We start from the raw sequence: 57,671 nt of genomic DNA on the forward strand, positions 1-57,671 counted from the left end.
GCTATTGTTGGAATGAAGATCTATTGCGCTATAGTAGTTCATGTCAGCCTCCGATCAGCTTGTTGGATCTCACTTACAGCGTAATAGCTGTAGCTGATCCGCGAGGCTGATTAGAGGATTATTCAGAGTTGTCGATCACTGCCGCCCTCTGTGATTCGGTAAAACGTGATTTTTACATTGTCATTTTGTAGCACGCCTGTAACCCTTTGCCCAGCAAGAGTTTTTTTGGTGGTATCGATATAGTGTCGGGGGAAAGGCGGAACTGTTTCGTACCATTTTAGATATACAGAACGCTCTCTTTAGCTGCTTTATTTAGTAGTTGAATCCCTTCGTGGACTTCGCGTTCTTCGTGTTTAATGAGTTTTAAAATACCAGCTTCACCACGATGATCAGAAGAACACGAAGAAGGTATTTTTCATCACAGATAAACTCTGGCTTGCACAATTTCAACGAACCTGGTCTGTTGGCCCTATTACTAAAAAGCAGGCGCGCTTGGCCTTGTTAAGGCTCCTGGCGTATACTAGTACGGAACTTCCGTACATTAAGGTGCCGTTTTATGGACACAATCAGTGTAAACAAATTCAGAGATAACCTTAAAAGCGTTGTAGAGCAAGTGGTTAGCCGACACGAACCGCTCAAGGTAACGCGCCGTGCAGGAGAGGCTTTTGTGGTGATAAGTGCCGACGACTGGGAACGAGAGCAGGAAACTCTTCACGTACTCCAAAGCAAGAATCTTATGCAGCAGATTGCCGACTCTCTTGAAACCCACACCCGTGGACAAGGCTATAAACCCACTGGCGAGCAGATGGATGAGATCACTGGTATTTGAGGGCAACACTTGGGCAGCGTATGAGGCTATGCGCGAAAAAGACAAACCTCTGCACAAGGCCCTGTGTAAATTGCTCAAGGAAATGCTGCGCTCCGATGACCCATCTTCCGGACTGGGAAAGCCAGAACCACTGAAGCACAACCTCTCTGGCTTGTGGTCCAAGCGGATATCACAAAAAGACCGTTTGATATATCGGTTCGACGATGAGTGCACTTATATCTTTGCTATTGGTGGTCACTACGATCAGCCTTAACTGGCCCAAAAGAAAAGCCGAGGGCACTATTGTGCTTCTCGGCTTACCTTCTTCGTTATCCATCTAAAACTCTGTGGCGCTTACGCCAAACAGCACTCAATTTAGCTTGCGCGGCACTGCTTCGGATTGATACATAGATATCTGGTGATGGTCTGGGTCGGCGATTTCTGCAGACCAGCCGCCGGGGGCGTGGCTCACCGGCGTGACTATGGTGACGCCTTTTTCTGATAGCGCGGCAACCACATCGTCGATACCGCCATCGGGCAGATCAAACACAATAATGGGTGTGTTTCCTGGTCGTGATTCCTGTTTAAAGAACAGTAGTTCCACCTCATTGGCCGTTTGCGCTATTAACCAGTCACCGTCTTCACCTTCCATTCTCTGCATCGCCAGCCCCAGCGCATCGCGGTAGAAGGCTTCGGTCTTATCAATGTCGCTTACGTAATAACAAATAGCGCCAAGCTTACTTTGACCAAACATTGTCTTTTTCCTTTTTTTGGGTTGATTTCATCCTAGGTTGCCGCAATGGGCCGTTTTGTGAGCTAAGCATAAAAAGATGTCCGTCCGGGTCGTGAGTGGCGAGCATCACATGCTCCCTGCAAGGCAATTTGCGTAATGCCTGACGTATGCGGCCAAACGCCAGCCCCTCTTTTAAACCTCTAAGTTCAAGTACATGACTGCCGTCGAACTGACGCCAGCGCCGTTTAATTTGCACTATGCGTTGGCGCAGGGCCGCATCTGACACACGCATTAACCAGGCTATCTCAGCTTTAGTATGCCCGGTTAGGGCCAGAAGCGCGGTCGTTTTAAGGCTTGGCGGTAATCTGCTGACAAAAGAGGTGGTTGATGCTTCGCTTTGTGTTTGCTCATCACTTAAGTAGGCAAATGACGCTTCCCGTTTTCGCCGTCTTATGGCCGAGCGGGCATGAAAGGCTGACTGATTTCGAATAGCGCCAACTAACCAGCGGCGGTTATCAACACAGGCCATATCGGTTCGACCTGTCTCGATGGCGGCAAGCAGTGCGGTCTGAAGCAGATCCTCAGCTTCATCGGCATGCCATGCCAACTTATGGGCATACCGCAAAAGCGCGGTATAGTGTTTATCTTTTCTTATCACAAATGCAATGCCCCTATCCCAGGGTTCTGCCACGCTATCGGGCAAACGCAGAGATAAACTGTCCCTGTTTGATTTAACTGCCTATATGGCAATGATTTAGCCAGACGGCGCAAAAACGATCAATAGCATCATAGAGAAATGCCCCTGTGCCATCACTCTTACTCTTGACCTTAGAGAAACTGCTTCAGTCTCCCTGAATTTAAAGGTGATGATTGCAGACCGGAACTGGCTTACTCGATTTCAGTGAGTCAGACATCTTGCGCTTTCAACTGCCAAGTTGGGAAAGCAAGCCCCTTCGTGGACTTCGCGTTCTTCGTGTTTAAGGAGTTTTAAAATACAGCCTCACCACAAAGATCAGAAGAACACGAAGAATGGGCAATCTCTTTCATCCTTTGTAGTAAAGCTATCCAATGACCTGCAACAGTTTTACATACATAGTCAAAAAACAGATTGAACAGCTTTAGCTAGCCTGAAAGCCAACAGGCAGGACGCATGTTTGTAAAAATAACAGGCGCGCAAAGGACTGCGTCTCATAAAGAACAGAGAGGTTAGCCAATTGGTACAGCAAAAGCAGACAGTTGATACTGCGTTATTCAGTTCGTTGTCGCCAATATAGAAAAATCTCACTCTGCGGGTATAACCTTCACATCTTGGCGACATTTTAGTCACATTGGCTTTGCTAGCTTCCCCTTTGTTCCATCAAATAGATAGGCTCAACATTTGGAAGGTAGCAATATGAACAGGCAATTAACGCAAATATCCTGGTTGACTCTGTGGGCGCTGCTGATTGGCTTGCCACTTTTCAGCCAGGCCGCAGAAGCACCCGGTGCGCTGACTGTTATCGTTAAAGATCAGAATACTGAGCGCCCCCTTGCGGATGTGCAGATTACCGTCAGGGAACGGGAAACCTCGTCCACACAAACCTTTGCAACCGACGCACAGGGGCGCATCGTTATTGAACAGCTTGACCCCGGTCTGTACTCGGTAAGCCTGGCCAAAAACGGTTTCGCCTCATTGTATGAGCCAAGCATACGGGTGGTGACGCGGAAAAATATCAAACTGGCATTCGAACTTAGAGAGCAAGCCATTGAAGTGGTAGAGGTTAGAGCGCAGCAAGCCGATACCTTTGCCTCAGGCTCCAGCACCTATCTGGACCGCGAGGCGCTGCGCAGCGCGGTGGGCGGTGGCGCCGATCCACTGCTGTCTTTGGACGGCTTACCAGGCCTGGCATCAGCCAGTGAATTTGCCAGCTTTAGCGTACGTGGCCGTGGCCCCAGAGATAATTTGATATTCGTTGATGACTTTCCCTTTGATAAAGCGGTGCACTTTGATGCCACCTTAGGGGAAGAGGAAGATGTTGGCGGTGGTGGCCGTTTCTCGATTTTCGCCCCGAATGTGATCAGTAGCGCTGAGTTCTCCCCCGGAGGCTGGGGAGCGGCCTATGGTGGGCGGGCGGCATCGCTACTGAAACTGCAGGTTGCCGATGGCAATCCAAGCCCATCGGCAAGTTTCCGCTACGACCTGGCTGGGTTTGAGGTGGGTTACGATGGCCCGGTTGGTGATGACGCAACGATGCTGTTTTCTGCCCGGCGCCTGGACTTTGGCCAGTTGTTTGAAACCATTGAAGAGCTGGATATTGGCGAGCCGGTGTTAAGAGATATCATCCTAAAGTCAGTGATACCTATTAACCAGAACCACAGCGTTGAAATTCTGCTGATGGATACGCAGGAAGACTATCGCCGCGACGTTACGCATGTGTTTGCCTCACCCAACTTTGAAGATGCCGCGCTGCTGGACTTCAAACAAGACAGTGATTTATATGGCCTGACATTGCGCTCATTAGTGGGTGAAAAAGCGGTCTGGACCAATAAGCTGTATTACCGCAAAAGCGACAAGCTAAGCTCAGAAGGTGAAGCTTTTCCTGATCTGGTGCCAGAAGGCTCACCGGCCGCCAGTTTCCCGGTTAGGGAAGATATTATTAGCATCGCTGAAGATGAAACCGAGCTTGGCTGGCGCAGTGATTTTGAGACAACCAATCACTGGGGGCTGTTCAGTGCCGGGGTACGGCTGACGCAAATTGAACTGGACTACAGCACGGTGCTGGATGGCGATTGGATCCGCTTTGTGTACGACGATGATGACTTCAGAGCTGACCCACAGCAGCGCTATATTGTGCTAACGCCTTCGCACATCAACTCGGCAATAAAACACAAAGAAACCAGCTATGCTGGCTATGTCGAGCAGGTTTTTCAATTCGGTGATTGGGATGTTGGCACCGGCTTACGCCTGGAGCGCGATGGTTTTGCCGATGAACGCCTGGTTGCTCCCAGGCTCAGCCTTAACTGGCAGCCGGGTAAAAAAGTCAGGTATTTTGCCAGCGCCGGGCTGTTCCATCAGTCGCCAAGGTACTTAGAACTGGCCGCTAACGAGTCAAACACACTTAAGAATGAAACAATCACCCATACCAGCATAGGTTTAAAATACTTCCCCGACAGCAACTGGTCGGTATTAACCGAGGCCTATTATCAACGTCTCGACGACCTGGTGGTCGACCTTGACCGGGCCAGCGGCACCTTTGCCAACCTGGGCGATGGCAGCTCCTATGGGGTCGATATTGTGGTTAACGGTACGCTGTTCGAAGGCCTGTACGCCAGCGCCACCTATTCTTACAACGATGCAGTAGTTGACCGCAAGGACGGGCGCGGTGAGGTGGCGGCGGAATTTAACCGCAAGCATGTCGCCACCCTGGGCCTGACCTGGGAAATCAGCGACCGCTGGAAAGTTGCAGCGCGCTACAAATACCTTTCCGGTCGCCCAGATGATAACTTTGTTATTCATGCAGACGTATTGGGGCCGGGGCAAATGCTGCGTTACTCAAAAGAGATCACTGAGCGTAATGTTGGTCGCAAAGACGGCGCTGGCTTGTTAAACCTTCGGGTTGACTATCGGCGCGCCTTTGGGCCGGTTGATGTCACAGCCTTTCTTGATGTGATTAACGTCACGGCAGCCTCGTCAAGCGATGATACCGAGTTTGACTATCGCCGCGGTGTGCTGGTGCAGGACGATAGCGAGGCAGAGCCGTTAATTGGTCTGCGACTGGATTATGCCTGGTAAGGGGCCTGGTTAGGAGCAACAGCTATGGTACATGCGCTTGGTGTGGCACCGGTTAGGGTGCTGATTGTCGAAGACAACCGCGACATATGCGAGAACATTGCCAGCTATCTTGAAAAGCATAGCTATGTGATGGATTTTGCCTATGACGGCATCAGCGCCATGTACCTGGCGTTAACCAATACCTTCGATGTGATTGTGCTGGATCTGATGCTGCCGGGCATGGATGGCCTGAGTTTCTGCCACAAGCTGCGTGCCGATGCCAAAATCGAAACGCCGGTGCTGATGCTCACGGCACGAGACACCCTCGACGATAAACTAAAAGGCTTTGCGGCAGGCGCCGATGATTATCTGGTTAAACCTTTTGCCTTACAGGAGCTACATGCGCGCCTGCAGGCCCTGTACAAACGCAGCCACGGTAAAACCGATTGTCTGTTAACGGTGGCGGATCTGGCGCTCAACAAGTCGACGCTGCAGGTGTCTCGTGCAGGAAGACGGATTGATCTAAACCCTGCGGGTATGAAATTACTGCAGCGCCTGATGGAGCAGGCGCCCTCTGTGGTGGCACGCGATGAGCTGGAAACCTTATTATGGGCAGACGAACGCCCCGATGGTGATGCGCTGCGCTCGCATATGTATAAGCTGCGTCAGGCTATCGACCGGCCATTTGAACGCCCGCTTATTCATACCGTGCATCGTATTGGTTATCGCATTGCACTGGACGATAATTAGTGTACCGCCATAGTTTGCGCAAGCGTGTTGCCATTGCCTTTGCCATCTGCGTTGCAGTGCTTAGCCTGGCCTGGGGATTCGCCTTTTTTGCCGCCATCCGGTTAAGCGAAGACCGGGTGCTAACCCAGCAGTTGCAGGTTGCCGCCAACAGCTATCCCGCTATACCAGCGAATCTGCGCGGCTACGATACGATTGCCAGCCTGCCGGCATCGCTGCAGGCGTGGGCGCAAACAAACCCGGCGGAAGGGTTGTACGAATTTGAAGCCGAAGAGCTGCATGTGGCGGTCATCGCCAACGGCAATCAGCAACGGGCCTTTGTGGTATTCGACGTTACCGGAATTGAAGCGGCATCGTCAGAGGACTGGTGGCTGCTGCTGGTGATCAGCGCTGTTGTGGGTACCCTTGGTGTGCTGGGTTTCGGGCTGGGTGTGCTGGTCATGCGCCAGGCTGTTGCCCCGGTGGCGCAACTGGCCAAAGCGGTGGCCGATATCGACGTACAACAGCTTTCGATGGATGATTATAAACGCATTGAATCCAGCCGCTTTGGCGATGATGAAGTTGGCGTACTGGCAGCAACCATTGAGAGAACGCTTGAGCGTATCAGCGCCTTTATGGCCAGGGAGCGCTATTTTACCAGTTCCGCCAGCCATGAGCTGCGCACGCCCATCACGGTCATTACCGGCGCACTTGAGCTGCTGGAACACAGCGAGCTGTCAGCCAGCGACAGAAAGGCACTGGACAGGGTACGCCGTGCCACCCTTGATATGAAAACCACCATTGACATGTTTTTATGCCTGGCCCGCGAAACCGACGACGGCTTATATCACCAGCAGTTTTTTGTCACGCCATTGGTGAGCAGCGCCATAGACCAGCAGCGCCACCTGCTAAGCCGCAAGCAAGTCGATGTTGACATTGACCAGCGCGCTAACCCCAGAGTTTGCGGCCATCCGCAAGCTTTTGCTATCGCGGTTAATAATCTGGTACGCAATGCATTTGAGCATACCCTCGCCGGTCAGGGGCCCATCACGATTCGGATTGACCAGCAGGAACTACTGGTGACCAATAAGCTAAGCAGTGAAGCTGACGAGCCGCACTTAGCTACCGACGCTTCAGCACAGGGCTATGGTCTGGGGTTGGGTATAGTGCAACGCTTGTGTGAGCGCAATGGCTGGTCGTTTGCACTGCACGCCGATGAAAAGCGCGTGGTAGCCCGCCTTTCCTGGTAACGGCCACAAAGAGGCCTTATTGAAATCAATGGGTCAGAGAGAATTGCTCCAATGTCATAGCTATCGTCTTTACCTAAACTCAACCGACTTCAGTCCCAAGCCTTAAAGGTGAAAATGCCTGAGCCCCCAAACAACCAACGCCCGATAACTATATCGGGCGTTTACGCATTGAATCAACGTTGTACCAATATCAGCTCTGGTCATCCAACAGAGCAAAGATACTCTCTACCGGCACCTCAAAAAAACGCGCCATTTTCAGGGCTATCACCACCGACGGGGTAAAACGCCCGGTTTCCACCGTGCTGATGGTTTTGCGTGATACGCCGATAGCATCCGCCAGTTCTTGCTGAGAGACCTTGCGCTGAGTACGCAGCTTGTGAATATGGTTATCCAGTTGCTCATTCATTCTCTGCCCTCAAGCCTTTCAGTACTGGCAGTGCATAGGCAATCAGCAATACCGCACCCAATGCCGCGCTGATACCTTGCCCGGATATTTGTTTGCCATCTGTTGTTGCACCAAAGGTTGCCCCCAGTGCTATCGAAATTATCAGAAAGGCATTCTTACAGCCGCGCTGATGAAGGTGGTTGGCAAATTCATCCTGAAATTCGCCATACCAGAAGGCAGCTTTAACACTGCCAACGCAATCACGTATGGTGACTAACATACAAACAAGCGCTGCCAGTACAGTGGCCGCATACAGCCAGTTGGCGAATGCTACGTTAAACCACTTATCCAGACAGATAACGACCAGCACTACAGCCATAACAAGGCTGCAGACGGCATTGCGCTTAAGATACTGTTGCTCACGTTCATAGAGGGAAATGGCTTTATTTGTCATCTTCTGCTTCCTTTTCAAGAATATTTTCATGATACCCTTGGGTAACTATTGATACCCAAGGGTTACATAAAGACAAGTTTTATTTTCAGGCAGCAATAGCTTGACTAAGCCGGTCAGTATTTATACAAAACCTTGTGGAACTGCAAAAAATACAAGGATCACTATGAAACCCAGCCACTATTGGTCTGCCCTTTGCCTAAGCGCCGCCTTGCTGGCAGGTTGTCAGAGCGCCAAGGCGCCGGATGCTCAGCAAAGCGCGGCACAAATACAACCCGTACAAATTCCTCAATACAGTGCCCAAAGCTTTTATGACACGGTGAGCCTGTATGGTTCGTCCATTAACCACAACAACAGCCAGGTGCTGGTCAGCAGTGACGCCAGCGGCGTGTTTAATGCCTACAGTTACCCCCTGGATGGCAGTGCGCCGACTCAGTTAATCCATTCCACCACCGATGCCATCAGCGGCGTAAGCTGGTTCCCGGCAGATAACCGAGTGCTGTATACCTCAGATCAAGGGGGTAACGAGCTACACCATTTATATGTGTTGGAAGAAGACGGTAGCAGCCGCGACATCACCCCAGGGGAAAAACTCAAAGCACAGTTTATGGGTTGGCATCAGGACGATATTCACTTTTATGTGGCCACCAATGAACGGGATGCCAAAGCCTTTGATCTGTATCGATACGATAGCGAAGACTACGGCCGTACTTTGGTGTTTGAAAACACCCAGGGCTGGGAGCTGGGTGAGATCAGTAAAAACGGTAACTGGCTGACCTTGATGAAAGTGCATAGCAACGCCGATGACGATATTTATGTGGCTAATCTGCAACAACTTGCCGCCCCACCTCTGCATATCACCCCCCATCAGGGCAAAGTCAGTCACATCGTGTTTAGCTTTACCCCAGACAGTGATGAGTTGATCTACGGTAGCAACGCCCAGGGAGAGTTTACCCAGGCCTGGTCCTATAACCTGTTATCAGGTCAGCGTAACTTGCACTATGCCGACAACTGGGATGTGTCTTTTGTCTACTACTCGGATAGTGGCCGTTATCAGGTAACCGGTGTTAACGCGGATGCCCAAACCCGCCTGACGATTCTGGATACACACAGTGGTAAAGAACTGCTGTTACCGGCCTTACCGGCCGGAGATTTGCGCGGGGTAAACTTCAGCCGCGACGAGCAGCGCATGGTGTTCTACATTAATTCCGATGTGTCTCCGTCCAATTTGTTTAGCTGGCAGGTTGGCAGCAGTGCCGCCAAGCAGCTTAGTCAGTCACTAAACCCACAAATAGACGCCCAGTATCTGGTCAGCAGTGAGGTAGTGCGCTTTCCCAGTTTTGACGGCATCACTATTCCGGCTATCCAGTACCAACCCAAGCAAGCCAGTGCCAGTCATAAAGTACCGGCGATTATCTTTATCCACGGTGGCCCCGGCGGTCAAACCCGCAAGGGTTACAGCGCCATTATCCAGCATCTGGTCAATCATGGTTATGCGGTATTGGGGGTGAATAACCGTGGCTCATCAGGCTATGGCAAAACCTTCTTCCATCTGGATGACAAACGCCATGGCGAAGACGATCTGCAGGACATTGTTTACAGCAAAAAATACCTGCAAAGTCTGGACTGGGTAGACGGCGAGCGTATTGCCGTGATGGGCGGCAGCTATGGCGGCTACCTGACCATGGCCGCCATGGCCTTCACCGATGAGTTTAAACTAGGCATCAATATTTTCGGTGTCACCAACTGGGTGCGCACACTGGAAAGTATTCCACCCTGGTGGGAGAGCTTCCGTCAGTCTCTGTACGACGAACTGGGTGATCCGGCTACCGACAAAGCACGCCTGACCCGTATTTCACCGCTATTCCATGCCGACAAAATCAAAAAGCCGGTGCTGGTAGTACAAGGGGCCAACGATCCCAGGGTTCTGCAGGTTGAGAGTGACGAGATGGTAGAAGCCATTCGCGCTAATAATGTGCCGGTGGAATATGTGCTGTTTGCTGATGAAGGCCATGGCTTTCGCAGCAAGGCCAACCGCATTACCGCCCAGGAAGCCTATCTGAAGTTTCTGCAAACCTATCTATAGGTGGCATTTGCGATTAAGGCCCGCATCGTCGGGCCTTTTTTGTTTGTGTTATGCTCGTTACGCAGCGGAACAGCCAAACCAGAAAGGAGCGAGCATGGTTAGTCGAATGACATTCTTGGCCAATAAGTTATCCGAACGCTTATGGGTACGGCCGTTATTGATGTGCCTGGTGTCTGTTGTTGCCGCTTTTATGGCTCAGTGGCTGGGCAACAGCGGGCTCTCCGTTTATCTACCCAGCATCAGCCGCGACAGCCTGGAAACCCTGCTGAGTATTATGTCATCCAGCATGCTGGTGATAGCCACCTTCTGCGTGGGCTCTATGGTGGCAGCCTATGCCAGCGCTGGTAACAGTGCCACACCGCGTTCCTTCGCCCTGGTAATTGCCGATGATGTGTCACAAAACGCCCTGGCCACCTTTATCGGCGCCTTTATTTTCAGTGTGGTAGCCATAGTTGCGGTGAAAAACGACTTTTATGCCGAGGGCGGTCACTTTGTGCTGTTTTGTATGACCTTTTCGGTACTGGCGGCAGTCATTGTCACCTTTGTACGCTGGGTCGACCGTATTGCCCGCCTTGGCCGGGTTAATTCCACCATAGATAAAATTGAAGAAGCCACCGCCAAAGCCTTAGAACATCGCAAACAAGCACCGCTGATGGGCGGCATTGCTCTTGCCCCTGTATCAGCCCCGAATAGGGAAGTGTACATACTCAAGCCCGGCTATATTCAGCGCATCGAACTTAGCAGCATTCAAAAATTGGCCGAGCGGCTGGACATGACCGTCAGGCTATTGGTGTTACCTGGCAGTTTTGTCTTTCCCGGCCAGCCGGTTTTGCTGGTAGGCGGGCAGAGAGCTCTGGATGAGCAAGATATCAGCACACTGCAAAGTGCCTTTATTCTCGGCAAAAACCGCACCTTTATTGAAGATCCTCGCTTTGGTTTGGTGGTGCTTTCGCAGGTTGCCTGTAAGGCCCTGTCTCCTGCGGTTAATGATGCAGGTACTGCGATAGATGTGCTATCCAGCTTCGCCCGGCTGTTTAGTCAGTGGAATGAGCCAGTGGCCACAGAGGATATGGCCGACTGCAGGTTCGACCGCATCCAAGTGCCTGAACTGGATATGCAGGATTTGTTTGACGATGCCTTTAACGCCATAGGTCGTGACGGTGCAGGCAGTATTGAAGTGGTGCTAAAGCTACAGAAAACCCTGACGGCGCTGGCTGACTGCCCGGCGCCTGGTATGCGTGAAGCAGCCAGATTGCACGCAGCCAAGGCCTTAGCCCGCGCCGAGCAAAGCCTGTCGCTGGACACAGATAAGCAGCAAGCCAGACAAGCAAGTTGCTGCGCTTCGCCAGCATCATAGAAATAATTGGACGAAAGACCAATTATCTGAAACGGATAACAATAAGCCGCTTGTTCCCCCCGCAGGAATAGCATAATGTGAACACCTGTTTGAATTATTCGGGATGCACATGACTGGGCTAATTGCACAACAGGTAGAAGGCTTACGCAGCTACTTCAATACCGGCGTCACTAAAGATTTAAGCTGGCGTCGTCAGCAGTTAAATCAGTTGCTGACCATGACCCTGACTCATCAGCAGGATATTGTTGAGGCGCTCAGGCAGGATCTGGGTAAAGCGGAACAGGAAAGCTGGCTGGCGGAAATCGGTTTTCTGGAAGACGATATAAAACACAGCCTCAAGCACCTTGCCAAGTGGTGCAAGCCCCGCAAGCTTTCCACTCCCATGCTGGCCCAACCCGGCAGCAGTTGGTTGCAACCCGAGCCGCTGGGTACGGTGCTGATTATTGGCGCCTGGAATTACCCCTTTCAGTTACTCTTAGCCCCATTAGTCGCCGCCATTGCTGCCGGTAACTGTGCGGTGGTCAAGCCATCTGAACTGGCCGAACACACCAGCGCCCTGATTGCCCGCTTGCTGCCCCGTTATCTCGACAGTAACGCCTATCAGGTGGTGGAAGGGGGCGTGGAACAAACCACCGAGGTACTTAAACAGAAGTTTGACCATATTCTCTACACCGGCGGAGAGACGGTAGGCAAAATTGTCATGAAGGCCGCCGCCGACCACCTGACCCCAGTGACACTGGAACTGGGTGGCAAAAGCCCCTGCATTGTCGCCAGTGATTGCGATCTGGATGTCACCGCCGCGCGCATTGTGTGGAGCAAATGGATGAACGCCGGGCAAACCTGCGTGGCCCCGGATTACATTCTGGTGGAGAATGCCTTCGTCGATAAACTTATCGCCGCTATTGTCAGCAAGTTAGACGCCTTTTACGGAAAAAATCCGGCCCAAAGCCCAGACTATGGCAGAATTATCAACCCCCGCCACCTCGCCCGGCTGCAGTCGTACCTTGAAGGGCAGAAGGTGGTATGCGGTGGCCAGGTAGATGAAAATACCCGTTATATGGCGCCGACCCTGGTACAAAACCCGGCCCTGGACAGCCCGCTGATGCAGCAGGAAATATTCGGCCCCATCTTGCCTATTGTCGGTCTGGACCGAATTGAACAGGCCAAGGATTTTATCAACCAGCGGGCCAAGCCACTGGCCCTGTACTTGTATACCCGCTCTCAAAGCTTAGAACAGCAGATACTGGCAGGCACCAGTGCCGGTAGCGTCTGTATTAATGACGGCATCATGTTTATGGCTAACCCGGCGCTACCTTTTGGGGGCGTGGGCAATAGCGGCATGGGCCGTTATCATGGTCAATGGGGTTTTGATACCTTCAGCCATTTAAAGGCCGTAATGAAACGCAGCACCCGCTTTGACATTGACTGGCGTTACCCGCCCTTTAGTGCCAAAAAAATGAAAATGCTCAAGTGGGTGAAATAATGCTACAGCCTTTTCATTTAGCCATACCTGTCACCTCACTGGCCAAGGCCAGACGCTTTTATGGGGAATTACTGGGCTGTGAAACCGGGCGTTTCAGTGAGCAGTGGATAGACTGGAATTTTTTTGGTCATCAGCTAGTCACGCACTTGGTGGAACAGATGCCCAGCGCCCCGGCGCATAACGAAGTAGATGCCCATGCGGTGCCCGTGCCGCATTTTGGCGTGGTACTGGCCTGGTCTGACTGGCAACAACTGGCTGACAAACTCACCCATGCCGGCTGTGACTTTGTGATCAAACCCTATATTCGCTTTAAAGGTCAGGCCGGCGAGCAGGCAACCCTGTTTTTACTCGATCCTTGTGGTAATGCCCTGGAATTCAAGGCCTTTAAAGATCTTAATCAACTCTTCGCGGTTTAGGGGCCATCGGCCCCCAATACCGGCCAGCGAGCCAGCAATTGGCCATTACGCATGGCCAGCAAATGGCCAAACTGTAATAACACGGCCTCGCTTTGCAGGGGCCGCAAAAATACCCAGTCATCCACCGCCAGCGGCAGTTGTGCTGAGCCACTTAACCCTTGCTGATTGGAGCTGTCATACAGGCCATTAAAACTCAGCCCAGGCGGTGACCAGGGAGCTGCCAGCCATTTACCACCGTAGATAAAAAAGCTCACCTGCTGATTGGGATCCCACCAACTTGCCACGCTACCCAGCCATTCCTGGGTCGGCACTCCTTGATTCACCTGTTTTTTTAGTACACGAGTGGCAATGGCCGCGGCCGGTTCAAACTCTGCAAGTATTGGCAGGTCAAAATCCAGAGGCTTTAACAAACAAGAGCCCACTGACAAATCATTTACTTGTGTGACATCACCGTAGCGCAAAAAGGTTGGGCTACCGGCGCCGTTAAAACACAGCGGCCGCTCAAACCACTTGGGGTATGCACTGCGAATCTGTTCCACATAAGCACGATAACGGGCCTGCACTTGTATGAACTCGCGGTCCCCCAAAAAGCCGGGCAGTTTACTGACATGGGCGTCGTAACCCATTAAACCGGAAAATTGCAGATGCTCGGGATTTGCTGCCACTAATTCCAGAGCCTTGGCAAAGCTGGCCGGTTCATTAAAGCCGCCACGATGCAGCCCCACATCAATCTCAAAGTTTACTCTCAGTAGCAAGCCTTGCTGTTTGGCCAGTTGCAGGTATTGCTCAAGCCTTGGCAGGCTGTCAATCAGCCACTGCAATTGCTCTGCAGGAACAAAGCCCTGCGATTGTGGTTGCCAGCTTTGATAAAAAGCCGCGGCGGATGCCACCGGCATTGGCTTACCAAACAGAATGTCGGCATCGGGTTTGGCTTTGGCCAGCGCTTGCAGGAAAGGCAAATGAAACACCATATAAGCCTGGCTTTGGCTGCGCTTGGCTATATAGTCAAGCAAGTCGGGGCTTGGCAGCGACTTCACCACAATCCGGTAGGTTTTATCTGGCTGGCGGCTGAAAAATGCATTTAATACCGCCAGGTTCTGGTCCAGTTTATCCAGATCAATCAGTAGCGACGGATGGGTAACATCAGCGCGGTCTAATGCCGAAGACAAGCCCTGAAAGTAAGGCTCAACGGCACCGGCATTATCCTGCGGCTTGGCCAGCCAGGCACCGCCCAGCAACGCCACACCAGCACCGGCTTTTAAAAAGGTGCGTCTGCTTGTCATCTCAACCTACTCCATTTATCAATTCATTAATCAGTCGTTGAAGCCCCTGCCGGGATAAACAGCATTTACACACCCAGCACCTGTTTTAAATGGGTATTCAGCAACTTGCCATTGGGATCCAGACTTTCCCGAATGGCGAGAAAGTCCTGCCAGTGTTTGGGATACAGTGCGGCCAATTGTGGTGCCTGTAAGGTATGGATCTTGCCCCAATGGGGACGCCCTTCGTACTGGTGGAATATCGGTTCAATCTCGGCAAAAAACGGCCGGTAATCCAGGTCGCCAAACTGATGGATAGATAGCACAGCACTGTCGCGTCCTTGGTACATGGACAGCATAATGTCGTCGCTTTTCACATGCCGGTATTCAATAGGAAAACAGGCTGGCAACTTACGTCGCACAATAGTATCCAGCACCTTACGTAAACACTCCGGCCCGGCTTCCACCGGCACAGAATATTCCATTTCACAAAAACGCGTGGTTCTGGCATGGGCCAGCACCCGATAAGAGGGGCCGGTTCGAACTACTGGCGGGTTGCCGCCAAAGGCTTTGTCCAGCAACCAGGCATACAGAGACTCCCCTACTCCAGGTAGCCAGGAGACAGATTCGAATACCTGACGTAGCTGGTTCAAGGCACCGGGATCCTCTTCGCCCTGATTCACATCTGCGGCTTTGGCCTCATTGGTGGCCACCGAGATACCAAGGGGCGAATAAGGCAAAGCAAAGATTTCAAAATGGCGGTTTTGTGCCATACGCTGCTCAAGCTCTGAGAGCATCAACTCAAGGGGTTCAACCTGGCTGACTTCGGTCAGACGGTAGGCGCTTTGGCATTGCAAACGCACTCTGGAAACGACACCCAAAGCACCTAAGTGGGTGCGGGCGGCGTTGAATATTTGCGGATGTTGTTTGGCGCTGACATCCAGCAATTGCCCATCCACTGTTGCCAAAGTAAGCCCGGCCACCTGGGTAGACAGCGAGCCGAAGTGTTTGCCGGTGCCATGGGTTGAAGTGGCAATAGCCCCGGCCAACGACGGATAATCCATATCCGGCAGATTTTGCGTGGCCAGCCCGACACTTTCCAGTAAGGGGCCCAGACTATGCAGGCGCGTGCCGCCCCAAACTTCAGCTTGTAAGGTAGCGGGGTCGTGGCTAATCAGCCCTGACAAATAGTCCGTGGTCAGCAAGGTATCGTCGGTAGGCACTAAGGCACTAAATGCATGACTGGAGCCCACCGCCCGCACTGTGCCTTTGGCCTGGGTCAAACCTTGCAGCAACTGCTGTTCGTTACGTGGTGCCAGACGCTGTGACGGATAACAACTGTGATTCTTGCCCCAGTTAATCCAGGGCAGGGGTTTGCCCGGCACGTAGGGCGCAGCCAGTGGCGGCGACGCCGGATTAGGTGAACAGCCCGCCATAGGCACAGCAGCGCTGGCGGCCAAACCTTTGAGTAAGGTACGTCTGCTGATGCCGGACGTATTACTTGTCATGCCCCACCTCCTTGGCATCGCCCAACATAAAGTCGATCAGGGTCTGCATATCCTCCTCGGTGCAGGCACTGCAATAGCCCATGGGCGGCATGCCACCTACGCCCTCAATACTGTTTAGCAGGATCTGCTCGCGGCCTTTTTGCATACGCGCCTGCCAGGCCTGAGTATCGCCCAGCAGTGGCGCACCGGTGTGAGCAACCGCATGACATTGCAGGCAGTTATGACTCAACAACTGCATTTGTTCCGGAGTCATTTGTGCTTGAACAGCGCTGCCTGACAAGCCAGCGATGAGCAGCGCCAGACGAAGTGGAGATAGAGCCATAAAGCCTCACCGGCATAAATTGGACGAGCGTCCAAATTACAGTCCACCCTGTTGGTTTGTCAACAGCTTGTTAGACTACCTGCGGGTTGAGCGAACTTGCCCGGATAGACACCGGGATTGGCGGCTGCCTGGGTATCAGAGCCAATACATTCGTGCAGTATGGGCAAAGCTAGGACTGCGCAGTAAACAAGCTGCTAAACAAGCGCTTCAGGCACTGATAAACAAATTCAGCATCAAATTCACGTCCGCCGTTGGCATGGGCAAACTCCATCTGGCTGATGGCCGCGAGAATCAAATGCGCATCCTGCCAGGGCATGCTGCTGCCAAAACGCAGACACACAGATTCAATCATCTTTAACTGCATCTGAGTAAAGGCCTGAATTTTCGCAGCCAGCGGCTCAGCCACATTAAAGGCATACACAAAGTGGCTTTCCACCCCCAACTCGCGGCGCCGCTGCGTGACCCCGGCTTGGATATGCTGGGTCAGAAAGTCTGCCAACTGGCTGGTCAGCCCGTCCAGTTGTGCCGCCGACAACGAGCCATCCGGTAACTGACATTGCTGATCAATGTTGGCTCTGACCTTGTCACGATAGGGCTGAGTTTGTTCGACAAAGCGGTCAAAGGCCGCCTCAATCAGATTATCGAGGGAACCGAAATAGTAGCTGGTGAGGGACAAGCGCACCTCAGCACGGCTGGCAATAGTGCGATGTGACAGCGCTGCCAGGCCACCTTCGGCAATCAAATCCAGCGCGGCTTCGAGGATTTTGCCCCGGGTGATCTCACTTTTTACCGTTTTCTTGTCCACCGTGCCGGTCATCCCGTCTCCCCGTTTCACCAAATACAAAAGTCCGACGTTATCCAAGCCCTATGGGGCAGTCAAGCCGCTTTCACTAGCAAAGCGCACAGACACAAAGCAACAAATTCATTACAAAGCATTGACAATTCTCGCCATCGGAAATTAAATTGGACGAGTGTCCAATTTAATTAAACCGACCAACAAGGCCGGGCGCACGCAGGAGAATTCCCATGTACCTTAATTCGAAGCTCAGTGCTTTGGCGCTATCCACCAGCTTAGCCCTCACCTCAGCCTGGGCTCAGGAAGCGCCACCGGCCGAAGACAGTGGTTTGGAAGTCATCATGGTGTCGGCGCAAAAACGCAGCCAAAGCGTGAAAGAGGTGCCGATTTCCATCACCGCTATCCCGGCGCAGAAACTTATCGACAACAACCTCAGCACCGCAGAACAGCTATCCAGCAGCATTGCCAACTTCTCGGTGGGTCAGACCGGCCAGGGCTTTGCCATCAATATGCGCGGCCTGGGATCGGGGTCGAATCAGGGTTTTGAGCAAACCGTAGGAACTTATGTGGACGGGATTTACCGCGGTCGGGCCCAACTAATGCGCAGTAGCTTTCTGGATGTTGAACGTATTGAGGTGCTACGCGGCCCCCAGAGCACCTTGTTTGGTAAAAACACCACCGCCGGTGCCCTGAATATCCTCACCGCCAAACCCACCGATGACTTACGTGGCTATCTGCATGGTGCCTATGAACTGGACAATGGGTACAGCCTGGAAGGCGCGGTGGGCAATGCCCTGACGGATAATTTGCAGGGCCGCGTGGCACTGAAATTGATTAATGAAGACGGCTTTTTGCATAACAGCCTGATGGGCCGCGATGAAGTGGCCCGTAACAGCCTGTTAGGGCGTGTATCCCTGGCCTGGCAACCGGCCGACGATGTGGACGTCCTGCTACGTTACCAGTTTGACCGTGAAGATTCTGACGGTGTGCGAAATGCCCAGCCGGTAGCCGAGCCTATCTACTTAAACGGCGGAGCCCAGTTGCCAGATTATTTTGGCGATCCCCGCCAGTATGTACTGGACGATGTAACGCAAAAAGGCTTACGAGAACTGGGGGAAGACGAAGGCACAGACTATCAGGCTGACCATCTGACGTTGGATGTACAGTGGCAGTTGGGAGAGCTGAGTCTGACCTCAGTAACCGGCTGGCAACGTTATGATTTGGCCCTGACCAGTGACGGTGATGACAGCCCGGTGCCGCTGGTGTATCGCCAGTACAACGACGAAGAATACCGCCAGCTCAGCCAGGAATTACGCTTAACCTCCGACTGGCAGGGTGCCTTTAACTTTATCGCCGGCGCTTACTACCAAGAGACCGAACTGGATTTTGCCGAGGCCTATCGCATCTATCCGCTGAATGCATTGGGGCCGCGGGACTACCAGAATGACTCAGACACTTGGGCCTTGTTCAGCCAGTTGGACTTCAGCTTTAGCGACCACTGGCAGGCTACGCTTGGCCTACGCTATTCCCAGGAAGACAAGCAAGCTTCCCGCACCCTGACACTGGTAGAGTTATCCACTGGGGAAATCCTTGCCGAGCAGGACATAGTCAATGTACCGGACATGCTGCAAGCCATGGGACTACCAGCCCAGTTGCCGCCGGAAATCTACCTGGGGATCCTCGCCAGCGAACTGCAACTAGAACAGCATGCGGTAAGTGGCGAACGCACCGAGAAAGCCTTTTCGCCAGCCCTGAACATTAAGTACAAGTTTGGCGGCGGTATGCTGTACGGCGCGGTATCCACCGGCACCAAAGCAGGTGGTTTTGATGCCAGGGCCAATGTGGCCAGAGACTGGGAATTTGAAGACGAGTCGGTCCTCGCCTACGAACTGGGGGCCAAATTGACCTTGGATGATGGCAGTGCTGATCTGAATCTGGCCCTGTTCAATATGGAATTTGAAGATTTGCAAACCTCGACCTTTGATGGCACTGCCGGTTTCTTTGTAGAAAACGGCGGTAAGTCCACCAGTCGCGGCGTTGAACTAGATGGCCGCTGGCAGTTTGCCGACAACTGGCGTTTATCCGGTAACCTCGCCTGGCTGGATTTCAGTTGGGATGAATTCAAAGGTGCGAAATGCTTCTACAGCCTGATGTATACCCCGGATAATGTTGAAGCCGATGGGCAATCTTGCGATATGTCCGGCAAAACCGGGGCCTTTGCGCCCAAATGGTCCGGTTCACTGGATTTGGATTACCTGATGGAAATCGGTGACGGTCTGGAGCTTAAAGTGAATCTGCAAAGCCAATTTAAGTCCATGCATTACACCAACTATGATCTCAACCCTTTTACCGCACAAAGCGGCTACGGTAAGTTGAATCTGCGCGTCGCATTAGCCGACTATGCCAATGGTTGGTCGGTGGCAGTGCTGGGCAAAAACCTCACAGACAAAAATACCATCAACTATTCCACCGATATGTCTTTTGGTCCGGTAGGCATGTACAGCGTGTACACCGAACAAGGACGCAGCGTTACCCTGCAGTTCGGTTATCAATTCTAACCAACAAACGCTCGACAATAGCCTGGGTATTAATCCCTTCGGGTAGGCAGCCAAATTGCAGGCTGCTCTGCCCAAGGCGGGCGCGTACAAAAGCCTCAGCAATCCAACCTTCACCATGCAGCAGCAGGGTGGCAGCCTGCCAGCACAGTGCCAGATGCTGCAGAATATGGCGGGCAGCGTATTCAAGGCTTTCTGTTTGTACCAGCATGGCCAGGGTTTGCTCTAAACGGCGATCATACAAAGGATGCCGGCCTCTGGCCGCTTCAAGCTCTGCTATCAACGCATTCAGACAGTCAGACTCCCGCGATAACACCCGCAGTAAATCCAGACACTGCACATTGCCCGAACCTTCCCAGATGGAATTCACCGGCGCTTCCCGGTACAAACGGTTGCAGACATTTTCATCCACATAACCAACGCCGCCAACACATTCCATGGCTTCAAAGGTTTGCAGTACGGCCCGTTTACAGACCCAGTATTTACCGATGCCCGTGGCACAGCGCACCAACGCTGCCTGCTGTGCATCCTGCATATTATCCAGCGCATGGGCAATACGCATACTGATGGCCAGGCTGGCTTCCGCTTCCAGGGCCAAATCCGCCAGCACGTTGAGCATCAGTGGTTGCAAATGCAGCGGCCGGCCAAAGGCACTGCGACCGGCCGTATGCCAGATGGCTTCCTTGGCCGCCTGCGCCATCAGAGCCGACGAGCCAATCATGCAGTCATAGCGAGTTAGCGCCACCATCTGGATAATGGTGGCCACGCCGCGTCCTTGCTCTCCCACCAGCCAGCCATGAGCGCCGCGCAGTTCAATTTCGGCACTGGCGTTGGATCTGTTGCCCAGTTTGTTTTTAAGACGTTGAATGTGAATTGGGTTTTTGCTGCCATCTTCCCGCCAGCGCGGCACCAAAAAGCATGAAAGCTGATCCTCCACTTTTGCCAGCATTAAAAAGCCATCGCACATGGGGGCCGAGCAGAACCATTTATGACCAAGCAGGCTGTATAGCTGCCCAGCGCCAGGCTGACCGACAGGCACCGCCACCGTGGTATTGGCCCGCACATCAGAACCGCCCTGTTTCTCGGTCATGGCCATACCTATAGTCAGACCGACTTTTTCATACCAGGGCTTATTGCTCCCATCATAATGGCCGGACAGAATGCCAGGTAACCAACAACTCGCCACGTCGGGTTGCGTTTGAATAGCTGGCACACTGGCAAAGGTCATGGTTAAGGGGCAGCCCGAACCAGGATCAGCGTGATTATGCAGATAGGCCAGGGCCGCCCTGGCCACATGCGTACCGGGCTCCTGCATGGTCCAGGGTAAATGGGTGTGGCCAGCGGTAATGGCCGCCTGCATAAGTTGGTGATAGGCAGGATGGTAATCAACCTGGTCGATACGGTGCCCAAAACGATCGTGGGGGAGAAATTCCGGAATGTGTTTATTGGCCTGGAAACCCGCTTGCAATAATTCATGACCGACCTGATGACCGAATTCCATAAGCCTGGGTTCAGCCCACTTTGCACCAAAGACCCGCAGCCAATATTGCAACATGCGGTCACCGTGGAAGGCATTGTAGTTTTCAAGCGGCGGAGGTTGGTTAAAAACCTGGTGGGTAGAAGCAATGGCATGAGTCAATTCCGTCATTTCGCCTCCTTATGGCCAAAGCTCAGTCAAGCCAGCGTTTCACCCACTTGTGTGCAGGCTTAGCATTTTAACCGGCCAATCAGTATGTCCTTAAACATCACCCAGTCTCCAATCAGGCTGTACAGCGGATACTTAAAAGTCGCAGGCTTATTGTGTTCAAAAAAGAAGTGCCCTACCCAGGCGAACCCGTAGCCCGCAATCGGCATAAACCATAAGGCCCAATAATTGGCGCTGGACAAACTATAGAACAAAATTCCTAACACTAACCATGAGCCAATAAAATGCAACCGTCGACAAACAGGATGACGGTGCTCCTTTAAATAATAAGGATAAAACTCACGAAAGCTGTGGAACTCTGTTTTCATGTCTTTTCCGGGCATATTCTGTTCTGGCTGATCAAAATCTCAGTCTAAACCGGTTTACTTCCTCAGTCAGCGTCCTGGCAATGGACAGCAGCTCTTCGGATGACGCAGAAACCGAACGGCTTTGTTGATTAGCTTCTTCGGCACCATCACGCACTATGATTAACCGTTCAGCAATGTCATCCGACACTTTTGCCTGTTGCTCAGAAGCGGTCGCAATCGACAGGTTCATATCGTTGATATTCTTGACCAGGGCCTGTATGTCCGTGAGCAGTTCCCCAACTTTCTGAGAGTTCTGCACTGCCAACCTAGCGTTCTCATCGCTACTTTTAATGCGGTTTGAAACTGATTCAGTAACCGACTGCAATACATTGATCTTACTTTGAATTTCTGTAGTCGACTGCTGAGTTCGCTGAGCCAGGGTGCGAACTTCGTCAGCCACAACGGCAAACCCCCGCCCCTGGTCACCGGCCCGTGCGGCTTCGATAGCGGCATTGAGGGCCAACAGGTTGGTTTGCTCTGCAATGTTATTGATCACGTCCAGAATCGCGGCCATATCCTGAACCGAGCCCTGCAGTTCATGCAGCCCTTGGGTGGCAGTCTGCAACACCTGTGATACCTGCTCAACCGACGCGACACTTTGCTGAACGGTCAATTGGCCACTGTTAGTCATGTCGTCAGCCCGACTTGCCGAGTCAGCCGCCTCACTGCAATTTTGCGCAACCTCTTTTACCGCGTTGGAATTTTCGTATACCGAAGTGGAGATCATCTCTATAGCATTATTCTGACTGCTGCTTAAATTTGCAGACTGGCGGGCGATGTCACTCAGCACCACAGACGCCTTATTGGCTTGCTCTGCCTGGTCACGAATTTTACTCAGCAGCTCACTGAGTTTATCTATCATCAGGTTAAAAGCCGATGCCAGCTGAGCCAACTCGTCAGTGCCTGGCATGCTAATCTGCTCAGTGAGATCTCCCTTGGCTATCAGCAAAGCCTTAGCAATCAGAGAGTGACTGGTCCTGATAACCCGTTTTTCCAGCCACCAGTAACAAAGGATCAGCATAATAATGATCACCAATACAGCTGCAACACTCATAAAGCTGTATCTGTCAGCACTTTTCTGGGTCTCTTCCAAAGCCTGGCGAGAAGAAACCGCAATAGCCTCGATAAACTTATCAACAGGCGCCTTTATTTTGTCAGTTTCGTTTTCATAGGCCTGGTTATGCACCATATCCACGGCTTTAAGCCAGCTCAACCGTTCTTGCTCAGTTAAGTCACTAATATTTTTATGCTTAAAAGGCGCGACCAGATCAAAGGCCGCCACTTCGGTGTTGACCAAGGCCATGGACAGCTCATTGGATTGCTCCAGATAAGCTAAATCACTACTATCAATGCCTAATTCGCGTAAACGCTCCAGATAGCCAGTGGCTCTGCCATCTTCCCATCTAGCATTACCCTGAATCTGCTCCACCAACAGGTTGTAGGCATCCAGATATTTCTCTTCAAGCGTAACCACATAATGGCGGGCCAAAAGCGTAAGGGTTGCGGAGTTGGTAGCGGACAGCTTGGCCAAATGGCTTGATTGGTAACGAAATTCGGCCGCGTTAAAGCTGTCAGTCAGGTTTTGTTTCAGCAATAAAACAATCAATAAGAGTAGAGCGGCCACCCCTATTGTCACACCAAAGGCAAGTCTGAGAAGATTCTTAATGGTCATATCATTGTTCCGGCGAATTAACAGACTGAAATTGCGGTTCAGAATCCTTCCCTTCCAGCTAGAGCGAACTTGCTGGACCGCAATAAAAAGCATGAGAATCAATAAGTAAAGATAGCAGCTTTTTATTAAAGCAATAGCACATCGACGAAGCTTTACGCAGCCAGTCGGCTTCTATAAAACTCAACTTTGGGCAGGAAAGATTGGTACCTAAAAGCCCAGCTTACAGCACCCCAAACATTTAACATTTCAAAAACACTTGCATCACAAATCAAAACGAACTAACTTAATGAAAGCGCTTACATGCCTACAGAAACAGTTAAGATGCATCATTCCATCACTAAGAAAAACTGTCCCAGGCCTTGTTGTGCAAGTGTATAGGTCAGCATTACTGCATTTAAGTAACCTGGCACAAACCTTATGCCCAAAGGTTAACGAGATGTTACACTTGCCATTAACAGTCAGCGCATAATTACTTTGGGCCGGCGGCGCCACGCAATTCAGGTCAGGCGCTTTTTTCTGACCAGAAATTGTAAGCGCTTACAAAACAAAATGATTCGATGTCATTGGTTACATCGGGGGACACATGAAAAGCAACACATTCAATAAAACCCGGCTGGCGACCTGCTTGTCGTTAATTTTGGGGGCAACGTTGTCCCCAGCCTTTGCTCAGGACGCGGTTCAGGGTGCTGAAGAAGTAGAAGTCATTCAGGTTTCAGGGATTCGCAGTAGCCAGATCCGCGCCATGGACGTTAAACGCAGCAGTGATGGGGTAGTAGATGCCATTTCGGCGGAAGACATAGGTAAGTTTCCCGACACTAACCTGGCTGAATCATTACAGCGTATTACGGGTGTATCTATCGACCGCCAAAATGGTGAAGGCAGTAAAGTCACAGTAAGGGGCTTTGGCCCTGATTTTAACCTGGTTTTGCTGAATAACAGGGTGATGCCTACCGCCCAGGTATCTGGTGAGTCAACCCGCTCCTTCGAGTTTGCCAATCTGGCATCTGACAGTGTCAGCGCTGTGGAAATTTACAAAACCGGAAAAGCCGATGTGGCGTCCGGTGGTATCGGTTCGACCATAAATATTCAAACAGCGCGTCCATTGAGCAGCAAATCCATGGTCGCCAGCTTCGGTGTTAAAGCCCACCACGACACCAGTGTCGAATCTGGTGACAATCTGACGCCGGAGATCTCCGGCATTGTCAGCAACACCTTTATGGACAATAAACTGGGGTTAGGCTTGTCGGCCTCCTATCAAAAGCGTGACAGCAACGTCAAACGCGCCACCATAGACGGCTGGCGACAAAACATTCACGGCGACCTTAACCCCAATGCGGTGGTGGAAGACAACAACAAGAACCCCTACGGCAATACCTTCTATGCCAGGAACGTGGGTTTTGCCACCGAAGATATTGAGCGAGAGCGCGCCAATGCGCAATTTGTGGTGCAATACGCCCCAGTCGAGAATCTCGAAATTACCGCCGACTACACATACTCACAACTGGAAGATGTGTCCAGTACCGATACCTGGGGTTTATGGTTTTCCGGCCCTGGCAACGCCACCTCTGCGCATATCAATGAAAACGGTACGTTTGACCGGGTCACCGAGGTTGATGGGGACTACTCTGGCACCATGAATCAAAATGCCAGTAAGAATCGCAACACCTCTCTGGGCCTGAATATCGATTGGCAAGCCAGCGAGCAGCTTAGCTTCAGTCTTGATATGCATGACTCCGAAGCGGTATCAGAAGGCGGCCTGGACAATTATGCCGATAATATCTTCTTCATCCTCGGTGCCTTAAACGTCTCAGATAAAACTTACGACGCCACCTCAACAGATATCCCTTTACTGGGTGCCAATTACGCCAATCTGAATCCGGCCGGTGAACCCCACCTGCTGCCAGAACATTATGCGTCATTGTTTGCAGGTGTCAGAGCCGGGCGTAATGAAACAGATGTTCAGCAAACCCAGTTTGATGGTAGCTGGGTAAACCCCAATGACAGTGCCCTGGCATCCATTGATTTTGGTTTGTCATACCTGTCAATGCAGACTCATGCACAAGCTAGCTATACAGGTCCTATCAGTGCAGGCTGGTATGGAAATATGGGCCTGTGGAAAGACGATGTACAGTTTGTGGGGCTGGGTTCAGATTTTCTATCAGACTTCAGCGGCGGTGGTAGTGAGATGTTAATTCCTTACTACTACAGCTACGACCAAGCGGCTGCCATGCAAAAAGCCGAAGGCTTGTATGACGTAGAATATGTTGCAGCCCCTTGGCAGGATGACCACAACATCGAGGAAAAAACCAAAGCGGTGTATATCCAGGCCAATATCCAGAGTGAGCTTTACGATATGCCATTGGATGTAGTCGCAGGTTTGCGTTATGAGCAAACCGACGTCACGGCTAGCAGCATGCAACAAGAAGCCCAACAGGTGGTATGGCTGAACCCAACAGAGTGGCAGACGCTGTTCTCCGATGATTTTACCTTCAGCCATGAAACGCACGACTACAGTGAGCTTCTGCCAAGTTTGGATTTGCGTTTGGAACTACGTGAAGATCTCATCACCCGTGTCTCATACAGCAAAACCATTACCCGTCCTACTCTGGGCTCTATGCGGGCAACCACCTCACTGACGCCAATTCCTAAAGTCGGCTCTCGTACTGGTTTTGCCGGAAACCCAGCCCTTAAACCATATAGTTCAGACAATATCGATCTCTCGGTTGAGTACTATTACGACGATGCCAGTTATCTTTCTGTGGGTTGGTTTAACAAGGACGTAGAAAACTTCCTGATGAACACCATCTCCACTGAGCAGTATGACCATCTGCGTGACCCCTTTATGGGACCCGCCGCCGAGCAAGCGCGGGCGGAGCTGATCGCCAACAACCAAACCCCCAGTGATGAAGCAGTTTTTCAATGGTTACTGGATAACGGTTATGGCAACGATGAGAACCGGGTTGTCCAGTCAGACAATGACCCTGTTGCCACCTGGAATATCAGCAAGCCTAATAACGTGGAAGATCTCAGCATTCGTGGCTGGGAGTTGGCCTGGCAGCATTGGTTGTGGGATACCGGCCTGGGCTTTAGCCTCAACTACACTAAGGTCAACGGAGATACCGAATACGATGTGCAGCGTACCGACGAGCAGTTTGCCCTACCGGGTTTGAGCGACTCGGCCAACTTCGCGGTGTTCTATGAAGATGAACGCTGGCAGGCACGTTTGGCCTACAACTGGCGGGATGACTTCTTGTCCGATATGGGTCAGGCGGAAGCCGGCGGCCCAGCCCCGCAGTTCACAGAAGCCTATGGTCAGTTGGACCTGAGTGTCAGCTACCAGGTTAATGAGGAGCTGGTAGTGTTCTTCGAAGGTATCAACATACTCGAGCAGGAAAAACGCGTGCATGGCCGCTTCCAGGAGCAGATGCTGCTGGCGCAGCAAAATGATGCCCGCTATGCCCTGGGCTTACGTTATACCTTCTAACCGCTCGCTTCCCCCACCTTATTGGTGAACATAGCTAGAGGCACCCTTTACGGGTGCCTTTTTTGTATTACCCAAACTGCGTTGGCATGCCATGGCCGTTCCAACAAAAAGTTGAAGGTAGATAAAGCTGTCGGGATGGCCTCAAAACACAGGGGCGGGAGATGGGTGGCGTACCTGTGCGGTGTGACCTAGGGTACTCAAGCAATCAAGGGAATTAACGACGGCTTACAGAATCACGCAATACCAGGCTAGGTTCAAACAGGTTTTGTACCTTGAGTTTATCGTCCTGATAAATGTGCTTACGCACCCAGCGGGCGGCCATGCGGCCCATTTCACCGGCGGGGAAATCAATAGTACTTAAATGCGGGAAGGTGTAACGGGATATAATCACATTATCGAAACCCATAATGGACACATCCGCCGGGATATCCAGTTGATGATCGCGGGCGCAATTCATGGCGCCGCAGGCCATCTCGTCATTGGCGCACACCACGGCACTAAAGGGTTGCTTGTGCTTTAGCAACTGTTCCATGGCAGCCACCCCGCCGGCTTCATGAAAGTCTCCTTCCACAAACAAGCCCTCGTCAAAGGCTCTGCCAGCTTCCTGTAAGGCTCGCTTGTGGCCCGCCAGACGCTCGCGCACATCCAGTTTAAACAAGGGGCCGGAAATATAAGCGATTTGCTGATGCCCCAGGTCCAGCATGGCTTTTGTAGCCAGATAGCCACCCAATTCGTTGTTAAGGCAAATACAGTTTTCATCCATGCCGGCCACATGACGGTTTAACACCACCACCGGCGTCTGCTTATTCAGTTCCAACAAATACTCATCAGACACCGCGTCAACATGCAGGATCAGCGCATCGCACTTGCGGCTAATAAGGAATTCAATGGCGTCTTTTTCGCTTTCAACATCACTGTGGCCAGCGGCAATAATCACGTGTTTGCCCACCGAGCGCAGTTCGTTCTCCACGCCACTCATCATTTCACCAAAGAAAGGACCATGCACTTCAGACACCAGCATGCCGACGCTATTCGAGCAGTTTGACGCCAGTGACTGGGCAATAGAATTGGGTCGATAGTTAAGCTCCTGCATGGCTTGCAGCACTTTATTGCGGGTAGCTTCCCCAACCTTGGCGCTGCCGTTCATTACCCGGGAGACAGTAGCCAGTGAGACACCGGCCCGTTCAGAAACTTGGTAAATGGTTGCCATGCTAACTCTATTGCACTCCTAGCGGCTTTCTATCGCTACTCTGACTTTTTCGACTTCCTGAGTGCCGAGTTTATAGAACTTCATGACCAGCGCCACTATTAAAAAGGCCAGCGCCGGCAGCCAGGTGAAGGATAACAAAATCCCCTGCAGGGTATCGGCGGATTGCGCCTGGTCAGGCTGGTAGCCATAAAACGCCAGTAACCATCCGGCCATAGCACCACCAATCGCCAATCCCATTTTGATGAAAAACACCACTGAGGAATACGTCATACCGGTAATGCGTATGCCGCTGCGATACTGGCCGTAGTCGACTACATCGGCCATTTTGGCCCATAACAAAGGCGTGCCCATTTGCAATATAAAGCACCACAGCACATAGATAATAAAGGCCAGTAACGTTTGCTCTGGGCCGATAAAGTAGCTGACCACACACAGCAGTGCCGCAATCACTTGAATCGCCATATAAGCTTTGACCTTGCACACTCTGGCCGCCAGCCACTGGGCGACGGCACAGCCAGCAATATTGCCCAGCATACCCAAGGTCACAAATAAGGTAATCAGATCTTCGCGCCCCAAATAATACTTCACGTAGTAAATGGCCAGGGTATTGCGTAGCACCATACCCACCAGCACAAACAGCGCTGCCAGGCTCAGAATACGCCATTGATCATTGTGCCAAAGGGATGCCATATCCTGCCAGAAACTGGATTTTTGCTCGGCGGGCGGAAACACTCTTTCCTTGGTTCCGGCAAAACACAGCCAAAACATAATAACCCCGAGCACACTCATGGCCGCGATGGTCATTTGATAGCCTTTGGCTTTATCTCCAGCGCCAAAGAAATCCACCAACGGCAACGTGCAGGCGGTTACCAACAAGCCACCTAACATACCAAACACAAATCGATAAGATTGCACCGACACCCGCTCGGTGGGATTAGCAGTCAACACCCCACCGAGGGCCGAGTAAGGGATATTAATCGCCGTATAGGCCAACATCAGTAAACCGTAAGTAACGAAGGCATACACCGCCTTGCCGTCCGGACTGAGATCGGGTGTGGTAAAAGCCAGTACGCTGATAATGCCGAAGGGCACCGCCAGCCATAACAGATAAGGACGAAATTTACCGTGTCGGGTGTTGGTCCTGTCATTAATGGCCCCCATTAGCGGGTCGGTTACGGCATCAAAGATACGCACCACTAAGAACAGGGTACCGACCAGCGCCGGAGACAAGCCGAAAATGTCCGTATAAAAGAAGGACAGAAACAGCATCACCGATTGAAAGACAATATTACTGGCGGTATCGCCAAGTCCGTAAGCAACCTTCTCCCGTACCGACAGCATCAGTTTTTACTCCCCGCTCAATACCCTGGAAGGACGGCGATTAAGCATGTCCCGGTAGGCCAGACCGCTGGCTTTAACAATACGCTGCTGACTGGCGTAATCCACATACACCAAACCGAAACGCTTGAGGTAGCCTTCAGCCCATTCAAAGTTATCCATCAGGCTCCAGGCAAAATAACCGCGAATATCCACGCCCTGCTCGGCCGCCTCATTCACCGCATTAATATGACTGTGCAAATACGCCAGCCGGTCCCAGTCATTAACCTGACCGTCTTTCAACTCATCCACCATTGCCGCACCATTCTCGGTAATGTAAACCGGCGGCAGGTCGTACTGCTGGTGGTAAGCAAGTAACAGATTTTTTAATCCCTGCGGATAAATCTCCCAACCCATATCGGTCAATGGTAGCGACTTTTCCTGTCCGCCTCGAAACAGTTCGTGCTGGTCGGCGGAATAAATCTCACGGGTATAATAGTTGATGCCCAGGTAATCCAGTGGGTGAGCAATCACTTGCATGTCACCTTCTTCAATCACAGGACGCTCATCAGCAGGCAGAGCATGAATTAAGTCAGGATAGCGGCCTTCCATGACCGGACGCAAATACCAGTGGTTAAAGTACTGATCGGCATTCTGTGCGGCCTGAATATCTTCTGCCGAGTTGGTTTTTGCATAGCAAGGGCTGAAGTTCAGTACGATACCGTTTTGTGCGTGCGGGGCATTTTTTGCCAGCACCTGCATAGCCAATCCATGGGCAAGCAATAAATGATGGGCTGCCTGTTTGCCCCAGGCTTTATTTTTATGCCCAGGGGCATGCACACCAATTTCATAGCCAAGATAGGCACTGCAGTATGGCTCGTTCAGCGTGGCATAAGAATAGACCCGCTCACCAAAGGTTCGAGATACCAAATCAGCATATTCACGAAATTGGTAGGCGGTTTGGCGATTTAACCAGCCCCCTTTATCTTCAAGGTGCTGAGGTAAATCCCAATGGTAGAGGGTAACAAAGGCCTTAATCCCCAAAGCATTCAGCTTGTCTAACAAGCGCAGATAAAAGTCCAAGCCTTGCTGATTGGGGCTGCCGTCTTCATGCATCACTCTGGGCCAAGACACCGAGAAACGATAGGCATCCACCCCCATGGCATGGATAAGCTCAATATCCTGCAACCAGTGTTCAACATGCTGGCAGGCTTGCAGACCATTTGAGCCGTCGCGGATCTTACCGGGAGTGGCACAAAAGGTATCCCAGATACAGGGCAAACGGCTTTGTGCCGCGCCTTCGATCTGGAACGCGGCTGTGGCCACCCCAAAAAGAAAATCCGGACTTAGCAGCGGTGCGCCATGGGGCAGTTCAATGCGTTTGTTATTCAAGGTGTTATCCAATCAGCTCTGGGTTTTAACATTCAATTAACGACAGTACGCCCGGGCATCTAAATTTGCTTTACACCAGCTATGTGTTGCGCAAGGGATTCAGTGATGCTAATAATGTAAGCGCTTTCACAAATGTTAAACCCTTGTAACTGGCCGGTCAATGTAAAACGTTACCAGCCCTCAGCTAAGCCGGAAATTGCTATGCACAACGCCGCTTCGGGGATCAAATCCCCTACTGCTAATCTGACCTTTGCCCTGGTGTCGTTAACCTCGTTATTTTTTATGTGGGGATTTATAACGGCCTTAAACGACATACTTATCCCGCATTTAAAAGCGGTATTCAATCTCAACTACACCCAGGCCATGCTGGTGCAGTTCTGCTTCTTCGGGGCGTATTTTTTGATTTCGGTGCCTGCCGGGCAATTGGTGGACCGCATAGGTTTTCAGCGTGGCATTGCTACCGGCCTTTTGACGGCAGCCTGCGGCTGCGTGCTGTTTGTGCCATCCGCACTCTACACCACCTATTGGATGTTTCTGCTGGCGCTATTCGTACTGGCCAGCGGTATCACCATACTGCAAGTAGCGGCCAATCCTTTGGTTACCTTGCTGGGTAGTCCAAAGACCGCCTCCAGCCGTTTGACGATGACGCAGGCGTTTAACTCGCTCGGAACCACGGTGGCACCAGTGGTAGGTGGTTTGCTGATATTTTCTCACGCTGCAGACGCACAGCAGAGCGCTGATTCGGTGATCCTGCCCTATATCGGCCTGGCCATACTGCTGGCAGCCATGGCACTAACCTTCCTGAAGCTGCACTTACCTAATCCGACACAGGAACATGGGCAAAGCACCACCAACACCAGTAAAGTCTCCTTGTGGCAGTATCCGCATTTGGTGCTGGGTGCCCTGGGTATTTTTGTCTACGTAGGTGCGGAAGTATCCATTGGCAGCTTTCTGGTTAACTTCCTCGGTGAAGACCAGGTTATGGGTATGAGCGAAGCGCAAGCCGCTAAGTACATTGCCTATTACTGGGGCGGCGCTATGGTTGGACGTTTTATCGGTGCCCTGTTGATGCAGCGCGTGGCCCCAGGTTTATTACTGGCGGTTAACAGCCTGGCGTCCATGGCGCTAATCCTCACCGCCATTGTGGCTGATGGAAGCCTTGCCATGTGGAGCATCCTGGCGGTGGGACTATGCAACTCCATAATGTTTCCTACCATCTTCAGTCTGGCCATTAAGAATCTTGGGCTGGATACCGGCCGGGGATCAGGATTGCTGTGTCTGGCCATTGTTGGCGGCGCATTGGTACCGCTAATGCAAGGCATACTGGCTGACAATATTGGTTTGCAGTTGTCGTTCCTGCTGCCGCTGGTTTGCTATCTGTATATCGCATTTTATGGCCTGGTCGGAGCCAGGGTACGCCAATCTTCACCCGCTTTTGTGCACAATGAGGTAGCCAAATGATACGCACTTTACCTATTTCATTACCGCTACTGACACTGAGTGCGCTGCTGATGTCATGCACAGATAATGAACCGCAGCAAAACGCGGTTGAGACGGCTGTACCGGACTACTGGCCGGTGATCCGTTCAGAGGTGGTCGCCAGTACTGAGATCGAAACGCGGGTAAAGACCTTGCTGGCGAGCATGACCATAGAGCAAAAAGTCGCACAGACCATGCAGCCGGAAATCCGTGATATCAGTGTTGAGGATATGCGCCGTTATGGATTTGGCTCTTACCTGAACGGTGGCGGTGCCTTTCCCAACAACAACAAACATGCCTCAGTGCAGGACTGGGTAAAGCTTGCTGAAGCCATGTATCAAGCCTCTGTGGATGATAGCCTGGATGGCAGTCGCATCCCCACCATGTGGGGCACCGATGCAGTGCATGGCCATAATAACGTGATTGGTGCGACCTTATTTCCGCACAACATTGGTCTGGGCGCCACGCGTAATCCGGCGCTAATCGAACAGATAGCCGAAGCCACTGCCAAAGAAGTGGCGGCAACCGGCATCGACTGGATCTTTGCCCCCACAGTGGCGGTTACCCGCGATGATCGCTGGGGTCGTACCTATGAGGCCTATTCAGAAGACCCGGATATTGTGCGTGACTACGCCTACGCCATAGTCAAAGGCTTGCAAGGGCGGGGAAATGACTTTCTCTCTGAGCAACATGTGATAAGTACGGTTAAACATTTCCTCGGTGATGGCGGCACACAAGGCGGCGATGATCAGGGCGATAATCTGGCCACGGAGCGGGAACTTTTTGACATCCATGCCCAAGGTTACATTGGTGGTTTAACCGCTGGTGCGCAATCGGTAATGGCCTCGTTTAACAGCTGGCATGGGGTGAAAAATCACGGTAACCCTTATTTGCTGACCCAGGTTCTCAAACAGCGCATGGGCTTTGACGGCTTTGTGGTAGGTGACTGGAACGGGCATGGCCAGATCCCTGGTTGCAGTAACGAAAGCTGTCCTGACGCACTCAACGCCGGACTGGATATGTATATGGTACCCACTCAGGCCTGGAAGCCACTGTTGGAAAACACCATAGCCCAGGTTAAATCAGGGCAAATCAGTACCCAGCGCTTGGATGATGCAGTAGCGCGGATTCTGCGGGTCAAACTGCGCGCAGGTTTGTTTGATAAGCCCTCGCCTGCGCAGCGTGCGTTGGCGGCCAAGCAAAACCTGATAGGCCATCCCGCACACCGGGCTGTCGCACGCCAGGCCGTGCGTGAATCATTGGTTTTACTTAAAAACCATCACCAGTTGCTGCCATTGGATCCCCGCGCGCATATATTGCTGGCCGGTGATGGGGCCAACAATATCGGCAAGCAGTCGGGTGGCTGGACTATCACCTGGCAGGGCACAGGGAATCAGAACGGTGATTTTCCAGGCGCCACCTCAATATACGACGGTTTTAAACAGGCCATGCAAGCAGCAGGGGGCAAAGTCACACTTTCACAGGATGGCAGCTTTACACAGCGACCCGATGTTGCTGTTGTGGTGTTCGGTGAAGAACCCTATGCAGAAGGTAACGGCGATCTGGCCAATCTGGAATACCAACGGGGTAATAAAACTGACCTGGCCCTGCTAAGCAAGCTCAAAGCTCAAGGCATTCCTGTAGTGGCAGTATTTCTCAGTGGCCGGCCGCTATGGGTGAACCCGGAATTGAATGCGGCAGATGCCTTTGTGGCGGCCTGGCTACCTGGCTCGGAGGGCGTTGGCATTGCGGATGTGCTGTTGAAGAAAGCCGATGGCACAGTCAACTATGATTTCAAAGGTAAGCTGTCTTTCTCCTGGCCCGCCACGCCAGAACAAACCACAGTCAACCGTCATGATGCTGATTATCAGCCCTTGCTGCCTTATGGTTTTGGTCTGCGTTACGGTGATGCTGAGGTACTGGCCCCCCACCTGAATGAAACACTAAGCGCCGCCAATAGTGACTTGTCACCACTGGTGCTGTTTGAAAACAACATCAAAGCGCCGTGGCAATTGAGTATTGGCGAAGTTGGCCACACCCAGGCAGTGGTCAGCAGCGTACAGCAACAAGGTCCGGTGAGTTTGCGCACCAGTGACTGGAAAATTCAGGAAGACAGTCGCCTATTGCGTTTTGACGGTTCGGCCACAGGCGAAATCCAGATTGGTGCCGCTTTCCCGCAAGATCTGCGTACCTACCTGGAAAGTGGTGCAGTACTGAACCTCACGGTTAAGCTTGGCAGTCCAGCCCAGGCCGAAGTGCGGCTTGCCATGTTGTGTGGAGAGGGATGTCGCGCTGAACTGGATATCAGCGATAAATTAGCCCAATTACCCACAGGGCAGTGGCATCAATTGTCTTTTGCTTTAGCCTGCTTTGCCGAAGCGGAGCAGTTGGCCAGGGTATTCAGCCCATTTAGTTTGCAGGTCAAAGGGGAACTTGATATCAGTTTGGCCGATATCCGCTTGCAGCCGGGTGTCACTGCCCCGCAGCAGTGCCTCAAATAATCTTGTATTAGCCAGGTAAAAGCCTCTAAGCTGCGGTTCAACAAAGTGAGGGGAACCTGTAAATGAGCAAATGGATAATCGCAACCGGCATCACCCTGAGTGTGTTGAGTCAGTCAGGTATCGCCAAGGATTTCACCTGGCCGGATGGCCAGCAGGCAGCGGTGAGTCTCGGCTATGACGATGCCCTGGCCAGCCAGTTGGATATCGCCATCCCGCAACTGAATAAACACGGCCTGCGCGGGACTTTTTATCTGACCTTGTCTTCCCCGGTGTTGGTCGAACGCATGGATGCCTGGCGTGCTGCCGCGTTAAGCGGTCATGAACTGGCCAATCACAGTATCAATCACCCCTGCCGGGCAGACTTGCCCGGACGTGAGTGGGTGGAGGCAGAGAACCAGTTAGATAACTGGAGCATGACCCGCATGCTACGCGAAGTAAGCCAGGCCAGCAGTTTTTTGTATGCCATTGATGGCCAGACGGTACGCACTTACACACCACCTTGTGGAGATCGGCAGACTAAAGACGGTGATTACGTCAGCGCCATTGAACCTAAGTTTGCTGCCATACGCCTGCCTGGGGCGCCGCTGGTCAGTATGGATGAATTGAATCTATCACACACCCCCACCTGGTTTCCTGACCAGCCAAGTCTGGATGCGTTAATTGCCTATGTGGAACAAGCGGCCAAACGCGGTACCTTGGCCAGTATTAGTTTTCACGGTGTGGGGGGCGACCATATGCGTGTTAACGCTGATGTTCACGATGCCTTTTTAGCCTATCTGGCCAAACACCCTAAGCGCTTTTGGGTAAGCACCTTTCGTGACATAGCCCAGTATATTCACCATCAACAATCAGGCGCAGGTCTCAGGGGTAAAAAGTAAAAGGGGAGCGAATTGCTCCCCTTTTTATCCTCAGACTCTGAAAAAGCCCACCAGCTTTTCCATCTGACCGCTGCGCTCAACCTGTTCACGGATCTGCTGTTGGATCTCGTTTAAGCCCTCGGCATTCTGATCAGACATATTTTTGATCTGCATAATATTGCCGTTTACTTCCTCAACCACTGAGCTTTGCTCTTCAGCCCCCACCGACACCTGAGTGTTCATCTCAGAGATACTGTTAATGGCGGCCACAATGCTGCCATAGGCATCACTGGACTCATTGGTCAGGTTGACAACATTATTCGTCTTGTCCGTTGACTGGCCAATAACGTTAACTACATTGGCTGCGCCTTGCTGAATAACCTCAATGATAGTAGTAATTTCAGCAATAGAATCCTGGGTTTTCTGTGCCAGCGTGCGCACTTCATCGGCCACCACAGAGAAGCCCCGACCCTGCTCTCCAGCTCGCGCCGCTTCAATGGCAGCATTGAGCGCTAACAGGTTAGTTTGGTCGGCAATGCCACGGATCACGCCCAGAATACTGGAGATATTCGCCGCATCACCGTCCAGCTTATTCACCACTTGGGTGGCTGATTGCATATCCATAGCCAGCTCTTGCATGGCGTTGATGGTCAGGCGCACCACCTGCTCACCATTTTTTGCCTGCTCTTCGGCATTGACACTTTCCTGATGTGCCTGTGATGCATTTTGCGCAATCTGCAAGGTGGCTGCGGCCATTTCATTTAATGCCGTGGCCAGCATATCGGTTTCCATTTGCTGGGTTTGTACTGAACGGTTGGACTGTTCGACTGCCGCCATCACAGAATTACTAGAGTCATTCAATACCCCTGTCACCTGCTGGATCTGGCCTACGATGTCGCGTAGTGAGGCTGCCGACTGATTCATGGCGGTATTCAGTTCGCCAAACTCGTCATTATTGATGATATTGATATTGCTGGTTAAATTACCCTCAGCAATTTCCTTTGCGAACGCAATGGATTGATTAAGCGGATTCATAATACTGCGTACCAACCACACCCCCAGCACGGCACTTAGCAACATGGCCAGTGCCACGGCAATAAAGGTTACTGCTTTTACCTGGGTGCGCACATCGGACTCAACCACCAGTTCCTCACCAATGAGTTTAGTCGCCATGGTTGATGCTTCTTCACCTTCACTCAGCATGTGAGAAAACGCGCTTTCAACACCTATGCTGGCATCACGCATCGCAACAAACAGGCTACGATACTGAGTAAGACTGTCGTTTAGTTTACCAAGGTGAGTCTGAGTTTGGTCCGAAAGCATAATACTTTTCATATGCAATACTTGCTTACTCAGACCTTCGATTTCGCTCAGAATGTTGTCTGCTAACTGAGCCGTTGGCTTACTGTTGTATTTACGGATTTCCACTCTAACCAAATTAAAACTGTCTTTAAAATGCTTGGCGGTACGATAACGATTGAACTCGGCGAAGTCGGTCTGATGGGAAGAAAAGTAACTCTCGATAGCAGAGAGTACTGCATCAATATCCGTGGAGACAGCACGCGCAGCACCGTCGAATGACTCGCGACTTCTGATATTGTCAGACTGCGCTTGCGTAAAGTCTTTGAAGGCACTTCTGTAGTCCGCAATATTACTACGAATAGACTGTGCCTGACGAAGGCGTTCCGGTGCCTGCATATTGGCCAGAACAGGCTCGAGACTGGCATTAGCCTGATCCAGATACCCCAAAACACCGTCATGATATTTAGGTAATTCTGTAATCATATAATCGGCTTGCGACAGCCTGGCTTGATAAAGTTGGGTATTGGCGTTGGACAGGCCGGTCAGAATCTGAATTTGCCCTTCCAGTCGGCCCAACATCAGATAGGAAATGATGCCCAGTAACAGCATCACAAAGGTCAGGGAAAACAGTGCAGTGTACAGCTTTTGTCTTATTGTCATTTACTACGTCGCCTTGCAATAGATCTATTATCACGCTATCCCAGACGCAGAGCTCTCCCTCTGCTCGATAGCCTATCGCAAGCCGCCCCAGCACTTGCACGGCACAGTTCAACGCCTGAAATTATTGAAATTTCAGAACCTTGCGCAGCTGTCCATGGCCATGTCCGAGAGGCGCGCAGTGTAACGTACAAAGATTCACCAGGGCGCACAATTTTCACGCTTCAACATAGTAAAAACAGCAACACCCATAACCTAAACGAATAACCTTATGCCATTTGTTAATAGCATTAACCAAGGTTACAATTTTCCAACAAAAACAGTGTGTTACACTATTGTCAGTAAAAGGACGGAAAGCCTAAGCGAGAATGTAAATACCACAAGGGATTTTCATCTGACCGTTATTGGGCACTAATCGGCTAAGCCCCGCTGTCTGCCTCATTAGCGCAGACCCGTTTATCAACTTGTGTCAGAATCGCCGCCGTCTACCAGCCAGGGAATATCAGATGCCGGATCACAAGTCTCTCCTCCTACCTTTCAGCTATTTTTTCAGCCTCAGTGTTTTAGCCCATGGCCTGGACTATGAGCACATAGCCGTGCATGGCCATCAGACCCGTCTGGTAGGTCAGGCGATATCCGCTTCTGAAGGCATTATTGGTCAGGGTGAAATTGCTCAGCGCCCGCTACTCAGAACAGGTGAAATGCTGGAGTTGGTGCCTGGTATGGTGGTCACTCAGCATAGTGGTTCAGGTAAAGCCAATCAGTACTTCCTGCGAGGTTTTAACCTTGACCATGGTACGGACTTTCAAACCCGTGTGGATGGTATGCCGGTTAACATGCGCACCCATGGCCACGGCCAGGCCTATACCGACCTGAACTTTATCGTGCCGGAATTCGTTGGCAATATTCAATATCGCAAAGGGGCTTACCACGCAACCCAGGGCGACTTTGCTACCGCCGGTTCTGCCAGTTTCTTTATGACGCCGCAATTACCCAGCATGCTATCCCTGCAAATGGGCCAGGATAATTACTGGCGCACCCTGGCTGCGAAAAGTCTGAAGATAGACAATGCCGTTCTCAACTTAGGGGTGGAAGCCACTCGTTATGATGGCCCCTGGACGGATGTTGAAGAAGACATTAAGAAGTTCAACGGCCTAGTTAGTTACCATCGCCCGACTGAAAATGGTCAGCTCAGCCTGACTTTCATGGCATATGACAACCAATGGAATTCAGCCGACCAAATCCCGCAGCGCGCTGTCGAGCAAGGTCTGATTGATGAATTAGGCTCGTTGGATACCACGTTAGGAGGCGAGTCTGACCGCTACAGCCTGTCGGTTAACTGGCTGGTCGGCGAATGGAGCCTCAGCGCCTATGCCATCGAATCAAATCTGGACTTGTATTCCAACTTTACCTACTTCCTTAATGATCCGGTGCAGGGCGACCAATTCAAACAAGTTGATCAGCGCCGCATCTGGGGCGGAGAAATCAATCGCCACGCGTATAGCAATTTGTTTGGCAAAGAATGGGCGCATGAATTTGGTGCTCAGCTTCGCCATGATGATATTGGAGAAGTGGCCTTGTATAACACCCGCGCCAGGCAAGTGATAAGCCCAGTCAGGGTGGATGCCGTGCAAGAAACATCCAGCTCGTTGTATTGGCAGTCTGAGCTACTGTTAAGCAGCCGCCTGACCTTAAGCAGCGGTGTACGCTACGACTATTTTGATGTATCTGTAGACAGTGATTTGACTGATAACAGCGGCAATGCCAATGATGATTTAGTCAGCTTTAACGCCAGCCTCACCTATAGCCTGACACCCAGTCTGGAAGCCTATGCCAACGCCGGTCAGTCATTTCATTCCAATGATGCCCGCGGTGCCACCATTTCTGTTGATCCGGTAACAGGGGAAGCCGCCAGCCCAGTGGATTTGCTGGTGCGCGGCGAAGGTATGGAGGTGGGACTGCGTTACTTCGACAGTCGCCGCCTCAACCTGTCAATGGCACTTTGGAGTTTGAATCTGGACTCAGAACTGCTGTTTGTCGGTGATGCCGGGAATACCGAAGCCAGCCGCGGCTCACGTCGCTACGGGCTGGAACTTGCCGCCTATTACTGGTTAGCCGAGACCTTAAGCGCGGATCTTGAGCTGGCCTTGACCCACTCCCGCTTCCGTGGCGAGGAGGAAGGCGAAGGTAATCGTATCGACGGATCTTTACCTATGGTAGCCAGCGCAGGCTTAAACTGGCAGCTCAGCGAACAGTGGCAAAGCAGCCTGCGGGTTCGCCACTTCGGTAAACGTATGCTGGATAGTCATGGCGAACAGCGTTCTTCACCGCTGACGGTAGTTAATCTGTCGGTAAGTTACCGTCTGCCATCCTGGCAGTTCAGACTCGAAGCCCTGAATCTGTTGGACAGTAACGACCACGATATTGACTACTTGTATGAGTCACGCTTGCCGGGTGAAGCACAAGAGGGCATTGAAGATGTACACTACCACCCCATAGAACCCCGCACCCTGCGAGTAGGCGCTACCTATCACTTCTGAAGACTAATCCTCTGATGTGCGGGCCGCTGCACGGCCCCACACATGGAAAGCATTGAGGTAAAGCCGCTCAACCTTTTCCCTGGCCCATGGGGTGCGCCGCAAGAATTTAAGACTCGATTTTACCGAGGGATCATGGGTGAAACAGCGTATCTCTACCGCCTTGCCCATTTGCTCCCAGCCTAACTCTTTTTCAAGGCGGATTAACATCTGTTCAAGAGTAACGCCATGTAAGGGATTGTTTGCTTGTATATCCGCCATGTGCAGCTCTACGGGATAAAAAGGACCTTGCCTTATTCTAACAGAGCGTACATGGGTATTAAAAAAGCATTTCTACTAACAGAAATTTACAATTGCCTTACGCCTTTGTTGCAAAGCTTGGTTATCATAGGCACTTTAAGACACCAAAGCAGACGCACAGCCAATGAACAAAGTTTGGATAAAGATCGCACTTCCGGTACTCGCGCTGGGTATCGGATTTGTGGGTATGGCAGCCATCAAAGCCACCGCCGAAGATAAAGAAGACAAGCAAGAGATTGATTCGCGCCCCACCGTTAAGGTTGAAGTGCTGCGTACCGAAGACTATCAGGTAGCGATTAACAGCTTTGGTGAAGTGAGACCTTTGGAAAAAACTCAGTTAGCAGCAATGGTGTCTGGAGAAGTCATTGGCTGGCATGAGGACTTTGTGCCTGGCGGCGTGGTAAAGCGTGGTACCTTGCTGTTTAGCATCGACAAGCAACAATATCAGGCCGCCTTGTTACAGGCTGAAGCCAACCTGAGTCAGGCTAATGCACAGTTAATCGAAGAGCGTGCCAAAGCTGAAGTCGCCAAACGCGAAGCCAAAACCATGCCGGCCGCCCGCATCACCGACTTGTACTTACGAAAGCCGCAGGTGCTGAGTGCCGAGGCCGCGGTTAAATCTGCCGAGGCGCAATTAAAGATCGCCCAGCGCAACCTGTCTTACACCGACGTCCGCGCCCCTTATGATGCGCTAGTTGTGTCTCGCAACCTGGGTACAGGGCAATATGTGCATCAGGGCAACGAAGTTGGTTTGCTCTACAATATTGAAACCGCTGAAATCAACCTGCCCATTGCAGGTTTTGATGCCTTGTTCCTGCCTGCCGATTTACAAGGCAGTACAGCGCAAATCAGCAGCCGTGGCGCTATTACTGTGACCCGTACCGGCACAGTTGAACGCGATCTTGGTATTGTTGATCAGGACACTCGTATGAGTCAGGTGGTGGCAAGGATTAATGACCCATATAGCCTGAACACCGACGCGCCAGCCTTCAAATTCGGCACTTATGTGGAAGTCAGTCTCAAAGGTTCAACCCTGCAGGATATTTTCCGCCTGCCTCAGGAACTGGTCACTAACCGCAAAGTTTGGGTGGTAAACAAAGACAACGAATTAGAATCCCGCACCGTGAAAGTCTTGCGAGAAGAGGCGCAGTTTTTCCTGGTGGAGAATGGTCTGAATGCCGGCGAACGGGTGGTTATGACCCTGCCTGAGTATCCACAAAACGGCATGAAAGTGAAAATCGCCGGTGAGCAGAGCAAACAAACCAACACAGGCACCGAGGATAGTGGTCTGGTTGCGCAGGCGAACGATTAAGGAAGCATCATGTCCAGTACAGCACCTCAAGAACAGGGCCTGATTGCCTATTTTGCCCGCAATACGGTAGCTGCCAACCTGATGATGTGGTTTATCATCATTATGGGTTTGGTCAGCTATTTCACTATCCAGCGCCAGATGTTCCCAAACATCGAAATCAATTACATCAATATCAACGCCACTTACCGCGGCGCCTCACCTCAGGAAATTGAAGAAGGCATATTGATTAAAATTGAGGAGTCACTCAAAGATGTGACCGAGATTAAGCGCCTGGTTTCACGCGCATTCAGGAACAACGGCCGAATTACCCTGGAAATCCACACTAAGGAAGACATTACCGATGTGTTGGATAAGGTCAAACTACGCGTAGACAGCATCGCCACTTTCCCGGCCGGTATGGAACCTGTGACGGTATCGCAGCAGGAATTCCGTCAGGATGTGATTGAGATGGCCGTGGTGGGAGAGTTGCCACTCAAAGACCTTAAAAGCATAGCCATTCAGATGGAACGGGAAATGCTGCAACTGGGCAATGTGTCGCTGGTAAATCTGGATGCCCCGGATGACGAAATTGCCGTTGAAATTAAACCCGAGATGCTGCGCCGCTACAACCTGACCTTGGATGATGTAGCCGCCGCAATCCGCCGCTATTCAGCGAATATTTCTGCCGGTCAAATTCGCACTGAAACAGGCATCATCGCCGTGCGGGTGGAAAACCAATACTACAACGGCGAAGAGTTTCGCAATATCCCGGTCAAAATAGGCGCAAGTGGTAACAAAGTACTGCTGCAGGACGTGGCTTTTATTCAGGATGAGCTGGCCGAGGGTGAGTACTACTTCAAGTACTCGGGCGAAAACGCCATTTTTATGTCGGTGAAAGCCACCAAAGACCAGAATATGGTGCCGGTTGCCAAGTCAGTGAAAGACTTTATCGAACACCGCAATCAAACCCTGCCCCATGGCGTGGAAATGAAGGTACTGGTGGATATGACCTACTACCTGAATGCCCGTCTGGACATGATGCTGAATAACCTCTGGCAAGGGGCAATTCTGGTAGCATTGATGCTGACTATCTTCCTGCGCTTCCGTTTAGCGTTCTGGGTAATGGTGGGTCTGCCGGTCTGTTTCCTGGGTGCCATGATGATGATGCCGGTATTTGGCATCACCATTAATATCCTGTCGCTATTCGCCTTTATTATGGTACTGGGGATAGTGGTGGACGACGCTATAGTCATAGGGGAAAGCGCCTACACCGAAATAGAAAGTAAGGGGCCGGGGGTTGAAAATGTTATCCGCGGCGCTAAGCGGGTTGCCACGCCTGCGACCTTCGGGGTATTGACCACTATTGCAGTATTTGCGCCCTTTGTGTTCAGTAAAGGGCCAGAAGGTACCTTCTTTGTCATCATCGCCACTATGGTGATCTTGTGCCTGAGTTTCAGCTTGATCGAGTCCAAGCTGATCCTACCAGCGCATATTGCCCATATCGATTTTAAACCTATTAAAAAGGGTAGCTGGCGTGACCGCTTCAACACGCGCTTCTTCGGTTTTGTAAACGGTACCTACAAAAACTTTGTTGCTCGCTGTGTGGAATGGCGCTGGCTGACCTTCTTCTCGTTTATTGCCATGTTGATGATTAGCTGGGCACTTATCTCTGCTAATCATGTACGCATGGTTCCAACGCCCAAAGTACCGCATGACTTCCCAGCGATTAAGATTGAAATGAACGAGACCGTCTCGGATGAAGCCACTATTGATGCGCTGAAAATTGTCGAAGCTGCCATCTGGCAGGTGGAGAAAGAAATCACCGCTGAATATGGTTCCGGTATGGTTAAAGACCTGCTGGCCTTCAACCAGGGCCGCACCGAGGCCCGCATTGTAGTGCCACTGGTAGATGAAGCAGATCGTCATTTCACGGCCTTTGAGCTGGCACGCCGCTGGCGTGAAAAGATCCCTGAAATTCCCGGCATGAAGTCCTTTACCATTCAGGACGACGTAAATGGCGGGCGTGATGACGGCGAGTTCGGTTACCTGTTGTTTGGTTCAGATATCAAAACCCTCAACGAGGCTGGCCGCTACTTCATCAGCAAGTTGCAGGAGCAGGAAGGCCTGTTTGATGTCAGTTCCACCATAGACCCGGCTAGTAAAGAAGTGCAGATACAACTGCTGCCCGTTGCCTACGACCTGGGACTGAACCTGACCAGCATAGCCAATCAGATTGGCGATAGTTTTTATGGTAGCGAGGCTCAGCGGGTTATTCGCGGCACCGAAGAAGTGCGGGTTATGGTGCGTTATCCCAAGTTATCCCGTGAACAATTTGCCGAACTGAAATACGCCATTATTCAAACGCCGTCCGGCAAGGAAGTCATGCTGGGTGATGTGGTAGCTTTGGTTGAACAACCGGGTATCAGCTATATCCGCCGTGAAGGGGGTTATCGCAGCGTCTATGTATGGGGCAATATTGACGAAGAGAAAGTCGAGCCCAATGCGGTGGTCAAAACCATTGAAGAGACCTTACTGCCAGATATGCAAGCCACCTTCCCGTCAGTGAAAACTGAGCTAGGCGGCGGCATAGCCGAACAGCAGGCCCAGCAAAATGAACAGGTTATGTTCTTTATTGCCGGCATGATCATCGTCTACATCTTGTTGGCCGTGCCGCTGAAAAGTTACGGGCAGCCGATTATTATCATGTCGGTTATCCCATTCAGCTTGACCGGCGCTATCTGGGGACACTTCCTGTTCGGACTGGATTTGAGCATGATGTCCACCTTCGGCCTGATTGCGGCGGCAGGGGTAGTGATTAACGACAGTCTGGTCATGACAGACTATGTCAACCAGCGCCGTGCCGAAGGCATTCGCATCAAAGATGCGGTACTGGAAGCCGGCTGCGCCAGATTCCGGGCCATTACCCTGACTTCCATCACGACCTTCGCCGGTGTACTACCGATTATGTTTGAGACCAGTCTGCAGGCCAGGTTTGTTATTCCTATGGCTGTAGCACTGGGCTTCGCGGTGATGTACGCCACCTTGGTGACGCTGTTGTTAGTGCCCTGTTTGTACATGATTCTGGAAGATATGCGCAAACCTTTCAGGTATGTGCGGCAAAAGCTGTCTCGTAAGCCTGCGCCTCAGCAAGGCAATGACCTGGAAGGGTCACATTACTGATTAAGTTAGAATTTAAAAAGAGCCCGCCCGGGCTCTTTTTTATTGGCGCTTCTCGTTCAGCGTTGCGGCCAGCGAGGCAATGGTCATAGGAAGCGGCGAATTGCTATAACGGCGGCTGAGTTTTTGGTAATCAAGGGCGGTGAAATGGCCTGCATGCATAGCAGCAATCAAGGCTTTAGCTGACGCAGATTGATTGCTCACAGAAATCGGCAGCACAGTGGGAATGCCTGGCTTTAATTCACGCAAGCCAGCAAAGTGTTCGTCCAGCATCACCAGCGCTAAACTACCCAGAGTCACGTGACCACCAAAGCTGATATAGTCTGCAGGCACATTGGCCGGTAAGCTGTCCCAGTTGATCCCAACATAGCGAATAGTGCCCTGCAGACCAGCTTCGTTGGCAGCCTTAGCCGCCCCAAAAGCCATTGGATCATTGGCTGCCCATACCGCATCCACCTGCACCGCACGGGAGAAGAGTGCATTGGCCAGCCGGTACGCCTCATCCTGAGACCAGTTGCCAAAATCCTGATACACCAGTTGAATTGCCCCTTTATAATGCTGTAAGGCTCGCTGCATGCCCAAGGTGCGGGCCTTGGACGAAGACGAGTGCCGATCGCCGTTAATGACCAACAGTTTCAGTGGCCTGCGGCTATCTTCAGCAAGTAGCGCCGATACCATTTGAAAGCCGGTGTCCGACAAATCGGCAGTTAAAGCTCCCAGATAATGCCTGGGATGGGGTTGCTTCGGTGCCACCAGAAAATCATTGTTAACCAGAAAGTAAGGAATGCCGCCACTTTCCAGTAACGCAACATGCTGATCCAATACCGCATTTTCATTGACCAGCAGCAAATAATCCGGACGACGTGCAATCCCCTGGCGTATCAATTCCACCAGCTTCAATCTGTCTCGCTCGGCATATTCAATGCTTAATTGCAGATTCAGATCCACAGCGGCTGCCAGCATAAACTGACTCACTGTCGCCCAGAACACACCGGTTTGATCACCCGCAGCAGAGCCGGGATTAATGAACAAAATATGCGGATGCTCAGAAGCCTGCGCTGTGCAGGAAATGCTCCAGTTTAAGCCCAACAGAAAGACAAGAAGAAGGATACGAATCAAGGCTGGATGAAGAGTAGAGACACCATTTTGCCACTTTAGCGCAAAACCGCCGCACAGTCAGGCTCAAACAGTGGAGTTATCCAGTCAAATTGTTTATTCGCATGCCCATAAAAGACATAGGGATGTCTTGGTACTAACATAGGGTGGTAGCTCCCCCCAAAGAAGTGATCACCATAATTTTTTTAAACCATGACAAAAGCGCCAATAATTGGCGCTTTTGTCAAGGTAACCGTGGCAATCAGGCTTTTTGCACAACCTGCTCAATACGACCAAAGATCGACTGGCCGTTGTTATCCAGCATTTCAATCTGAATACTGTCGCCAAAGTCCATAAAGGGCGTACTGGGTTTGCCTTGTTGAATAGTTTCAATCATGCGGATTTCAGCAATACAGCTATAGCCTACGCCACCTTCCTTGACTGGTTTGCCTGGGCCATCGTTGAGCTTATTGGATACCGTGCCTGAGCCGATGATAGTGCCAGCCACCAGTGGGCGGGTTTTGGCTGCATGAGCAATCAACTGACCGAAGTGGAAGGTCATATCCACACCGGCATTGGGTTTACCAAACAGCTCGCCGTTTAGATGCGACAGCAGCGGCAGATGCAGTTTACCGGCCTGCCAGGCTTCGCCCAGTTCATCCAAGGTGACGCAAACCGGGCTGAAGGCACTGGAAGGTTTGGACTGATAAAAACCAAAACCTTTGGCCAGCTCGGCCGGGATCAGGCCACGCAACGACACGTCATTGACCAGCATTACCAGGCGAATATAAGACAGCGCCTGCTCAGGCGATACGCCCATGGGCACATCATCAACAATCACGGCAATTTCGGCTTCAAAGTCGATGCCAAAGCCTTCGCTTTGCGGCATCACTATCGGTGCGCGCGGTGCCAAAAAGGTATCCGAACCCCCCTGGTACATCAGTGGGTCGGTCCAGAAGGTCTCGGGCATCTCTGCGTTACGGGCCTTACGCACCAGCTCTACGTGGTTCACATAAGCACTACCATCAGCCCAGTGATAAGCGCGCGGCAGGGGCGAGGCGCAGTCAGCCTGATTAAAAGGCTCGGCACTGATGCTACCGCTTTCCAGGGCCTCATAGCGTGCTTGTAAGGCACCATGCAGCTCGCGCCAATTATCCAGGGCAAATTGCAAGGTAGGGGCAATATCACTGACCGACACCATACGGGTCAGATCACGACTGACCAATACCAATTTGCCGTCACGACCGGCATTCAGACTGGCCAGCTTCATGCATTGTCTCCGGGAAATTCACCTTCGCCGTGCAGCCAGGCCGCATGCTTGGGGGCCTTTTTAGTTTGTGCCCATTCCTCCAGCATGGCCGGCGCAACCCGTTTAAGCTCTTCCAGCATACCGGGCTTGGCGGTATTGGCCGCCAGCTCAATGCGGTGACCGTTGGGGTCAAAGAAGTAAATGGACTTGAAGATGGTATGCTCGGTGGGGCCCAGCACCTTCAAACCGGCATTCTCCAAACGTTCCTTAGCAGCCAGTAGTTCATCCATGGACGCCACTTCAAAAGCAATATGCTGCACCCAGGCTGGGGTATTGTGGTCGCGGTCCATGTCAGGCGAGTTAGGCAGTTCAAAAAACGCCAGTACATTGCCCTGCCCGGCATCCAAAAACACATGCATGTAAGGGTCTGGCGCTTTAGTAGAGGGCACTTCGTTTTCGGCAATGGCCAGCAAAAATTCCATATCCAGCAGGTCGCGGTAAAACTCCACGGTTTGCTTGGCGTCTTTGCAGCGGTATGCCACATGATGAATACGTTGAATGTTCATGATCAATCCTTATGCCGGTTATTTACCCTGACCAACCACACCACGGGCAACCTGGTCGCGCTCAATAGACTCGAACAATGCCTTAAAGTTACCTTCGCCGAAACCTTCATCTTCCTTACGCTGAATAAACTCAAAGAACACCGGGCCCAGCACGGTTTCTGAGAAGATTTGCAGCAACAGGCGCGGTTTGCCGCCTTCGGTGGTGCCATCCAACAAGATACCACGGGCTTGCAGTTGGTCTACCGGCTCACCATGCCCTGGCAGGCGCTCTTCCAGCATCTGATAGTAAGTTGCAGGCGGCGCCGTCATAAACTTCACGCCTTGCTTTTTGAGCTTATCCCAGCAAGCCAGCAAATCATCACAAGCAAAAGCAATGTGCTGAATACCTTCACCGTTGTACTTCATCAGGAATTCTTCGATCTGGCCACCGGCACTGGCTTCTTCATTCAGAGGAATGCGGATTTTGCCATCAGGTGCGGTCATGGCTTTAGACAACAACCCGGTGTATTCACCCTTAATATCGAAGTAGCGAATCTCTCGGAAGTTGAACAGATTGGAATAGTAATCTGCCCAGTACTGCATACGGCCGCGATATACGTTGTGAGTCAGGTGGTCCAGCGTATGGAAGCCACAACCTTCAGGATGACGGTCCACCCCCTCAATCCAGTTAAAGTCGATATCGTAAATGGTCTGACCTTCCTGATAACGGTCAATCAGATATAAAGTGGCACCGCCTATGCCTTTGATGGCAGGCAAACGCAGTTCCATGGCTCCGGTTTGGATTTCAACCGGCTGCGCACCTTTTTTCAGCGCGGCGGCATAGGCCATTTGCGCATCTTTTACGCGAAACGCCATACCGCAGGCAGACGGGCCGTGCTCGATGGCATAGTAGTGGGCGTGGCTCTTAGGCTCGTAGTTAGTGATAAAGTTAATATCACCCTGGCGCCACAGTTCCACGTCTTTGGATTTGTGTCTTGCCACCTTAGTGAAGCCCATGGCTTCGAATACCGGTTCCAGCACACCTTTTTGCGGCGCGGTGAACTCGACAAATTCAAAGCCGTCCAGGCCCATTGGGTTTTCAAACAAATCCGCCATCTCAATCCCCTTATTTACACTTTGCTGCTTTTTGGGCAACCTCTTAGGTTGTTACCCAATAGTATTGTTTCAGTTGAAAGCATATTAGTTTCAAATGAAACCACTGACAATGGCGGAGCCCGAACTTGCCCTGTAAACCAAACTCTCCACTGCTGTTGCAGCGCTTCCTGCCGTATCGGCTGACTACTTTGTCGAACAAGATCTCCCAGGCGCTAGCTGCACAGTACAGTCAGCGCTTTGACCTGAGCATTCCTGAATGGCGCATTCTGGCTGTACTTGGCGAAGGCACAGCACTGTCTGCTGCTGAAATAGTCCAGCGCACCGCTATGGACAAAGTGGCCGTCTCTCGGGCAGTGAAAAAGCTGCTGGAAAAGCAGCGACTGGAAAAAAATCAGGACAGCAACGACAACCGCCGCTTCTCCTTATCCCTGTCTGAATCCGGTCAAGCACTGTACGAGGAAGTGGTACCTATTGCCCTTGAGTATGAAAGACGCCTGATTGCCGAACTCAGCCATGATGAAATTGAAAACATGGATAAGCTGTTCAATCATCTGGACAACGTGATCCTAAAGTAAGTCCCTAATTACATAAGCCCTAAACAGTATAAGGATGCCCCGTGAACAAATTCTGGTCTTTGTTTCTAACCCGCTTTACCTGGCTCACTTTGTTAATCGCCAGTGCTCTATCAGCCAATGCACAACCGGCCAATCCGCAAGTGCTGCTGGAAACCCCGATGGGCAACATTCAGGTGGAGCTTTATCTGGATAAAGCGCCCCTGTCGGCGGGGGATTTTCTGGCCTACGTAGAACAAGGGTTGTTCGACAATCAGCTTGGCTTTCATCGCGTGGTCAGGCCTGATAATGACCACGGCACGCCGGTTATCTCGGTGATCCAGGCCGGGTTAAAAGACGGCGCGCAGCGCAGAGCCCCAATTGCCCATGAAACCACCGAGCAGACTGGACTGAAGCATCTGGATGGCACCTTGTCCATTGCCCGGGCAGCGCCTGGAACCGGCGGTGGTAGTGATTTTTTTATCTGCGTGGGTGACCAGCCGGCCCTGGATTTTGGCGCCAAACGTAACCCCGACGGTCAGGGTTTTGCTGCTTTTGGGCGCGTCGTCAGCGGCATGGAGGTGGTGCGTAAAATCAATGCTCTACAAGGCGTTAGTACCGGCCAGGATGATTATGTAGATGGCCAGATACTCGCCGAGCCGGTATCGATCACTAAAGCCTATTTACTTCGACAATAAATCGCCGCTAGTCTGTGGCGGCGCTCAAGGTGCCGCCAGGGCAAGCCGAATATCCTCCCAGCTAACCTCATCCCCCAGTGCCGTTTTGACGGCCTTCAGGCTATTGTCCCGTTGAGCAGCGGCGGCTTGGCGAATAGCCTCAATACGTTCTGCTGGCAGTAGCTCCTGCACCTCAATCTCACCGGTCTGAATAAAGTGGCATAAGTGATTGGCCACAGTACCAGGCACCAGGCCGCGCTGCTCGGCAATCTGCGCCAGGTTTAAGCCTTGTCGGTAAAGATCCAGGGTAATATCACGAGTGCTGCGCTTTTCGGTGGCATCTTCTGCACTGTTTTCCTGGCCGGATGACAAAGCCACTCTGGTGTCGGCGCTGGATAAGGGCGCAGGATCGGTCTCCAGGCCCTGCTCAGCGCAGTATTCGGCCACCAGCTTAAGTAAATCCTCGCCATATTTTTCCACCGTGCTGGGGCCAACTTTATGCACTTTCAATAACGTCTGGCGACTGCCCGGCAAATGCTTGGCGATTTGCAGCAGCACTTGCTGATGAGCAATGCGGTAAGCGGGCACCTGCTGATGTTCGGCTTGCGCACTACGCCAGTCCCGTAAGCGCTGAAACAGCGCCGGGTGCGCCAGGTCATCAATGCTCAGTTCCTCTGCCGGGGGGCTTTTCACCGCAGCGCTTTTACTTTCCTGAATACCCGCTTTGGCCAGGGCTTGTAACCAGATGGCCAGATTGAACCCGGCTGCACTGCAAGCCACAATGGCCTGCTTCTCGGCCAAAACCCTATCCAGTCGTTCCAGGGCTTTTTTAATCTGCTTGTTAAGCTGCTTGTTGTCGGTGGCATAGTGAAATGCTGCTCGCCAAGCCATCAGTTCAGCCAGGGCCTGACTGAAATAACCACTGGCTTTGCTGACCCGCTCCTGCACTGCGCTATCCTGCTCCGGCAACGGCGCGTTAGCAAACAGGCTGTGCAATTGGCGCTGGAATTTCGTTGCCACTGCGACCACGTTATTCTGGATGGCCAGCTTTAATTCAGGCAAAGCTGCACTGTTATGGCTTTGCACCCTGTCTCCGCCATCCGCCAATTCTCTTTCCAGCCGGTTTAGCGCAAACCCCAAGCCACTAAAATCAAAACTCTCCAGCAACAGTCCTTGCTGATACTCACCTTTGGCCTGCTCCAGCATGGCAGCATCCGGCGCCGGGCAATGCTGGCTGAAATGAATAATCAGCTCGTCACAACGCACGGCCTGAGGGAGCAGCGGGCTTTGCAACACTAGTCCATCCAATTGGCGACAACGGCTTAGCGCCACATAAATCTGCCCGTGGGAAAAGGCCGCCTGACCGTCGATTATGGCCTTATCGAAGGTCAGCCCCTGGCTCTTATGAATGGTAATCGCCCAGGCCAGGCGCAGCGGGATCTGGCTGAAACTGCCGATGATATCTTCACTAATCTGCTGTTCGCCGTCCAATCCATATTTGATGTTTTCCCAGGTGGCCGCTTCCACCTCAATGGGTTCTGGCTCGTCTGCACATTGCACCCATACCTTGTCGGCCTGTATACGGCTGACCACCCCGCGCTTGCCGTTAAAATAGCGCCGCTGCTCGCCCTGGTCATTGCGGATAAACATCACCTGAGCGCCAACTTTCAGTGCCAGTTGCGCGGCGGCCGGATAGCTTTGCTCAGGGTACTCACCGTTAACCCGCGCCTCAAAATATTGAAGTTCGCCAGGCAGCGCCGCCAGCTTGCTGTTATTCAGCTTGTCCGCGCTGTGATTATGAGTGCTCAGCACTATATAGTCGTCATCATGAAAATCCGGCTGATAGCGCCGGTTCAGGGCGTCAAGCGCCTGGTCATCCAACTGGTTATTGCGCACCTGATTCAGCAGACTGATAAAGGCCGGGTCGGACTGACGGTAGACCTGCTGCAATTCCACCTGCACCCACTGGCTTTGCGCCAGGGCCTGGCTGGCAAAAAAGTAAGGGTTGGCATAATGCGGTTGCAGCAGTTGCCAGTCGCTGTCTTTCACCACCGGCGGCAACTGGTATAAATCGCCAATCAGCAGCAACTGCACGCCACCAAAGGGCTTGTTGCGGTCACGAAAACGCCTTAGCACCGCATCCACGGCGTCCAGCATATCGGCCCGCACCATACTGATCTCGTCAATCACCAGCAAGTGCAGGCTGCGGATAATATTGATCTTTTCTTTGCTGAAACGGTTATGTTCAGCCTGTCTGGTACCAGGTATATAGGGCCCGAAGGGGAGCTGGAAAAACGAATGCAGGGTTACGCCGCCGGCATTAATGGCTGCCACACCGGTTGGGGCGGTAACCATCATACGTTTAGGACTATGCGCTTTTAGTTCACGCAGGAAGGTGGTTTTGCCGGTCCCGGCCTTACCGGTTAAAAACACATGTACGCCGGTTTGTTCCACCAGCATTCTAGCTGTGTGCAATTGGGGATTGGGGTTGGTCATATTATCCCTGCCTGGATTCAGTGGTGCCATCCTATCATTAATTTAGAACAGCCAGGGCCAAGGTCCAGTCAGGGACAAGCATTCATGCTTAATTGCCTTGGATAACTTGCCCGTTATCTAAATTAACAATGAAATGTCTGTCCGGCTCCCCTTGCTGCAGGGCCTGGAATATCGCCAGCAGTTGGCTTAGCCTGGTTTTTAGTGCCCATTGCGGCGAACCCTCAGGCTGCTCAGAACGGTTAAGCCGCTGGGCCAGTAATTGATAGGCCAAGATACGCTTAGCAGGGATGTCCGCCAGGGCCAGACTGCCAGCATTACGCAACCGGTAAAAATCCAGCGCCAGCTCAAAGCCCGTCCAGCGGCTAAGCTCCTCCGGCATCACAGACGGATACGGCCAGTTATTGCGCAGGCTGATATCGGCAGACTGCCAGTCTTTACTTTGCGTCAGTACATTAAGAGCCTGTTCCCGGTCGCCATTAAAGCCACTGAGCACCATCAGTTGCCAACCATTGAAAGCCAGTAACGCCTCACGTAAGTCCGGTGGCCATTCCCCCGGCAAAAAGCGCAGCCGGGTCAGTTCCTGTAAATGCCAGAGGGTAAACTCCCGGTAGCTTTTGGCCGTTAGAATGCCTTTATCCCAGGGCGGGGCGTTGTGGCTGCTGACCTGATATTCCTGGGCATAATGCTCAAACAACTCGTCAAAACGTGGCACCTTGTTCAGCACGATAGTGTCGACCTCCACTTGCCTGTCGCTGTGCAGGGTCAGCAGTTTGTAAGCTGGCACATAAGCGGCCAGTGACGGTGCCTGAATATTGACCAGGGTGTTGCCCTGCGAGCCCTTGATTGTGCCAGTATCGTTAAAATGCATATGCCCGCCCACATGCAGGGTCAGGCCGGTATCCGCCAATAACTGCCCCACCTTGTCTGTCGGGCGCCTGGTCAATTGCAGGGCTTCCCGGCCAAACACCTGGGCGATAGCCTGTGACTGGCCGTCATAAAATTCCGTCATCGGAAAATGGCTGAAAGCCAGCAGGGTTTTACCTTGGCTGGCCGCCCGTTTAACCACAGAGCGGATCCAATCCAGCACCTGGGTTTTATGGCTGACCAGTTTGTTGTATCCCGCATTCCCGGAACCGGCAAACTCGCCGCTAGCTACTTTTGGCACATACACATTGGCATCAATGGCCAGTAACCAAAGGTCCGGCACAGGTTCAACCAGATAGCTGGCATCCGCCACCTGCTGACATTGGCTGTAGCCAGCCTGTTTATAGGCCCCGCCTGTACCCTGAGCACAGATTTCATAATTGCGCTGGTCCAACTCAGCCTGCTGACTTGCCTGGTGGAAACTGTATGTATCTGTCTGATAATCGGAATAAGGCGATTCCCAGTAAAGGTCTCTGCTATCCGGGAAAAAACCAAAACTGGCAAGCTCGGCAAGAATACCGCCATACCCCATATGGCGTATTTCCTCGCTACAAATCGTATCAGGCGTATTATCGCCCTTGATCACCGCCCAGGTCCCTTGATAAGCCAGACACTTGTCTGCCCCGCGACTGAATATGGCCTGCTGATGGCCACCCGCGCCCAGAAAATCCGGCTCGCCGCCAGGTGAGTCAAGGGGTCGCACTGGATCGTGATTGCCCGGCGTGGCAAAAAAACGCATGCCGTAGGTTTGACTATAGTTATCCAGAATTCGCCGCAGGCCGCGAATATGCAGGGGCTGGCCGTCGTCACTGAAATCCCCCGGTAGCGCCACCAGCTTGACACCACGGCGGGCAACATCGTCAAGGGCCGCCAGCAGGGCAAAGTAGTTTTCATTAAACAGCCGGGTGGAATGTAACTGTGCCCGCATACTGCGAATGGTAGCCTTACGGCCACTTTTACTGTTGGGTAGGCCCTCAAATGCCCCATCGCGAAACTCGCCGTAAACATCATGAAAATGCACATCCGGCATAAAGGCGATTTGCAGCGGCTCAGCAGCCGGTGCACTATCCGCCCCTGCCCCACCCGGCAACAGGGTCAGAAAAAGCAGCACGCCAATGATTAGCCTGAACATAAGCCGCTCCTGAAAAATACCAATATAAAGGCCCGCACAGAGCGGGCCACAACGACTTAGAAGCTTGCGCGTACACCTAAACTGAAGCGACGGCCTGAGAACTCATACATGCTGGGGAACACCGGTGCGATGGTGTAAGCACGGGTTTCCTCATCGGTAATATTGATGCCTTCCAGTGAAACTTTGATGTCGTCGGTAAGTTGATACCCCAGCGACAAATCCAACTGACCATAGGCATCGCGATACACCGGATACATATCCCGCTCAATGACTTCTACGTATTTGTCTTTATAGTTGTAAGACAAACGCGCATCGAAGGCGGCATTTTCGTAGTACAGGGTGGCGTTCCAGGTTTTGTCTGCCAGGCCTTCGGGTGGCGTGGGAATAGACAGATCAGAGGCTCCGGTCAGGGAGTTGTCCAGCATGGTGTAGTTGGCATTGATACCAAAACCTTCCAGCATGGGATGCAGCATGCTAAGCGGGAATTGGGCAATCAGTTCCACCCCTGACACATCATAGGCGCCTTCGGCATTGACCTTCTGATACACGTCAAAGTCATAGATACCATCAACCGTGCCATTGGCATTATATTTGGTCACATCCTTGACCACGCCGGTCAGACTCTCGCGTACCACCCCTTCAATGGTCTTTTCGAAGTAAGACACTGCCAGCAGACCACCATTTTCCAGATAGTACTCCAGGCCAATTTCCCACTGATCGGCATAGGTGGGTTTCAGGTCCGGGTTACCGTCACGGTATTTAAATTCGTTAACGCTGACGGTGCGCTTATAAGCAATATCGCCCAGCGCCGGGCGCATCAGGGTTTCGGAATAGGCCGCGCGCAGCATCAAGTCATCAGACAATTCCATCATCAGGTTGGCACTGGGCAGCACTTCCTGATATCCCCCATCCTTGGACACTGGCTCAGGGGTATAACCTGTGGAGCCATCACTGTTTTGTACCTGATGGTAACCAAAGGACAACACCGAGGTGTCTACGTAACGCACACCGGCATTAAGGGTGACCGGCATATGCCCAATATCAAACAGGAAATCTGTCATGGCATACAGGCTCAGGACCTCCTCGTCCACCTGATAAAATTCACTGTCGGCAAAGTCCACGTTAAAGCCGCTGTAGCGGAAGGTGTCTCTGGCGTAATCGTTACCCACCTGCGACCACTGCGGGCTGCCATCAAGCTGCTTCATATAGCGCCCACCGGGCACCAGGTCAGAAATTAACTGAATGTCACTGTCTTGTAATGTGCGGGTGTTACGCCAGGAGCTGTCTCCTTCGGCTGGTCCACGCACCGTATTACTACCGCGGTTACGCTGTTTGGATTTGTCGGTGTAACGCACCCCAAACTGCACCTTAGCCAGGGACGGCAGAAAATCCAGACTCAAAGGGCGGGCAAAATCCAACTGCGCAGCATATTTGTCGTCCTGTATTTCTTCCAGATTAACCTCGTAGGAATCAAACAGGTATTTGTCCGGCGAGTTGTACATATCAATGCTTTGGGGGTTGGCGCTAACAATAGTCTCACCACCTGTGTCGGTATAGCGGCTGCGGGACGGGGCAAAGGCCACATGCTTGAGATTGCTGGTATCTGACAGTTTTTCCGCACCGGAATAGCCCAGCAGGCCGGTGATTTGCCAGTTAGCCACATCCCAGTCCAGACTCAGGCTGTATTGGCTGTAGTCGGTTTCGTGCACATTTTCTTTACTGAGGAATTCATGCTGAGTGGCGGCGTAAGATACATCGGTCAGCACCACCACCCCATAATCAGCCAGGGTGGTATTGTCATAGCTATGTACCTGTTCCAGTGCGCTGATGCTGGAGGCGGAATAAGCGGCAGCGTCGTATTCATCCTCGGTGTTGTCGTATCCTCCCAGCATGGCATCAAAGGTCAGGCTCAGCGTTTCACTGGGCTTGAATTGCAATGACGCAGTGGCTCCCCATTTGTCCTGATCATTGAGATAGGCACGGTCGCCGACTTTATCCAGAAACACCACGCGATTGGTTTGCTCGGTATCAAATGGATCGCTGATCACCACGCCGGTATCGCGCGCCAGCACCTCAATGGTCTGGTCTGACTGCCACTGTGAAGAACCTTTTTTCTCGGTCCAGCGGGACAGGGGACGGAAATTGATGCCCGAATTAGAATCGGTGCGGTTGGTGCGGCTGGCTTTAGAGAAAGACACCAGCGCCCCCCAGTCACCAAAGGTGTCACTGGCCAAAAAAGAGAATTTTGGATCGGTCTTTTCAGAAATGGAGTTATAGGCGGCATCAGCCGACACCACAAGCTGGCGTTCGTTGTAGTCAAAGGGTCTGGCGGTGGAAATCAGCACCGAACCGGCAATACCGCCTTCCTCATCGGCGGCGGTCGGGGATTTCTGCACAGTGACGCCCTGAATAATTTCTGAGGCGAAAATATCAAATTCCACATCGCGGCCACCACTGCCAGAGGCGGTAGCCAGACCGTTAATGGACACATGGGTGAACTCACTGGGCAAACTGCGCACATTCACTTTACTGCCCAGGCCCTTGTTACGCTCGATTGTTACCCCTGGCATACGTTGCAGGGCTTCGGCCAGGTTTTGCTCCGGGAAATCGGCAATGTCGGTAGCCACAATAGAGTCAGAAAAACCAATATTGTTGCGTTTAATATCCACTGCCCGTTCCAGGCTTTTGGCGTAACTGCCGGTGACCACAATTTCTTCTATCGCTGCAGCCTCATCCTGAGCCATAACGGGAACAGACAAAACGGAGCCCAGG

At 52.0% G+C, this 57,671-nt stretch carries 42 protein-coding genes (1 of these 42 running past the window's edge); 19 read left to right on the plus strand and 23 right to left on the minus strand.

All coding sequences use genetic code 11. The annotated features are described in order from the left end of the window. Positions 1–556 precede the first annotated feature (556 nt). Together J0A65_RS17705 and J0A65_RS17710 are read left to right on the plus strand one after the other, a co-directional pair. On the plus strand, positions 557–829 hold the full coding sequence (locus J0A65_RS17705; RefSeq protein ID WP_206595677.1) for a type II toxin-antitoxin system Phd/YefM family antitoxin: 273 nt from the start codon (positions 557–559) through the stop codon (positions 827–829). Next, the gene (locus J0A65_RS17710; protein WP_206595678.1) at positions 810–1,082 is read left to right on the plus strand and encodes a Txe/YoeB family addiction module toxin; all 273 of its coding nucleotides are present in this window, start codon (positions 810–812) and stop codon (positions 1,080–1,082) included. The genes J0A65_RS17705 and J0A65_RS17710 overlap by 20 nt, the downstream gene beginning before the upstream one ends. Before the next feature lie 96 nt (positions 1,083–1,178). Here the strand turns inward: J0A65_RS17710 and J0A65_RS17715 are convergent, their stop codons facing one another. Further along, positions 1,179–1,562, minus strand: coding sequence for a VOC family protein (locus J0A65_RS17715; protein ID WP_206595679.1), 384 nt, complete (start codon positions 1,560–1,562; stop codon positions 1,179–1,181). After that, positions 1,546–2,199, minus strand: coding sequence for an RNA polymerase sigma factor (locus J0A65_RS17720; RefSeq protein ID WP_206595680.1), 654 nt, complete (start codon positions 2,197–2,199; stop codon positions 1,546–1,548). The genes J0A65_RS17715 and J0A65_RS17720 overlap by 17 nt, the downstream gene beginning before the upstream one ends. 735 nt (positions 2,200–2,934) lie before the next feature. On the opposite strand from J0A65_RS17720, the gene J0A65_RS17725 reads away from it, so the two are divergent. From J0A65_RS17725 to J0A65_RS17735, 3 genes are read left to right on the plus strand one after another with little or no spacing between them, the layout of a single operon-like run. Further along, complete coding sequence (locus tag J0A65_RS17725) at positions 2,935–5,313, plus strand: TonB-dependent receptor (protein ID WP_206595681.1); 2,379 nt, start codon at positions 2,935–2,937, stop codon at positions 5,311–5,313. 24 nt (positions 5,314–5,337) lie between these two features. After that, positions 5,338–6,042 (plus strand): response regulator transcription factor, encoded by a 705-nt coding sequence (locus J0A65_RS17730; RefSeq protein ID WP_206595682.1) that lies wholly within the window; start codon positions 5,338–5,340, stop codon positions 6,040–6,042. Further along, positions 6,042–7,268, plus strand: coding sequence for a sensor histidine kinase (locus tag J0A65_RS17735; protein ID WP_206595683.1), 1,227 nt, complete (start codon positions 6,042–6,044; stop codon positions 7,266–7,268). The genes J0A65_RS17730 and J0A65_RS17735 overlap by 1 nt, the downstream gene beginning before the upstream one ends. 190 nt (positions 7,269–7,458) lie before the next feature. Here the strand turns inward: J0A65_RS17735 and J0A65_RS17740 are convergent, their stop codons facing one another. Next, positions 7,459–7,674 (minus strand): helix-turn-helix transcriptional regulator, encoded by a 216-nt coding sequence (locus J0A65_RS17740; RefSeq protein ID WP_206595684.1) that lies wholly within the window; start codon positions 7,672–7,674, stop codon positions 7,459–7,461. Then, a complete protein-coding gene (locus J0A65_RS17745) occupies positions 7,667–8,107 on the minus strand; it encodes a hypothetical protein (protein ID WP_206595685.1) in 441 nt (146 codons plus the stop codon). The genes J0A65_RS17740 and J0A65_RS17745 overlap by 8 nt, the downstream gene beginning before the upstream one ends. Before the next feature lie 163 nt (positions 8,108–8,270). Between J0A65_RS17745 and J0A65_RS17750 the strand changes: the two genes are divergently transcribed. The 4 genes from J0A65_RS17750 (at position 8,271) to J0A65_RS17765 (ending at position 13,446) form a co-directional block, all read left to right on the plus strand. Beyond that, positions 8,271–10,190: a S9 family peptidase gene (locus J0A65_RS17750; protein ID WP_206595686.1), complete on the plus strand. Its 1,920-nt coding sequence runs from the start codon at positions 8,271–8,273 to the stop codon at positions 10,188–10,190. Between the two features lie 94 nt (positions 10,191–10,284). Further along, positions 10,285–11,547: a DUF2254 domain-containing protein gene (locus tag J0A65_RS17755; protein ID WP_206595687.1), complete on the plus strand. Its 1,263-nt coding sequence runs from the start codon at positions 10,285–10,287 to the stop codon at positions 11,545–11,547. A gap of 109 nt (positions 11,548–11,656) precedes the next feature. Then, positions 11,657–13,030 (plus strand): aldehyde dehydrogenase family protein, encoded by a 1,374-nt coding sequence (locus tag J0A65_RS17760; RefSeq protein WP_232850034.1) that lies wholly within the window; start codon positions 11,657–11,659, stop codon positions 13,028–13,030. Then, positions 13,030–13,446 (plus strand): VOC family protein, encoded by a 417-nt coding sequence (locus J0A65_RS17765; protein ID WP_206595689.1) that lies wholly within the window; start codon positions 13,030–13,032, stop codon positions 13,444–13,446. The genes J0A65_RS17760 and J0A65_RS17765 overlap by 1 nt, the downstream gene beginning before the upstream one ends. On the opposite strand, the gene J0A65_RS17770 is transcribed toward J0A65_RS17765, so the two are convergent. From J0A65_RS17770 to J0A65_RS17785, 4 genes are all read right to left on the minus strand, one after another. Beyond that, on the minus strand, positions 13,443–14,729 hold the full coding sequence (locus tag J0A65_RS17770; protein WP_206595690.1) for an alanine racemase: 1,287 nt from the start codon (positions 14,727–14,729) through the stop codon (positions 13,443–13,445). The genes J0A65_RS17765 and J0A65_RS17770 overlap by 4 nt on opposite strands. A gap of 65 nt (positions 14,730–14,794) precedes the next feature. Then, positions 14,795–16,213 carry a D-arabinono-1,4-lactone oxidase gene (locus J0A65_RS17775; protein ID WP_206595691.1) on the minus strand — a complete coding sequence of 473 codons (1,419 nt, stop codon included), beginning with the start codon at positions 16,211–16,213 and terminating at the stop codon, positions 14,795–14,797. Beyond that, positions 16,203–16,535, minus strand: coding sequence for a c-type cytochrome (locus J0A65_RS17780; protein ID WP_206595692.1), 333 nt, complete (start codon positions 16,533–16,535; stop codon positions 16,203–16,205). The genes J0A65_RS17775 and J0A65_RS17780 overlap by 11 nt, the downstream gene beginning before the upstream one ends. Before the next feature lie 169 nt (positions 16,536–16,704). Continuing rightward, positions 16,705–17,352 carry a TetR/AcrR family transcriptional regulator gene (locus J0A65_RS17785; RefSeq protein WP_206595693.1) on the minus strand — a complete coding sequence of 216 codons (648 nt, stop codon included), beginning with the start codon at positions 17,350–17,352 and terminating at the stop codon, positions 16,705–16,707. A 209-nt stretch (positions 17,353–17,561) separates the two neighbouring features. On the opposite strand from J0A65_RS17785, the gene J0A65_RS17790 reads away from it, so the two are divergent. Further along, positions 17,562–19,889 carry a TonB-dependent receptor gene (locus J0A65_RS17790; RefSeq protein WP_206595694.1) on the plus strand — a complete coding sequence of 776 codons (2,328 nt, stop codon included), beginning with the start codon at positions 17,562–17,564 and terminating at the stop codon, positions 19,887–19,889. Here J0A65_RS17790 and J0A65_RS17795 read toward each other — a convergent pair. The 3 genes from J0A65_RS17795 to J0A65_RS17805 are packed head-to-tail and all read right to left on the minus strand — an operon-like array spanning position 19,861 to position 23,610. Then, entirely contained in the window at positions 19,861–21,534 is a 1,674-nt protein-coding gene (locus J0A65_RS17795) for an acyl-CoA dehydrogenase family protein (protein ID WP_206595695.1), read from the minus strand. The genes J0A65_RS17790 and J0A65_RS17795 overlap by 29 nt on opposite strands. 59 nt (positions 21,535–21,593) lie before the next feature. Beyond that, on the minus strand, positions 21,594–21,899 hold the full coding sequence (locus tag J0A65_RS17800; RefSeq protein WP_206595696.1) for an Mpo1-like protein: 306 nt from the start codon (positions 21,897–21,899) through the stop codon (positions 21,594–21,596). A 31-nt stretch (positions 21,900–21,930) separates the two neighbouring features. Continuing rightward, positions 21,931–23,610 (minus strand): methyl-accepting chemotaxis protein, encoded by a 1,680-nt coding sequence (locus tag J0A65_RS17805; RefSeq protein WP_206595697.1) that lies wholly within the window; start codon positions 23,608–23,610, stop codon positions 21,931–21,933. A gap of 583 nt (positions 23,611–24,193) precedes the next feature. On the opposite strand from J0A65_RS17805, the gene J0A65_RS17810 reads away from it, so the two are divergent. Then, positions 24,194–27,094, plus strand: a complete 2,901-nt coding sequence (locus J0A65_RS17810) for a TonB-dependent receptor (protein WP_206595698.1) — start codon at positions 24,194–24,196, stop codon at positions 27,092–27,094. Positions 27,095–27,308: 214 nt separating this feature from the next. Here J0A65_RS17810 and J0A65_RS17815 read toward each other — a convergent pair whose 3' ends face one another. Genes J0A65_RS17815 through J0A65_RS17825 form a run of 3 tightly spaced genes read right to left on the minus strand, consistent with a single transcriptional unit; the run spans position 27,309 to position 31,013 of the window. Beyond that, positions 27,309–28,304: a LacI family DNA-binding transcriptional regulator gene (locus J0A65_RS17815; RefSeq protein WP_206595699.1), complete on the minus strand. Its 996-nt coding sequence runs from the start codon at positions 28,302–28,304 to the stop codon at positions 27,309–27,311. A gap of 18 nt (positions 28,305–28,322) precedes the next feature. Beyond that, complete coding sequence (locus tag J0A65_RS17820; RefSeq protein ID WP_206595700.1) at positions 28,323–29,645, minus strand: glycoside-pentoside-hexuronide (GPH):cation symporter; 1,323 nt, start codon at positions 29,643–29,645, stop codon at positions 28,323–28,325. A gap of 6 nt (positions 29,646–29,651) precedes the next feature. Beyond that, positions 29,652–31,013 (minus strand): GH1 family beta-glucosidase, encoded by a 1,362-nt coding sequence (locus J0A65_RS17825; protein ID WP_206595701.1) that lies wholly within the window; start codon positions 31,011–31,013, stop codon positions 29,652–29,654. Between the two features lie 201 nt (positions 31,014–31,214). Between J0A65_RS17825 and J0A65_RS17830 the strand changes: the two genes are divergently transcribed. The 3 genes from J0A65_RS17830 to J0A65_RS17840 all read left to right on the plus strand — a co-directional run bounded on the left by J0A65_RS17830 (position 31,215) and on the right by J0A65_RS17840 (position 35,871). Beyond that, complete coding sequence (locus tag J0A65_RS17830) at positions 31,215–32,474, plus strand: sugar MFS transporter (protein WP_206595702.1); 1,260 nt, start codon at positions 31,215–31,217, stop codon at positions 32,472–32,474. After that, complete coding sequence (locus tag J0A65_RS17835; RefSeq protein WP_206595703.1) at positions 32,471–34,993, plus strand: glycoside hydrolase family 3 protein; 2,523 nt, start codon at positions 32,471–32,473, stop codon at positions 34,991–34,993. The genes J0A65_RS17830 and J0A65_RS17835 overlap by 4 nt, the downstream gene beginning before the upstream one ends. Positions 34,994–35,055: 62 nt before the next feature. Further along, the gene (locus J0A65_RS17840; protein ID WP_206595704.1) at positions 35,056–35,871 is read left to right on the plus strand and encodes a polysaccharide deacetylase family protein; all 816 of its coding nucleotides are present in this window, start codon (positions 35,056–35,058) and stop codon (positions 35,869–35,871) included. 30 nt (positions 35,872–35,901) lie between these two features. Here the strand turns inward: J0A65_RS17840 and J0A65_RS17845 are convergent, their stop codons facing one another. After that, on the minus strand, positions 35,902–37,812 hold the full coding sequence (locus tag J0A65_RS17845) for a methyl-accepting chemotaxis protein (RefSeq protein WP_206595705.1): 1,911 nt from the start codon (positions 37,810–37,812) through the stop codon (positions 35,902–35,904). A 503-nt stretch (positions 37,813–38,315) separates the two neighbouring features. Here J0A65_RS17845 and J0A65_RS17850 point away from each other — a divergent pair. Next, positions 38,316–40,349: a TonB-dependent receptor gene (locus J0A65_RS17850; RefSeq protein ID WP_206595706.1), complete on the plus strand. Its 2,034-nt coding sequence runs from the start codon at positions 38,316–38,318 to the stop codon at positions 40,347–40,349. Positions 40,350–40,352: 3 nt separating this feature from the next. Here the strand turns inward: J0A65_RS17850 and J0A65_RS17855 are convergent, their stop codons facing one another. Further along, positions 40,353–40,607, minus strand: coding sequence for a VF530 family protein (locus tag J0A65_RS17855; protein WP_206595707.1), 255 nt, complete (start codon positions 40,605–40,607; stop codon positions 40,353–40,355). Between the two features lie 163 nt (positions 40,608–40,770). Here J0A65_RS17855 and J0A65_RS17860 point away from each other — a divergent pair, with 163 nt between their 5' ends. Continuing rightward, a complete protein-coding gene (locus J0A65_RS17860) occupies positions 40,771–41,958 on the plus strand; it encodes an efflux RND transporter periplasmic adaptor subunit (protein WP_206595708.1) in 1,188 nt (395 codons plus the stop codon). A gap of 9 nt (positions 41,959–41,967) precedes the next feature. Continuing rightward, entirely contained in the window at positions 41,968–45,117 is a 3,150-nt protein-coding gene (locus J0A65_RS17865) for an efflux RND transporter permease subunit (RefSeq protein ID WP_206595709.1), read from the plus strand. A gap of 39 nt (positions 45,118–45,156) precedes the next feature. Here the strand turns inward: J0A65_RS17865 and J0A65_RS17870 are convergent, their stop codons facing one another. From J0A65_RS17870 to hppD, 4 genes are all read right to left on the minus strand, one after another. Beyond that, the gene (locus J0A65_RS17870; RefSeq protein WP_206595710.1) at positions 45,157–46,146 is read right to left on the minus strand and encodes a substrate-binding domain-containing protein; all 990 of its coding nucleotides are present in this window, start codon (positions 46,144–46,146) and stop codon (positions 45,157–45,159) included. A 325-nt stretch (positions 46,147–46,471) separates the two neighbouring features. Further along, the gene (locus J0A65_RS17875; RefSeq protein WP_206595711.1) at positions 46,472–47,479 is read right to left on the minus strand and encodes a fumarylacetoacetate hydrolase family protein; all 1,008 of its coding nucleotides are present in this window, start codon (positions 47,477–47,479) and stop codon (positions 46,472–46,474) included. Continuing rightward, complete coding sequence (locus tag J0A65_RS17880; protein WP_206595712.1) at positions 47,476–48,024, minus strand: VOC family protein; 549 nt, start codon at positions 48,022–48,024, stop codon at positions 47,476–47,478. The genes J0A65_RS17875 and J0A65_RS17880 overlap by 4 nt, the downstream gene beginning before the upstream one ends. Positions 48,025–48,042: 18 nt before the next feature. Next, positions 48,043–49,119 (minus strand): 4-hydroxyphenylpyruvate dioxygenase, encoded by a 1,077-nt coding sequence (hppD, locus tag J0A65_RS17885; RefSeq protein ID WP_206595713.1) that lies wholly within the window; start codon positions 49,117–49,119, stop codon positions 48,043–48,045. 125 nt (positions 49,120–49,244) lie between these two features. Here hppD and J0A65_RS17890 point away from each other — a divergent pair, with 125 nt between their 5' ends. Next, positions 49,245–49,694: a MarR family winged helix-turn-helix transcriptional regulator gene (locus tag J0A65_RS17890; protein WP_206595714.1), complete on the plus strand. Its 450-nt coding sequence runs from the start codon at positions 49,245–49,247 to the stop codon at positions 49,692–49,694. Positions 49,695–49,735: 41 nt separating this feature from the next. Next, positions 49,736–50,368, plus strand: a complete 633-nt coding sequence (locus tag J0A65_RS17895; protein WP_206595715.1) for a peptidylprolyl isomerase — start codon at positions 49,736–49,738, stop codon at positions 50,366–50,368. 24 nt (positions 50,369–50,392) lie between these two features. Here J0A65_RS17895 and J0A65_RS27730 read toward each other — a convergent pair whose 3' ends face one another. The 3 genes from J0A65_RS27730 to J0A65_RS17910 form a co-directional block, all read right to left on the minus strand. Next, complete coding sequence (locus J0A65_RS27730; protein WP_206595716.1) at positions 50,393–52,843, minus strand: helix-turn-helix domain-containing protein; 2,451 nt, start codon at positions 52,841–52,843, stop codon at positions 50,393–50,395. Positions 52,844–52,931: 88 nt separating this feature from the next. After that, positions 52,932–54,899 (minus strand): metallophosphoesterase, encoded by a 1,968-nt coding sequence (locus J0A65_RS17905; protein WP_206595717.1) that lies wholly within the window; start codon positions 54,897–54,899, stop codon positions 52,932–52,934. 56 nt (positions 54,900–54,955) lie between these two features. Beyond that, on the minus strand, positions 54,956–57,671 hold the 3' portion of the coding sequence (locus J0A65_RS17910; protein ID WP_206595718.1) for a TonB-dependent receptor. 41 nt of this gene lie beyond the right edge of the window; only the last 2,716 of its 2,757 coding nucleotides appear in the window; its start codon lies beyond the right edge, outside the window — the gene reads right to left on this strand; its stop codon occupies positions 54,956–54,958.

The organism is Bowmanella yangjiangensis, from assembly GCF_017255015.1.
Lineage (GTDB): Bacteria > Pseudomonadota > Gammaproteobacteria > Enterobacterales > Alteromonadaceae > Bowmanella > Bowmanella yangjiangensis.

What these genes read in the sequence shown, in the direction of transcription:
- J0A65_RS17710 (WP_206595678.1), top strand. Translation starts at nt 810, where the DNA reads ATGAGATCACTGGTATTTGAGGGCAACACTTGGGCAGCGTATGAGGCT.
- J0A65_RS17850 (WP_206595706.1), top strand. Translation starts at nt 38,316, where the DNA reads ATGCCGGATCACAAGTCTCTCCTCCTACCTTTCAGCTATTTTTTCAGC.
- J0A65_RS17835 (WP_206595703.1), top strand. Translation starts at nt 32,471, where the DNA reads ATGATACGCACTTTACCTATTTCATTACCGCTACTGACACTGAGTGCG.
- J0A65_RS17725 (WP_206595681.1), top strand. Translation starts at nt 2,935, where the DNA reads ATGAACAGGCAATTAACGCAAATATCCTGGTTGACTCTGTGGGCGCTG.
- J0A65_RS27730 (WP_206595716.1), bottom strand. Translation starts at nt 52,843, where the DNA reads ATGACCAACCCCAATCCCCAATTGCACACAGCTAGAATGCTGGTGGAA.
- J0A65_RS17760 (WP_232850034.1), top strand. Translation starts at nt 11,657, where the DNA reads ATGACTGGGCTAATTGCACAACAGGTAGAAGGCTTACGCAGCTACTTC.
- J0A65_RS17790 (WP_206595694.1), top strand. Translation starts at nt 17,562, where the DNA reads ATGTACCTTAATTCGAAGCTCAGTGCTTTGGCGCTATCCACCAGCTTA.
- J0A65_RS17775 (WP_206595691.1), bottom strand. Translation starts at nt 16,213, where the DNA reads ATGACAAGTAATACGTCCGGCATCAGCAGACGTACCTTACTCAAAGGT.
- J0A65_RS17730 (WP_206595682.1), top strand. Translation starts at nt 5,338, where the DNA reads ATGGTACATGCGCTTGGTGTGGCACCGGTTAGGGTGCTGATTGTCGAA.
- J0A65_RS17820 (WP_206595700.1), bottom strand. Translation starts at nt 29,645, where the DNA reads ATGCTGTCGGTACGGGAGAAGGTTGCTTACGGACTTGGCGATACCGCC.
- J0A65_RS17860 (WP_206595708.1), top strand. Translation starts at nt 40,771, where the DNA reads ATGAACAAAGTTTGGATAAAGATCGCACTTCCGGTACTCGCGCTGGGT.
- J0A65_RS17765 (WP_206595689.1), top strand. Translation starts at nt 13,030, where the DNA reads ATGCTACAGCCTTTTCATTTAGCCATACCTGTCACCTCACTGGCCAAG.
- J0A65_RS17880 (WP_206595712.1), bottom strand. Translation starts at nt 48,024, where the DNA reads ATGAACATTCAACGTATTCATCATGTGGCATACCGCTGCAAAGACGCC.
- J0A65_RS17805 (WP_206595697.1), bottom strand. Translation starts at nt 23,610, where the DNA reads ATGACCATTAAGAATCTTCTCAGACTTGCCTTTGGTGTGACAATAGGG.
- J0A65_RS17755 (WP_206595687.1), top strand. Translation starts at nt 10,285, where the DNA reads ATGGTTAGTCGAATGACATTCTTGGCCAATAAGTTATCCGAACGCTTA.
- J0A65_RS17750 (WP_206595686.1), top strand. Translation starts at nt 8,271, where the DNA reads ATGAAACCCAGCCACTATTGGTCTGCCCTTTGCCTAAGCGCCGCCTTG.
- J0A65_RS17795 (WP_206595695.1), bottom strand. Translation starts at nt 21,534, where the DNA reads ATGACGGAATTGACTCATGCCATTGCTTCTACCCACCAGGTTTTTAAC.
- J0A65_RS17705 (WP_206595677.1), top strand. Translation starts at nt 557, where the DNA reads ATGGACACAATCAGTGTAAACAAATTCAGAGATAACCTTAAAAGCGTT.
- J0A65_RS17745 (WP_206595685.1), bottom strand. Translation starts at nt 8,107, where the DNA reads ATGACAAATAAAGCCATTTCCCTCTATGAACGTGAGCAACAGTATCTT.
- J0A65_RS17800 (WP_206595696.1), bottom strand. Translation starts at nt 21,899, where the DNA reads ATGAAAACAGAGTTCCACAGCTTTCGTGAGTTTTATCCTTATTATTTA.
- J0A65_RS17810 (WP_206595698.1), top strand. Translation starts at nt 24,194, where the DNA reads ATGAAAAGCAACACATTCAATAAAACCCGGCTGGCGACCTGCTTGTCG.
- J0A65_RS17770 (WP_206595690.1), bottom strand. Translation starts at nt 14,729, where the DNA reads ATGACAAGCAGACGCACCTTTTTAAAAGCCGGTGCTGGTGTGGCGTTG.
- J0A65_RS17715 (WP_206595679.1), bottom strand. Translation starts at nt 1,562, where the DNA reads ATGTTTGGTCAAAGTAAGCTTGGCGCTATTTGTTATTACGTAAGCGAC.
- J0A65_RS17780 (WP_206595692.1), bottom strand. Translation starts at nt 16,535, where the DNA reads ATGGCTCTATCTCCACTTCGTCTGGCGCTGCTCATCGCTGGCTTGTCA.
- J0A65_RS17785 (WP_206595693.1), bottom strand. Translation starts at nt 17,352, where the DNA reads ATGACCGGCACGGTGGACAAGAAAACGGTAAAAAGTGAGATCACCCGG.
- J0A65_RS17815 (WP_206595699.1), bottom strand. Translation starts at nt 28,304, where the DNA reads ATGGCAACCATTTACCAAGTTTCTGAACGGGCCGGTGTCTCACTGGCT.
- J0A65_RS17875 (WP_206595711.1), bottom strand. Translation starts at nt 47,479, where the DNA reads ATGAAGCTGGCCAGTCTGAATGCCGGTCGTGACGGCAAATTGGTATTG.
- hppD (WP_206595713.1), bottom strand. Translation starts at nt 49,119, where the DNA reads ATGGCGGATTTGTTTGAAAACCCAATGGGCCTGGACGGCTTTGAATTT.
- J0A65_RS17905 (WP_206595717.1), bottom strand. Translation starts at nt 54,899, where the DNA reads ATGTTCAGGCTAATCATTGGCGTGCTGCTTTTTCTGACCCTGTTGCCG.
- J0A65_RS17855 (WP_206595707.1), bottom strand. Translation starts at nt 40,607, where the DNA reads ATGGCGGATATACAAGCAAACAATCCCTTACATGGCGTTACTCTTGAA.
- J0A65_RS17845 (WP_206595705.1), bottom strand. Translation starts at nt 37,812, where the DNA reads ATGACAATAAGACAAAAGCTGTACACTGCACTGTTTTCCCTGACCTTT.
- J0A65_RS17865 (WP_206595709.1), top strand. Translation starts at nt 41,968, where the DNA reads ATGTCCAGTACAGCACCTCAAGAACAGGGCCTGATTGCCTATTTTGCC.
- J0A65_RS17740 (WP_206595684.1), bottom strand. Translation starts at nt 7,674, where the DNA reads ATGAATGAGCAACTGGATAACCATATTCACAAGCTGCGTACTCAGCGC.
- J0A65_RS17840 (WP_206595704.1), top strand. Translation starts at nt 35,056, where the DNA reads ATGAGCAAATGGATAATCGCAACCGGCATCACCCTGAGTGTGTTGAGT.
- J0A65_RS17830 (WP_206595702.1), top strand. Translation starts at nt 31,215, where the DNA reads ATGCACAACGCCGCTTCGGGGATCAAATCCCCTACTGCTAATCTGACC.